This window comes from Streptomyces orinoci (assembly GCF_003121295.1).
Lineage (GTDB): Bacteria > Actinomycetota > Actinomycetes > Streptomycetales > Streptomycetaceae > Streptomyces > Streptomyces orinoci.
Genome location: NZ_PHNC01000031.1, coordinates 844,201 through 899,268 on the forward strand (window position 1 = coordinate 844,201; position 55,068 = coordinate 899,268).

A 55,068-nucleotide genomic window follows, 5' to 3' on the forward strand; every position below is an offset into this window, starting at 1 on the left:
GTTATGGCCGGAGTGCTGGAAGGCCCAGTTGCGGGCGTCTTCGAAGTCGCCAGTTGCCTCCGAGGTGGCGTTGCACGTGGTGCACTCCAACTCGTGGATGATCGGCGGTGCTTCCGGCGCCGTCTCCGGCCCGATCAGCCAGTCGGCGAACCGGATCACGGTGTGCGCGCTCACTGTGACCACCACCTACCGGAGTTGGCCGCCTGTACCTTCGCGCTCAGCCGCTCCTTGTCGGTCGCGGGACGCACGTCGTCCGGGCGGGCGTCCCATTCCAACCCGCCCCGTGGTGGGCGTAGTTGGAGGCATGCTTGCTCGGGGTCGTAGTCCATCACCTGCCCGATCTCGTTGCGGCTTGTGTCCACGACGAACGAGCCAGTCGTGGGCAACGCGTTGCGTTCGCTTGCGGTCATCGTCCCGCCTTCCTGTCATGGGGCTGGCGAGTGCGGATGTCGATTCCGTGCGCTGTCACCCACAACATGGGCCCGGGTTCGCTGCCGCTGTCGATCGGCCACTTGTGGCGGCGCGGGCCCACCGGCGCCGGGCGTGCCACAGGTTGCCGGGCGGGTGCGTGTGGCGTGCGAGCGGCGTGACAGGTGTCAGGGGAGTGGCCGGAGGAGTCCGGCCCAAAGGTTGCTCTCGTCCACGCGAACAACCGAGAGATAAGGTCGTGCATCGCTGGCGCTCCTTATCAGCGTTGGCCATGCCCCCGGGCCGCACCCTCAGCAGCGGTCGCGGGGGTTTCTTCGGTCAAGGACCCACACTTGCGAGCCAGGAGGGGCGTTCCTACCGCCTTCCGAGGACGTTAGACACGGAGTCGGAGTACGTTGCCAAGCGTTCCAAACGTCCCAGGGGGTACCCGTGAACGAAGCTCTGCGCCGCGCGATGGCCCAGGCCCGGGTGACCGACCGCCAGTTGGCCGATCGGTGTGGCGTCGACGTCAAGACCGTTGGCCGTTGGATCACCCAGTCCGGGCGCGTGCCTCATGCCCGTCATCGGTGGGCGATCTGCGAAGCGGTCGGAGAGGACGAGGCCGTGTTGTGGCCAGCAGCCGCGAAGAGGGCAATCAAGGTCGGCCCGGACCGCGAAGTGGTCGCGGTCTATCCCTACCGCTCGGCGTGCCCGTCGACGTTGTGGCGCTCACTGATCACCAAGGCGGAACGGCAACTGGCTTTTGCCGGTTACACGAACTACTTCCTCTGGCTCGAGCAGGCGCGCTTCGGGACGGCGCTGCGCCGCAAGGCCGCGCAGGGTTGCCAGGTGAGGTTTCTGCTCGGCCACCCCGAGAGCGACCTGACGCGGGCGCGAGAGCGGGAAGAGGACGTTGCACTGACCCTCTCCACCCGGATTCGCGTGACGCTCGCCGAACTCGAGAAGATCAGGGAGCAGGCAGGCATCAGTGCGAAGTACAGCGACGGGCACGCGTACCTCTCCGTGTTCCGTTTCGATGACGACATGATCGTGACGCCGCTGCTCACCCACCATGTGGGGCACGATGCCCCCACGCTGCACCTGCGCCGGCACCAGGACGACGGCATGTTCGACCGCTTCGCCGCGCACGTCGAGGAACTGTGGAACCGGGGAACCCCGGTCTGGGGAGGGGAGCGGCACGATGGGTAGGCGCGACTATGAGGACGACCCGAACGCTCCGGCCGCGAACAGTCTCGTTCCGGCCGCCTCCACCATCGTCGTCGACGACACCGGACGCGTCCTGCTTCAACGGCGCAGCGACAACGGTATGTGGGCGCTGCCCGGGGGAGCGATGCACATCGGTGAGTCACTGCCTGAGTGCGCTGTACGGGAGACCAAGGAAGAGACCGGGATGGACGTCGAGGTCGTCGGTATCGTCGGCACCTACACCAACCCCCGCCACGTCTTCGCCTACGACGATGGCGAGGTGCGGCAGGAATTCTCCGTCTGCTTCCTGGCGCGCCCCATGGCCGGACAGTTGGCGATCTCCGAGGAGTCCACGGACGTGCGGTGGTTCGAGCCGGGGGACATCGATGCGTTGCCGATGGTCGCCAGCATCCGGAAGCGCATCGACGACTGGCGGAACGGCCAGATGCCAGCAGCCCGGTAGCTGTCATTGATGCCCTCCCGGAGTAGGCCCCTCACCAGCGAAAACGCCTCTCCGAAGTGAGCCCGGAGTGAGCCCGGACGCCTTCGGACGGGGTAGCAGGGACCGGCACCAGCGGGACCGGCCCCACGCGCTGACCTGCATCAACGGGAAGTAGGCGACCCCGCCCGGCACCAGCCGGACGGGGTCAAGGGAACTTGTAAACAGCAGGTCATCGGTTCGAGTCCGATAGGCGGCTCTGGAAAGCGCGAAGGCCGGGAACCCGATTCGGGTTCCCGGCCTTCGGTCATCGCCGGGTGACTAGCGGACCGCCTGCCGGCCCTCGTGCCGGTGGCCGGGGTGCGACAGTGGCGCCGGCTCGCGGGGGGCGTCCTGGTGGCCGGGCCACCAGGCCTTGTGGCCCAGCAGCGAGGTGATGGTCGGCACCAGCAGCATCGCCATGATGAAGGCGGTGAGCAGGATGCCGAAGGCGACCGCGAAGCCCATCTGCTGGAGCATGGAGTTCTCGGAGATCATCAGCACGCCGAAGCTGCCGGCCAGGATGATCGCCGCGGAGGCGATGGTGGGCGCGGAGCGGGAGACCGCCTCCCGGATCGCCTCCCGGGCGGAGACGCCCCGCCGGACCTCTTCCCGGAGCCGGGCGACCATCAGGATGTTGTAGTCGGTGCCGATGGCCACCACAAAGAGATAGACGATCACCGGCAGCATAAAGAGCATGCCGTCCTTGCCCTTGATGTCCTGGAACAGCCAGACGGTGGCGCCCAGGGTGGCGCCGAAGCCCAGGGCCACGGCGATCATCAGATACAGCGGGGCGACCAGGCTGCGCAGCAGCAGGGCCAGGATGATCATGATGGCCAGGCCGGCGACCGGGAAGACCACCTTGTAGTCGTGGTTGACGGCCTTCTCGATGTCGGTCAGCACCGCGGAGGTGCCGCCCACATAGGCCTGGGTGCCCTGGGGAGCCGCCTGATGCGCGGTGTGCCGCAGCGGGCCCTTGGCGAGCTCGATGGCCCGGTCATCGGTGGACTCGTACTTCAGCACCACCGAGTACTGGGCGACGGAGTCGTGCAAGCCCATCGCGGGGGTGACGGGGTGGCTCTTGTCCACACCGTCGATGGCGGAGAGCTTGGCGGCGAAGGCGTCCACCGTGCTCTTGCTCAGCGGTGAGCCGTCCTTGGACTTCAGATAGACCATGGCCGGGTCGGACTGGCCGGCCGAGAAGCCCTTCTGCATGTCCTTGGCGGCCTGGACGGACTCCAGCTTCTGCGGCAGCTGGCTCTGGGTGTTGAAGTCGGACTTGAAGCCGAAGGCGCCGATGGCCAGCACCGCCAGGACACCGGCGGACAGCACCGCCATCACACCGGGACGGCCGGCGACCACCGAGCCCAGGCTGTTGGCCAGGCGGTTCCTCGGCTGCTTCTTCCACGCCTTGGACGGCCAGAACGCCTTGGTGCCCAGCAGCGAGAAGACGGCCGGGACCAGGGTGAGGGCGGCGATCAGGGTGACGCCCACCGAGATGGCCAGCGAGGGGCCCCAGGTCCGCATCATGCCCATGGTGGAGAGCAGCAGGGCGAGGAAGGCGGCGATCACCGCGCCGGCCGCGGAGGCGATGGTCTCGCCCACCCGGGCGACCGCCTCCACCAGGGCCTCCTTGGGCTGCTGCCCGGCCCGCAGCTGCTCCCGGTAGCGGAACAGCAGGAAGAGGATGTAGTCGGTGCCGACACCGAAGAGGACCACGATCAGGATCGCGGTGATGGAGGGGTCGGCCTTCAGTCCGCCGGCCGCGGCGGCGGTGCCGATCAGGCCCAGGGCCACCGAGAACACCACACCGATGATGATCACCGGCAGGATGGCGATCAGCGGGCTGCGGAAGATGGCCAGCAGCAGCACGATGATCAGCAGCAGGGTCGCCGACATCACCAGGGCGTCGGTGTCGCCCGAGGACTCCTGGGAGTCCAGGTTGGTGGCGGCGGTGCCGGTGATCCCCATCTTCAGATGGGTGCCCTTCAGCAGCTCCTTGCCGTCCTCACGCATCTTCTTGACGGAGTCGGTGAGGTCCTTCTCATAGGAGTTCTTGGTGGTGGCGACGACCTGGGCCAGGCCTATCTCATGGTTGGGCGAGACGGACTTGTCGCCCGCCGTGACCACCTTGGCGACCAGCTTGTAGTGCTTGGCGCCCAGCCCCTGGCTGATCTTGGTCATATCGCGGACATCGCCCGCGTCCAGCTTCCCGCCGTCGGAGCGCTGGAAGACGATGGTGGCCGCGGCCTGGTCGGTGTGCGGGAAGGCCTTGTCCTGGAGCTTGCTGGCCTGCACCGACTCATAGTGCGAGGGCAGGAACTCGGTCTCGTCGTTGGTCGCCTTCAGCCCCGGGGCCAGCATGCCGAGGGCCACGGCTGCGATGATCCAGGCCGCGATCGTCAGCCATGGTCGATGGACGGCGAACCGTCCGATTCGTCGGAACATGGTTGGGGCTCCCCCTCTGGTACTGCCAAGGTGCGAAAGTTCGTACGGGCAGGCCCAACCTAGGGAGTGTCTTTATGCGGTGCCAACGAATTCCTGGGGAAGTCAGGGGGAAATCGGTCCTGGGGTGGGGGAGCCCTCCTCCCTCGGGAGGAGAGCCTCTCACCCGTGGGGTAGAGACCGGACTGCCGAGCGCCTGCACCCGGATTACGCTGCCCCCATGACCGACGCTGCCTCTGCCGCCAGTGCTTCCGAGAACTACCCGGCCCGGATGGAACGGGCCGTGCGGTCCACCATCCAGGCCGGGATGACGGGTCTGATCGTGATGCCCGGCCCCACCCTGACCTGGCTGTGCGGCTACCGGCCGGTGGAAACCGAGCGGCTGACCGCGCTGTTGCTGGTGCCCGGCGGGAAACCCAGGCTGTTCGTACCGGAGTTGGAGCGCCCCGATGCCGAAAAGGCGCCGGGAGCCGCCCTCTTGGCCATCACCGGCTGGCGGGACGGCGAGGATCCGTACGCGGCCATCGCCGGGCATCTGACGGCGCCCGGCCGCTATGGGGTCTCCGACAACACCTGGGCACTGCACCTGCTGGGGCTGCAACGCGCCTGCCCCGGCGCCTCCTTCGCGGCGCTGGCCGAGGCGCTGCCGATGCTGCGCGCAGTCAAGGACGCCCATGAGGTGGCGCGGCTGGCGGCCGCGGGGGCGGCGGCGGACGCCACTTATGAGGAGATCGTCCAACTGCCCTTCGCGGGACGGCGGGAGAACGAGGTGGCCGCCGATCTGGCCCGGCTGCTGCGGCGGTTCGGCCACAGCCAGGTGGACTTCACCATCGTCGGTTCCGGCCCCAATGGCGCCAACCCGCACCATGAGGCGGGCGACCGGGTGATCGAGAACGGCGACATGGTGGTGCTGGACTTCGGCGGTCTGCTGGACGGCTATGGGTCCGACACCACACGTACGGTCCATGTCGGCGAGCCCACGGCCGAGGAACGCAAGGTGCACCGGCTGGTGCGGGAGGCCCAGCAGGCCGCGTTCGAGGCGGTACGTCCCGGGGTGGCCTGCCAGGAGATCGACCGGGTGGCCCGCCAGGTGATCACCAGGGACGGCTATGGCGAGTACTTCGTACACCGCACCGGCCATGGCATCGGCGTCACCACCCATGAGCCGCCGTATCTGGTGGAGGGCGAACACCTGCCGCTGGTACCGGGGATGTGCTTCTCCATCGAGCCGGGCATCTATCTGCCGGGCAGGTTCGGGGTGCGCATCGAGGACATCGTGGTCTGCACGGAGAGCGGTGGGCGGCGGCTGAACAACACGGACCGGGACATGTGGATCGTCTCCTGACGGTCCCCGGAAAATCGCTGGCGTTGCGCCAAGGGGTGTGCACAGTCTGACCCCATGCACATCAGGGACGCGCAGGCCGGGGACTGGGCCGCCATCTGGCCGTTCTTCCGCCACATCACCGAGGCCGGGGAGACCTATGTCTATCCGCGGGACCTCTCTTTTGAGCAGGGCCGCGAGTGGTGGATGGAACGGCCGCCGGGGCGGACGGTGGTGGCCGTGGACGCGGACGGGACCGTGCTGGGCAGCGCCAAGATGGGGCCCAACCGGCCGGGTCCCGGCTCGCATGTGGCCACCGGCAGCTTTATGGTCGCCCCCGAGCAGGCGGGGCGGGGGGTCGGCCGGGCGCTGGGCGAGGAGCTGGTCTCCTGGGCCCGCTCGGCGGGGTACCGCGGGATTCAGTTCAACGCGGTGGTGCAGAGCAATGTCCGGGCGGTTGCCCTGTGGCGCTCCTTGGGCTTCACGGTGGTGGGCACCGTCCCAGAGGCGTTCCGCCTCCCGGACGGCTCCTACACGGGGCTGCACATCATGCATCTGCCGCTGCACCCGTAGGGGCCCCGTTAGGGGCGCGGGGAACTGCGCGACCAGCCCAGGACGGGCCGCACGTGGAATGAGGCGTGTGCCACCCAGGGCGCTGTCTTCGGGTGCGGGTCGTGCGTGGCTGGTCGCGCAGTTCCCCGCGCCCCTGGAAGGGTGCGCCTTGCGCCCCGCTTTCAGGTGCGGGTCGTGCGTGGCTGGTCGCGTAGTTCCCCGCGCCCCTGAGGGGGCGCCCCCCGATGCTTCGGCGCCGGTGCCGTGATCAGCGTCCAGCACGTCGCCGCGGCCAGCAGCATGATGCCGGATGCCCAGGCCAGGCCCACATGAAAGCCGTGCACCACACCCTGTTTGACGATGGCGTCGTGCACGGCCGGGGTCACCCCGCCCGCCGCCCTGAGGTGGCCGCCGATATAGGCGGCCGCCGTGCTGGTGGCGATCGTGTTGAGCAGCGCGGTACCGATGGAACCCCCCACCTGCTGCGAGGTGTTGACCGTGGCCGAGGTGATGCCGGAGTCGGAGGGCGCCACGCCCCGGGTGGCGGTGTCCATCACCGCCACAAAGGTCAGGCTCATGCCGATGCCGAAGAGGATCATCGAGGGCAGCACATGGGCCGCGTAGGAGGCCCGTACCGGCAGGAAGGTGAGCAGGAACAGGCCGACGGCCGACAGCAGCGCGCCGGGCATGATCATCAGCCGGGGCGGCAGATGGTGCAGCAGCCGGGACGAGAGCTGGGTCGAGGTCAGGACGATGGTGACGGACAGCGGCAGAAAGGCCAGCCCCGCGGTGACCGGCCGGTAGCCCAGCACCCCCTGGAAGTAGTAGGTCATATACAGGAACATCCCGAACATGGCGATCACCGACAGCGCCAGGGTGAGGAAGGCTCCGGCCCGGTTGCGGTCGCGGATGATGCGCGGAGGCAGCAGCGGGACGGCCGCTCTGGTCTGCCACCAGCCGAAGGCGGTGAGCAGGAGTACGCCGCCGCAGAGCACCCCCAGCACCACCGGGCTGTCCCAGCCGCGCGGCCCCGCCTCGCTGCACCCGTACACCACCGCGACCAGGCCGGAACAGGCCAGCAGTACCCCGGGCAGGTCCAGCCGGGTGCGCTGCTGGGGGCGGTGGTTGCGCAGGGACCAGGCGGCGCCCAGCGAGGCCGCCACCGCGATGGGCGCGTTGACATAGAGGCACCAGCGCCAGTTGAGGTACTCGGTGAGCAGCCCGCCGGCCAGCAGGCCGATGGCGGAGCCCGCGGCGGCGATGCCGCTGTAGACGCCGAAGGCCTTGCCGCGTTCCCGGGGGTCGGTGAAGGTGGTGGTCAGCAGGGACAGCGCGGATGGGGCCAGGACGGCGGCGAAGACCCCTTGCAGGGCTCGTGCGCCGAACAGCTGCCAGTCGGTCCGGGCGGCGCCGCCCAGGGCCGAGGCCACCGCGAACCCGGCCAGTCCGGCCAGAAAGGTGCGCCGGCGTCCCACCAGGTCGGCGATCCGGCCGCCGAGCAGCAGCAGGCCGCCGAAGGCCAGGGTGTAGGCGGTGATCACCCACTGCCGGTTGGCGTCGGACATATGCAGCTGGCGCTGGGCGGAGGGCAGGGCGATATTCACGATGGTGGCGTCCAGGACCACCATCAGCTGCGCCAGAGCGATGAACACCAGTCCCCACCAGCGGCGGGGGTCGGCCTCGGAAGCGGATGCGGGGGAGGGGGCCGAAGGGGGTATGGGGGGTTCGCTGGATGCGCTGGTCGAGCCCATGCACTCAGCGTAGGTGCGGCCATCGGGGGGCGCGCGCCGAGTTTGCCCGGACTTGAGCCCTCCGTGCCGCCGGCCGTCACACCCGGGGAAAGCGGGACTGAAGGTCCCAGATGATGGGGTTGTCGGCCAGGCCCTCGTGCATATCGGCCAGGTCGGCGATCAGGTCGTGCAGGAAGTCCCGGGCCTCCCGGCGCAGCTCCGCGTGGTTGAAGGTGAGCGGGGGCTCGTCGGCCGGCATCCAGTCGGCGCTGACCTCCACCCAGCCGAAGCGGCGCTCGAAGAGCATGCAGTCGGTGGACTCGGTGAAGTCCAGCTCGGCGAAGACCGGGGTGGCCGAGCGGCTGCCGCGCGGGTCCCGGTCCAGCCGTTCCACGATGTCGCACAGCGCCCAGGCGAAGTCCAGCACCGGCACCCATCCCCAGGCTGTGGACACTTCCCGGTCCGCCTCGGTGTCGGCGAGGTAGACATCGCCGCAGAACAGGTCGTGCCGCAGGGCCCGGACATCGGCGGTGCGGTAGTCGGTCTGCGGGGGGTCGGGGAAGCGGCGGGAGAGCGAGTAGCCGAGGTCGATCACGCCCTCGATGGTGTCACGCTCCCGCCGGTGCCCCGTCCCAGCGAGCGGCTACTTGACGTTGATCGCGGTCCAGGTGGCCGCGACCGCCTTGTACTCCTTGCTGTTGTTGCCGTAGAGCGAGGCGGTGGCCTGGAGGGTGCCGGTGCGGGCCGCCCTGTAGTTGGTGGTGGAGGTGAAGTACGTGGTCAGCGCCTTGAACCAGATGCGCTCGGCCTTGTCCCGCCCGATGCCGGCCAGCTTGGAGCCGTCGGCGGTGGGGCTGTCATAGCTGAAGCCATTGACGGTCTTCTTCCCGCTGCCCTCGGACAGCAGATAGAAGAAGTGGTTGGCCGGGCCGGAGGAGTAGTGCACATCGATGCCGCCGATGCCGGAGGACCAGTAGTCCTTGGAACGGCCGTCCTTGCTCGGCTTGTCCATATAGCGCAGCGGCTTGCCGTTGCCGAAGATGTCGATCTGCTTCCCGACGAAGTAGTTGCCGGGCACCGCCGGGTTGTTGGCGTAGAACTCCACGGCCTTGCCGAAGATGTCGCTGGTGGCCTCGTTGAGGCCGCCGGACTCCCCGCTGTAGACCAGCCGGGCGGTGGCCGCGGTGACACCATGGGTCATCTCATGGGCGGCCACATCGAGGGAGGTCAGCGGGTGGCTGTTGCCCTGGCCGTCGCCATAGGTCATGCAGAAGCAGCTGTCGTCCCAGAAGGCGTTGACATAGCCGTTGCCGTAGTGGACGCGCGAGTAGGCGGCCTTGCCGTCGCCGCGGATGCCGCTGCGGCCGAAGACATTCTTGTAGAAGTCCCAGGTGACCGCGGCGCCGTAGTGGGCGTCCACCCCGGCGCTCTGCCGTCCGCCGCCCCAGGTGTCGGTGCTGTTGGTGAACAGCGAACCGGTGCCGGAGGAACCGCCGCCCAGGTCGTAGGTCTTGTGGCCGCCGCGCTTGCCGTCGTTGAGGGTGTACTTGCCACCGGCCTTGGTGGTGTCCAGCGGCACCTTGCCGCTGTAGGTGCTGGTGCCGGTGCCGGTCTCGATGGCCTCGTGGGAGAAGAGCTTCTTGCCGGTGGCCGCGTCGGTGACCACATGCAGTTCGCTGGGCGTGCCGTCCGGCTGGACGCCGGTGACCACGGTCTCGTACGCCAGGACGGGCTTGCCCTGGGCGGCCCAGATCACCTTGCGCGGGGCCTGGCCGGTACGGGCCTGCGCGGTCTTCTCGGCGGTGGCCGCGCTCAGCGCGTTGTGCTGAGCGGTGGCGGGCGTCAGACGGGCGTCGGTGGAGGCGACGGATATCCGTTCCTCGGTCGCCTTGGTGACCGTGGTGGCCCCGCTCCTGGCCTGGTGGACCACCAAGTCGCCGCCCAGTACGGGCAGTCCGTCGTAGGTGCGCTCATAACGGGTGTGCACCGTGCCGTCCGCGTCCTTGATCACATCGCGGGCGATCAGCTTCTCCTTGCCGCCCAGGCCGATCTTTGCGGCCGTGGCGGCGGCCTGGTGCTGGGCGCCGGCCAGGGCGTCCGACCGCTGGGCCGCGGTCAGTGCCAGCGGCGCCCCGCCCGCCTGATCAGCCGAGGCGGTGGCGGAGCCGGTCTGCACACCGACCGCGACCATCGCGGCGGAGGCGACCAGCGCGGCGGCGCGCAGGGCGTTCTTGCGGGGGCCGGCGATAAGGCTGCTTCTCAACTCGGTCTCCTCTGAGGGGGGTTCGGACCGCCGGGGGGTGACGGCCCGCTGGTGCACCAGGTGCGGGAGCGAATTGAGGAGAGAGTGCCAGCCACAGCGCGCTTTTGACAGGGGCGCAACAAGGATGTGATCTAGCGTTATTCAAGGAACGCTCAATTCCGGTCGCGCTCGGGGAACTTGGTTTAGGAAGGCCGGAGCTGGGCCGCTCGCACGGGAAAGGCCCCGCCGGCAAAAGCCGGCGGGGCCTTGGAAAGAAGGGGAGTTGACGCAGGTCAGAGTATGGGCGGCGGCAGATGTGCCGGAGCGGTGGGGAGTTCAGGAGCGAACGCTGCGTGAGCAGGCGTGGCCGGGCGGTGGCGGGCACGATCCGGCGCTGGAGCCGGTGACCATGCTGCTGCTGTCAGAGCGCGGAGAGGTGGTTTCCGCACTTGATGTGCTGTCCAAGGAGATCGTCCACCGGGGCCGCCGCTACCGGGCCTCCGGGCTGAGCGCGGTGGTCACCGGCCGGGCGCACCGGGGTCATGGGTATGGGCGGCAACTGGTGGCGGCGGCCCGGGAGTTCATCGCCGACAGCGGCGCCGACCTGGGGCTGTTCACCTGCGACCGCCCGCTGCGCGGCTTCTATGAGAGCGCGGGCTGGGCGGTCCTCGACGGGGCCGTGCTGATCGGCGGAACGCCGCGGGAACCGTTCCCCTCCGACGCTCCCGGCTTCGACAAGCTGACCCTGGCCGGATTCTTCTCGCAACGGGCGCAGCGCGAGGCGGCGTCCTTCCGGAACGCCCGCATCGCGCTCCACCCGGGGATGATCGACAGGCTGTGGTGAGGGGGTTACGGCTGGTCGTCGGTGGGCGGACGGTTGCCCAGCAGCTCGTCGAGCCTGCGCTGGGCGGCCTCGTCGGCCCGGCTCTCGCCTCCCGGGCCGGCTTCGAACGCGTCGCCGGCCGTGTCCACTCCCTGGCGGGCCTGGTCCTCGCGGCCCTGCAGCAGGCCCTTGAGCTTGTCGAGTACGGACATGGATGTCCTCCTTGGAAAGGTCTGACTCAGTCAGGATCACGGCATTCCTCCCGTTGTGCATCCCGGTGGGGACCCGTAGGGGGCCCCTCCTCCGTTGGCATGATCACGAACTCCGCGCCGCGGCCTACGGTGATCGAGCATCAGCCGCTCAAGATCGAAAGGCCCCGGCGCCGCCATGAAGCCGTCCCGTACGACCACCGCCGTCACCACTCTGCTCGCCGCCACCGTGCTGGCTGCCACGGCCGCGCCCGCCGTCGCGGCGCAGGCCCACCACCGGTCCGTAGACCGGACCGCGCTGCAGCGGGCACTGGACCGGCTGGCGGCCGACGGGGTGCCCGGGGCGGTGGCCGAGGTGCGGGACGAGCACGGGGTCTGGAGCGGCTCGGCGGGCCGGGAGGACCTGCGCAGCCGGCAACGTCCGTCCGCCGACGACCGGTTCCGGGCCGGCAGCGTCACCAAGAGCCTGGTGGCCACGGTCGTGCTGCAGCTGGTGGCGGAGAAGAAGATCGGTCTGGACGACCGCATCGACCGCTATCTCCCCGGGCTGATCCCGGCCGACCACTACGGCAGGCAGATCACGGTGCGCCAGCTGCTGCACCACACCAGCGGGCTGCCCGATTTCCTCGACGTCCTGCGGAACCGGCTGATGGGGGAGTGGCACGGCGACTTCACCAAGCTGCGAACCGAGCACTACACCCACCGTCAGCTGGTCTCGATGGCCCTGACCCTGCCCTCGGAGTTCAAGCCGGGCGAGAAGGGCAAGTGGGAGTACTCCAACACCAACTATGTTGTGCTGGGACTGCTGGTGGAGCGTGTCACCGGCCACTCCCTGGGCCAGCAGGTCGATCAGCGCGTCATCCGGCCGCTGCACCTGAAGAACACCTCCATGCCTGCCACGTCCCGGATCGACGGGCGTCATCTGCATGGCTACCAGCGGTTCCCCCGGCCCACCGACCCGTTCGCCGACATCACCGAGTATGACCCCAATGTCTTCTGGGGTCCCGGCAATGTGGTCTCCAACGCCCATGACCTGAACACCTTCTACCGTGCCCTGATGGGCGGCAAGCTGCTGCCGGCCAAGCTCAACAAGGAGATGCGGAATGTGACCCCGGACGGCGCGGACCGCCCGGGCCGCTATTACGGCCTGGGTCTGGAGGGCACCACCGAGTACACCCGTGCCAGGGCGTACGGTCACACCGGCAGCGTCCCCGGCTACCTCACCTACAGCTTTGTCACCGGAGACGGAAAGCGGCAGGTGACCTTGGCCCTGGGCAGCAACCTGGACCTCAGCCCGAACCCGAAGGCGGCCGACGACGCCAGGGCCTTCCTCAAGACCGCGCTCAACGGCAAGTAGGGCCCGTTGAAAGGGGGTCAGGCCGCCGGGCGCAGGCGCCGGTGGACATGCCCCGGCTGGGAGTAGTGCGGCGGCCAGGGGTCCAGCATCCGGTCGAAGTGGTAACCGGCCTTCTCGGCCACCCGGCAGGAGCCCTGGTTGCCCATCTGGTGGCGCAACTCCAGCCGTTCAAGCCCCTCATCGGCGAAGGTCTCGAAGACCCAGTCGGTGAGGGCGGTCAGCGCGGCCGGGGCCACGCCCCGGCCGCGGGCGGGGGCCGCCGTCCAGTAGCCCACCGAGGCCCGACCGCGTTCCCCCTCCGCCCACTTGACCACCACATGGGCCGCCAGCGCCTCCTGTGCCAGCACCGCGAAGCTCAGCCGCCGCCCGCTCTCCCAGCCGGCCCGCTGGTTGCCCAGCCAGTGCGCCGCGCCCTCGGCGTCGTCCACCGCCAGCGAGGTCCAGCGGCGCAATTCCGCGTCCCCGGCGGCCTCGATCAGCGCCTCGGCGTCCCGCTCCGTCCAGGGACGCAGCAGCAGCGCGGGGGTGGTGCCGGCGGCCGGGGTGCGCAGGGTGACGGTCATCAAGGCCCTCCAGGGGACGTGCGGTTGAGCGCGGCCCCATTCGAGCACGGAATGATCGCTACCGGGATGAGTGCCGTGGGTCACTCCGCCCGGGGGCGACCCACGGTGTCGCCGTCCTCAGACGTTGACGCCGAAGTCCTTGGCGATGCCTGCCAGGCCGGAGGCGTAACCCTGGCCCACCGCGCGGAACTTCCACTCCGCGCCGTGCCGGTACAGCTCGCCGAAGACCATTGCGGTCTCGGTGGCGGCGTCCTCGCTCAGGTCGTAACGGGCTATCTCGGCCTCGCCGGCCTGGTTGACGATGCGGATATAAGCGTTGCGCACCTGGCCGAAGTTCTGCGCGCGGGACTCCGCGTCATAGATGGAGACCGGGAAGACAATCTTGTCGATATCGGCCGGCAGCGCGGTCAGATTGACCTTGATCTGCTCATCGTCACCCTCGCCCTGCCCCGTCGTGTTGTCACCGGTGTGCACGATGGACTGGTCCGGGGTGGACTTGTTGTTGAAGAAGACGAAGTGGGCGTCGGAGTAGACCTTCCCGGCGGCGTTCACGGCGATCGCACTGGCGTCGAGGTCGAAGTCCGTGCCCGTGGTGGTGCGTACGTCCCAGCCCAGGCCGACGGTGACGGCCGACAGGCCGGGGGCCTCCTTGGTGAGGGAGACATTGCCGCCCTTGGACAGGCTTACCGGCATGGTTGAGATCCTCTCGTCGAGCCGAAGTCGCGGACCGGGCGAGGCCGCCCGCCCGTCACCCTCCCCAACGCCCGGCGCGGGCCGGGTGGTTCCGGATTCCTTTACTTTCTTTACCGGCTTCGCACGCCACACCGGCCATCGGGCCGGGCAAATCGAGGTGACGCAGGGGTGGCGGGCGTAAGACCATGGGGGCATGTCCGGTCCCTATGTCATCCGCGGTTCCGTCACGCTGCCCGAGTCCGAGCTCCAGTGGCGTTTCTCGCGTTCCTCCGGGCCGGGCGGCCAGCATGTCAACACCAGTGACAGTCAGGTGGAGCTGCGCTTCGACCTGGCCGCCACCGAGGCCCTGCCGCCGGTGTGGAAGGAGCGGGCGCTGCAGCGGCTGGCGGGCCGGATCAGCGGGGGAGTGCTGAGCGTACGGGCCAGTGAGCACCGTTCGCAGTGGCGCAACCGGGAAGCCGCCGCGGTGCGGCTGGCTACGCTGCTGGCCGAGGCCACGGCACCGCCGCCGCGCCCCCGTAAGCCGACCCGGATCCCGCGCGGCATCAATGAGCGGCGGCTGCGCGAGAAGAAGCAGCGGGCCGACACCAAACGGGGCCGCTCCGGCCGCGACTGGCACTGATCCGCGCCCGGCCGCCCCATCGCCACCTTGCCCAAGTGTCCTGACTTTTCAGGACAGATGGCGGTAGCGACCGCGGAAGTAGGTCAGCGGCCCGTCCTCCGAGTCCGGCGCGTGCGCCGTCAGCACCCGGCCGATCACCAGCGTGTGGTCACCCGCCGGCACCCGCTGCTCGGTGCGGCACTCCAGGGTGGCCAGCGCCCCGCCGACCAGCGGTGCGCCGGATGCCGCGCCGCGCTCCCAGGGGATGTCCGCGAACAGCAGCCGGTCGCTGACCCGGCCCTTCATGGCGAACCGTCCCGCGGTCTGGCGCTGCCCCTCGGCCAGCACCGAGACCGCCCACCGGTCCACCCGGGCCAGCAGATCGTCCATCCGGGAGTCATTGCGCACGCTGACCAGCACCAGCGGCGGTTCCAGGGAGACCGAGACAAAGGCGGTGGCCGTCATCCCCACGTCCTCGCCGCGCGGACCGTCGTCCGGGTCGTGCGCGGTGACCAGCACCACGCCCGCGGCGAGGCGGGCCAGGGCGGCGCGGAACTCGTCGGCGGTCACCCCTTCAGGATGCGCTATGCCGGGCACGGGGGGCTGAGTGGTATCGCAGGTCGTCTGGAACACATGAGCACGCTAGCCGCCCGGCGGACGGGGCGGCATCGGGCTGCGGCCCCACTTCGCTTCTGGTATTGGTCCTAGGCCCGGCGGTCGCCGGACAAGCCTTCCGCGTTTCCCGAGCAATTCCGTGCGCCATTCGCGCAAGCCCAATGAGGGCCCCGCCCAATTTGCGTTGAGAAAGCGTAAGAGGGTGCTCAAGCCCCAGGTCGGGGCGGCTTCGTCACGCGCTGTGACATGACTCACAGAGGCGGGTATTTGTTGACCCTGTGTACCGAGTTGTCAGCTCGCTGTGATTCAGTGGCGTGGTAAGTGGACGACAAGAAAATCTGGAGTAGCTGTCGAGGTCTCGGGGGAGAGCGAGCTATGGAGTCCGAGTCGGAACCGTATGTACGCCTGGCGACCTTGAGGCAGGTCCACCAGGCCGTGGCGGATCTGAACACCGCACGCAGCCTCGCCGACACCCTGCAGACCGTCGCCGACGGCGTGGTGTCCGGCCTGGGCTATGAGCTCGCGGCGGTCAATCTGGTGCGGCCGGACGGTGATCTGGTGGTGGCCGCGGTGGCGGGCAGTGCCAGCGCCGAAGCCTTCCTGGCCGGACGGGTCGGTTCCAGGGTGTCCTGGGAGCGCCGGCTGGCGATGGGCGACCGCTGGGGTGAGCTGCGCTTCATCCCGTACACCGAGGGATGGGTGCTGGACGACGACGATGTCCCGCAGTGGCACACCACCGGCCCGGCGCCGCGCTTTCCCGACGAGTGGCACCCCATGGACCGCCTCTTCGCCCCGATGTACACCGCCGGAACGGCCGGCGGGGAGCTGCTCGGGGTCATATCCGTAGACAAGCCGCGCAACGGACGCCGCCCCGGCGCCTGGGGGCGCGAGGCTTTGCAGATGTATGCGTTCCAGGCGGCGGTGGCGATCAGTAACGCTCATCTACGCGCAAATATGCAGCGGGCCCTGGTCCGGCTGGAACGTGAGGGGCAGGCGCTGCGCGCCAGCGAGGAAAGCTTCCGGCAGGCATTTGAATTCGCGCCCAGCGGTATGGCCATCGCCGAGATGGGCGGCGACCAGCACGGCCGGCTGCACCGGGCCAATGACGCGCTGTGCCGGCTGCTGGGCCGCTCGGCCTCGCAGATGCGCCGCTACTCCTTCTCCGACCTGGTCCACCCCGAGGACATCGGCACCCTGCTGCGTACCTCCGCCGAGGGCGGCCGGGCCGAGCTGCGCCTCCAGCGCCGCGACGGCAGCTATGTCTGGGTCTCGCTGCGCAACTCGGTGGTCGCCGACGCCGCCGACGGCCCCCGCTACCTCCTGACCCATGTCGAGGACATAGAGGACCGCAAGCGGCACGAGCTCCAGCTGGCCCACCGCGCCAGCCATGACTCGCTGACCGGCCTGCCCAACAGCGCCGAGCTGCGCGCCCGGCTCAGCAGCCGGCTGTGCTCCCGTCCGCCGGGCAGCGAGGCGCTCTCGGCGCTCTCCCCCTTCGGCCGGCTGGACGGCTTCGCCGAGGTCACCAGCCTGGTGTCCACCGCCGGGTACGGCCATGGCTTCGGCGGCGAGGGCGTCCCCGGCAGCGCCCCGGAGCCCGTCGCCGAGGAGTTCCGCGAGCCCTCCGGCGGCGACTACTGGGACGAGGGCGCCTATGACCACCATGAGCACACCATCGCCCTGGACGAGGCCAGCGACGACGGGGCCAAGGGCCTGGCCGTCCTCTTCTGCGACCTGGACGGCTTCAAGTCGATCAACGACCGGTTCGGCCACCACACCGGTGACGCGGTACTGATCGAGGTGGCCCGCCGGCTGACCAGCGGCGTCCGCGACGGGGACACGGTGGCCCGGCTGGGCGGCGACGAGTTTGTGGTGCTGGCCGACGGGCTGGGCCGCGCGGACGCGGAGGATCTCGCGGTCCGGCTGCGCAACGCGATCATCCCGCCGATCCGGGTGGACGGCCGGGCGGTGCGGGTCGGTGCCAGCTTCGGCATCGGCTGGGCGGGCTGCGGAATGTCCGCGGACGAGGTGCTGCGCTCTGCGGACCAGCGGATGTATGTGGAGAAGAGGTCCCGGGCGAAGGCCGGGCGGCGGGCGGGCTGAGCCTGTTCTCATCTCGCTCGGGTAGGCTGCGCCGATGCGGCACCGCCGCCGACCGTGGTGGCCGGACCGGCTCCCGACACCGCGGACCGGGCGAGCAGAGCAGGGGTGCCGACGGGCGGACCACTTGGGGAGTGACACGGGATGACGGCCGGTAACAATGGCACGGGCACGCCGCAGGACGACGACCCGTTCGCCTACCTGTACCGCTCGGAGGGCGGCGAGCAGGGTGGCGACGGCGCTGCGTCCGCGCCGCAGCCCGGGGTCCCGCGCACGTCGTACAACCAGGTCCGCCCGGTGGGCTCGCGCCAGTACGGCCCGCAGGGCGGCACCTACGGCGGCCAGACGCCGGGCGGTACCTACGGCGGCGGGCAGCCGATGCCCGCGCACCAGCCCGCCCCGCACTACGCGGCCCCGGAAACGCTCCCCGGCGGCGCCCCCCGCCACCCCGCCTCCGGCCACGGCGGCCATGCCGCCGCCGAACGCCCCAAGCGGCGCGGGCTGCTGGTGGCCGCGATAGCCGTGGTGCTGGTCGTCGCGGGCGGCATCGGTGTGGCCATGCTCACCAACTCCGGCAACTCCGACGACAAGTCCAACGCGGCCAACAGCACCAGTCAGCCGAGTTCGCCGTCCAAGGACAAGCCGACGGGCAAGAAGGACGGTTCGGACGACTCCAAGGACCAGTCTGCGGCCGGGGAGTTGAAGCGGGACGCGGCCAGCCTGAAGCTGATGGGCGGGGCCACCACAGCCAAGGACATCAAGGGCGCGCAAGCGGACGGCGGTACGTACATCACCGGCATGAACAAGCCGGGGGCGGCCGTGGAGTGGACCGTCAACGTCCCGGACGGCGGCGACTACACGCTCGTGGTGACCTACGGCGTGCCGGGTGTGGACGCCAACTCCACGATATGGATCAACGGTGAACGGCGCGACCAGGTGCTGAGTATGAAGAACTTCGCCCAGGCGAAGGCCGGTGAGTGGGACCGATGGACCCACACCTGGGCCTGGATAAGCCTGAAGAAGGGCTCCAACACCGTGAAGTTGTCCTGTGAGCAGGGCAATCAGTGCAACTTCAATCTCGACCAGATGTGGCTGAAGCCGGGGCAGACGAAGGGCTAGACCTGGCTGCGGGCCCAACCCTGTTCCAACTGCACTTGGCCCCGGCCGGATCCTGCTGGCCCAACCTGCGGAGTGGTGGTTCGCCGAACTGAGCGTCCCCACCGTTTGCGGGGCACAAGACCGCTGACGAGGCCCTCGCGCCCCTCGCTCCCTACTGCCTCCGCATCATGAACTCAGGACACGAGGCGGACACCAATATGCGGGCAGGGACCGCTGTCTCAGTCCCTGCCCGCACAAACCTGCAAACTGCCTACTCCTGGGTCACTTCCCCCATATCTCTACGTACTTGACCGCCCACGGGGCGTTGTCGATGTAGTGGCCAGGCGTGAGCACAATGCTCTTGCCATCCCCGCAATTCACGCCGCTTCGGAGCACCACCCGGTACTTCGTCTGGTTGGATACGGAGCGGTCCGCGCCCGTCAGTTCGTGGCATCCAAGGTTGCCAGGTCGGTAGGACGCCCTGCGTCCCTGGAAGTTGGCTTTCGTCCACCCGCAGACCTGACCGCTTTGTCGGTCAGTTGTCGCCGATTCGGAGGCACGTAGCCACCGCCGAGGCCATCGCCTCGCGGGCGGGGGTGAGGTACTTGCGGGGATCGACGGTCGAGGGGTGCGCTTCCAGGAAGGCGCGGACGGCGCCGGTGTAGGCCTGGTTGAGGGCGGTGCCCACATTGACCTTGCGGATCCCGGCGGCCAGGGCGCGGCGGAGTTCGGTGTCCGGGACGCCGGAGGAGCCGTGCAGCACCAGGGGGACGGGTACGGCCCGGTGGAGTTCGCCGATCAGGGCGTGGTCGAGGGTGGCCGTACGGGTGGTCATGGCGTGGGAGCTGCCGACGGCTACGGCGAGGGCGTCAACGCCGGTCTCGGCGACATAGCGGGCCGCCTCGGTGGGGTCGGTGCGGACGCCGGGGGTATGGGCGTCGCCCGGTTTGCCGCCGATGCGGCCCAGTTCGGCTTCCAGGGTGAGGTCCCGCTGGTGGGCCCAGCGGGCGGCTTCGGCGGTTGCCTTGACGTTGTCGGCGTAGGGGAGCCGGGACGCGTCGAACATCACGGAGCTGAAGTCATGCGCGGCGGCCGCGTGGAGGAGTTCCACGGATTCGACGTGGTCGAGGTGGAGGGCGAGCGGGATGGCGGCCGTGCGGGCCACGGCTGCTGTGGCCGTTGCCAGCGGGGTGAGGTTGCCGCCGTGGAACTTCACGGCGTTCTCGGAGATTTGCAGGATGGCCGGGGTGTTGGCGGCTTCGGCGGCGCTGGCGATGGCTTCGGCGTGCTCGATGGTGATGACGTTGAAGGCGAATGCGGGGCCGTGCGCCAGGAGTTCGTGGGTTCTGGCCAGTGGCATCGTTTCAGCTCCTGTTCGTTGGGCGGCACGCCCCTGCGGGGCGTCTGGCTCCCACCCGCGCACCACCCGTGACCCGGCGCCGGGTGGCCGGGCTCTCCTGTGGGGCTTGCCCGCCGTTGGCGGCGTACGGTCCGCGGACGCCGACGGCGGATGCCCCCACTGGCGACCTCACCCACCGCGGCAACGGTCACGGGTGGTGCGTGGGTGGGGTGAGCCCGCCGCAGGCGCAAACGGCGCCGCACCCGGCAACGCACGCCCGCCTCCGGCAAGGGAATCCGCACCCTCACGCGGGAAGGACCTTCACCCGCGGCAGCAGCGCCTCGTACGCGGCACCGTCGAACTCGCCCGCCCCCGCCGCCCGTACCGTCGCCCCCGACAAGGCCACGGCCCGGGCCAGCCGCTCGGGCCAGGGCAAGCCCCGTACCCAGCCGGAGAGCAGCGCGGCCACCGCGGAGTCACCGGCGCCGGTCGGGTTGCCGGGGAGGCGTTCCGGGGCGGCGGCCCGCCATGCCCCGTCGGGGGTGACGGCCAGCACCCCGTCCGGCCCCAGCGAGGCCACCACCGCATACGCACCCCGGCGCCGCGCGTCCTGCGCCGCCCGCAGCGGCTCGGTGGAGCCGGTCAGCTCCGCCAGTTCGGCCGCGTTCGGCTTGACCGCGTCCGGCCGCGCCGCGATCCCCCGGCGCAGCGGCTCCCCGCTGGTGTCCAGCAGCACCGGCACCTCCCGGGCCCGTGCCGCGCGTACCAGATGCGCGTACGCCCCCACCGGCACCCCGGGCGGCAGGCTGCCGCACAGGGCCACCGCCCGGGCCCTCTCCAGGAGTTGGGCGTAGCGGTCGGTGAACTCGGCCCACTCCTCGGCCGAGACCTCCGGGCCCGGCTCATTGAACTGGGTGGTGTCACCACCCGCCGTGTCCACCACCGCCACCGTGCGCCGGGTGTTGCCGGCGATCGGGACCAGCGCGTCGGTCAGCACCCCGGCCCGGCCCCGGGCGGCGTCCGCCAGCAGGGTGCGCAGGGTCTGGCCGTTGGGGCCGCCGGCGAAGCCGGTGACCGTGACGTCATGGCCCAACTCGGCCAGTACGCACGCCACGTTCAGCCCCTTGCCGCCCGCCCGCTCGGCGACCCGGGTGACCCGGTGCGAGCTGTGCGGGCGCAACCGCGGTACCCGGTACGTCAGATCGAGCGCGGCGTTGAGCGTGACCGTGAGGATCACCGGTGCCTCCCTCCCACCCGAAGCTCCCACCAGAAGACTGCCCACCATGGGGATTGCGGGAGCGATCATGCCAAAACAGAAGCGGCAGGCCCAGAGTCGGGGACCTGCCGCTTGGGTGCAAGGGCGGGAGGAATCAGCGCACTTCGGGACGGACCAGCCATTCGCCCTTGCGCATCACGCCGGCCGGCTCGAAGGAGTGGTCCAGTACCACCAGGTCGGCGTCCTTGCCCTCCGCCAGGGAGCCGACCCGGTCGTCCACGCCCAGCAGCCGGGCCGGGTTGGCGGACAGCGCCTGTACCACGTCCTCCACCGGCAGCCGGTCCACCGTCACCGCGCGGCGGAAGGCGGTGTCCAGGGTGAGGGTGGAGCCCGCGATGGAACCGGCGGTGGGGCCGTCGGCGATCCGGGCCACCGCGTCCTTGACCTCCACCCGCATCGGGCCCAGGGCGTACATCCCGTCGCTCATCCCGGCCGCGCCCATGGCGTCGGTGATGAAGGCGACCCGGTCCGCGCCGGCCCGGGCGAAGGCGAGCTGGAGCACGGAGGGGTGCAGATGGGTGCCGTCGTTGATCAGCTCCACGGTGACCCGCTCGTCCTCCAGCAGCGCGGCGACCGGGCCGGGGGCGCGGTGCAGCAGCCCGGGCATGGCGTTGAACAGGTGGGTGGCCACCGTGGCGCCCGCTTCGATGGCCTGGAGCGTGGCCTCGTACGAGGAGTCGGTGTGCCCCACCGCGGCGATCACCCCGAGGTCGGCGAGCATCCGGACCGATTCCAGGCCGCCGGGCAGCTCCGGGGCCAGGGTCATCATCCGGGCGGTGCCATGCGCGGCGTCGATGAGCTTGCGGACGTCCGAGGGGTCGGGGGCGCGCAGCAGCCCGGGCTGGTGGGCGCCGCAGCGGTGCGGGGAGATGAACGGGCCCTCGAAGTGGACCCCGGCCAGCTCGCCCTGCTGGGTCAGCTCGGCCAGTACGGCCGCCTGCCGGGCCAGGTCGTCCAGGTCGCCGGTGACGGTGGAGGCGGCCATGGTGGTGGTGCCGTGCGCCCGGTGGGCGTTGATGGCGGTGAGCGCCTCTTCGGGGTCGCCGGAGGAGAAGGAGGCTCCGCCGCCGCCGTGGACATGCATGTCCACGAAGCCGGGGACGATCCAGTGGCCGGTGAGGTCCAGGGTCGGGCCCTCGTCCATGGCCGGGCCCGGTCCGGGGGCACCTGCTTCCGGGCTCGCGTCCGGAGCGGCGATCCGGCTCGCGTCCGGGCTCCGGTCTGCGCTCGTCACGGGGAGGACGGCCGCGATACGGCCGTTCTCGACCACCAGGCGGCAGCCCTCGGCCACTCCGGTGGGCAGCACCACGCGGGCGCCGGTGAGAACCGTTCGATCCACCATCAGGCGGTTACCTCCGTGAATTCCATGGCGAGCAGGTCCCAGGCGAGCAGGCCCGCGCCCAGGCAGCCGGCGGTGTCCCCGAGGGCCGCCGGGACGATCAGGGGAAGCCGCTGGAAGGTGAGACGCTCCCGGACGGCCGCGCGCAGCGGTGTGAACAAGGTTTCCCCGGCCTCCGCCAGGCCGCCACCGATGATCAGGGTATGGGGGTCCAGCAGGGTGAGGCCGATGACCAGGCCGTCGGCCAGGGCGTCCACGGCCTGCCGCCAGACGGCCTCGGCGCGCGGGTCGCCGCGGCGGACGGCCTCGGCGCAGGCGGCGGCGTCGGCTGCGGGGTCGCCGGTGGCCCGCGCCCAGGCGCGGCTGATGGCGGAGGCGGAGGCCAGGGCCTCCAGGCAGCCGGTGGCCCCGCAGCCGCAGCGGGGGGCGGCCTGATCGCTGCGGACGCGGATATGGCCGATTTCGCCGGCCGAGCCGTGGGCGCCCTCCTCGATGCGGCCGTCGATGCCGATGGCGCCGGCGATGCCGGTGCCCACGGGCATGAACAGGAAGCGGTCGGTGGCGCGGCCGGCGCCGAGGCGGCCCTCGGCCAGGCCGCCGGTGCGGACGTCGTGTCCTACGGCCACGGGGAGGTTCAGGTGCCGGCCGAGTTCGCTTTTCAGCGGGACCTCGCGCCAGCCGAGGTTGGCGGCGTAGACGGCGGTGCCGGTGCGGGTGTCCACGATGCCGGGTACGGCTATGCCCGCCGCTTCCGGGGCGCGGCCGAAGCGGGCCTCGCCCAGGGCGCGGAGTTCGGCGGCGAGGTCCAGGATGCCGGTGACCACGGCGTCGGGGCCTTGGGCTGTGGCGGTGGGGCGGCGGGTTTCGTGCAGCAGGGTGTGGTCCTGGCTGACGAGTGCGGCCTTGATGGTGGTGCCGCCTACGTCCAGGGCGATGACGTGTTTCACGTCGTCCAGTGTTGCGCGTGGGGGCGCGAAAGGTCTAGTCCACTGTTCGGCGCCCCGTTGCACGGGGGGCGCCCCCTCGCGCCCCTTGCGGGGTGCGGCGCCGTTTCCGCGGGGGTGCGTGTCTTGTGCGTTGCCGGGTGCGGCGCCGTTTCCGCCTGCGGCGGGCTCGCCCCACCCACGCGCCACCCGTTGCTGTCTCCCGGGTGGGGTGAGCTTGCCTGCGGGGGTTGCCCGCCGTCGGCGGCTGACGGTCCGCGGTCGCCGACGGCGGGCAACCCAGGCCGGAGAGCCCAACCGACCCGGACAACGGTCACGGGTGGCGCGTGGGTGGGGCCGACCGCCGAAGGCGGGAAACGGTGCCGCCCCCGGCAACGTACGTCCGCCCCCGGCAGGGAATCCGCACCCGGAACCGTGCGCGGGAGGCGCCCCGCGGGAAACGGCGCCGCACCCGGCAATGGCGATCGCCTCCCGGCGCAGCCGGAATGGTGCCGCACCCGGCAACGGCGAGCCCCCGGCGCAGCCGGAACGGGGCCGGGCCCGGAAAAGGGCCCTGCGCCGGGGAACCCTTACGCAGCCCCGCCCAGAATGACGCTGCGCGTCAGATTGCGCGGGGCGTCGGGGTTCAGCCCCCGCCCCTCCGCCACCGCGACAGCCACCCGTTGCGCCCGCACCAGATCCGCCATCGGATCCGCGCCGACATGCACCAGCGTCCCGCCCACCCCCACTATCTCCGCCGCCAGCCCCTCCGGCAGCGGACCGAACGCCCACACCACCCGCCCCGGGCCGGTGATGGCGACCGGCCCGTGCCGGTACTCCATCGCGGGGTAGGACTCCGTCCACGCCCCCGCCGCCTCGCGCATCTTCAGCGCCGCCTCCTGGGCCACCCCATACGCCCAGCCCAGGCCCAGGAAGGTCCACTGTTCCGCCTGGAGCACCGCCGCCGGTACCGAGTCGGTGAGTGCCGCCTCGGCGTCCGTGACCGCCTCGGCCACGGTCCGTACCCCCTCCGGGAGGGGGCCATGGGCCTCCAGCCCGGCCCGCAGCAGGGCCAGTGCCGTGGTGGCGAAGCGGGTCTGGACCACGGAGCGCTCGTCCGCCCAGTCCAGCACCACCGCCGAGCCGGCGGCCCGCAGCACCCCGCTTCCGGGGTCGGCGGTGATCGCCACCGTCTCGGTGCCGGCACCGGCACCGGCAGCGCGCAATTCGTCCAGCAGCCGCAGCACCTCACTGGTGGTGCCGGACCGGGTGATCGCCAGCACCCGGTCATAGCGCCGGCCGACCGGGAACTCCGAGGCGGCGAAGGCGTCCGTCTCGCCCTGCCCCGCCGCCTCGCGCAGCGCCGCGTAGGACTGGGCCATAAACCAGGACGTGCCGCAGCCGGTGACGGCGATCCGCTCGCCCGGTCTGGGCAGTTCCGCCACCGAGGGGGCGAGGGCGGCGGCCCGCCGCCAGCAGTCGGGCTGGGTGGCGAGTTCGCCGGCGGTAAGGGAGACGGAGGGCTTCATATGCGCTGGCTCCTTGGCGGATCGGTTGCCTGATCGGGTGCCTGATCGATTGGCGGATCGGTCATGATCGGTTGTCCGTCTCCGTGGATAGCAGCCGCCCCGCGGTGGAGGGAAGGGCGAGGGCGGGGCGAGCGCCCGTTCGAGTAGCGCTTAAGGTGGCGCGGAAGAGATGGCGGTCACCCGTCAGGGATGGCGGTCTCCATCCGAACTCCATCCGAATGGATTTCTCACCGATCACGAGGGCGGAAAGCAAGTGCAGCGGCGGCGTTTCTTGGGTCTGACGGCGGCTGGTGCCGCGACGGCGGCGATGGCGCCGGCCCTGACGGGTTGCGGTACCGGAGCGGGCGGTAGCAAGAAGATCACCCTGGTCGCGGCGGAGTACGGCGACGGCAAGCCCGCCAACAGCTCCAAGCGCTACTGGGACTCGGTGGCCCGTACCTTCGAGGGCGACCACAAGGGCGTAAAGGTCTCGGTCGAGGTCTACAGCTGGACCGAGGTGGACAAGAAGGTCGCCGACATGGTCGCCGCCGGGAACGCCCCGGACATCGCGCAGATCGGCGCCTATGCCGACTTCGCCGCGGCGGGCAAGCTCTACAGCGCCGACCAGCTGCTGTCCGTCCCCACCCAGGCCGACTTCATCGACTCCATCGCCGCGGCCGGCGAGGTGCACCGGATGCAGTACGGCCTGCCCTTTGTCTCCTCCACCCGGCTGCTGTTCTACAACAAGACCCTCTTCGAGAAGGCCGGTGTGCTGCGCGCCCCGCAGAGCTGGGACGAGCTGCAGGCCGCCGCGTCCAAGCTCAAGGACGCCGGGGTGAAGATGCCCTTCGGCCTGCCGCTGGGCCCCGAGGAGGCACCCGCCGAGTCCCTGCTGTGGATGCTGGGCGCGGGCGGTGGCTACACCGACAAGAACGACGACTATGTGATCAACTCGCATGAGAACGTCCAGGCCTTCACCTGGCTGCGCGATGAGCTGGTGGGCAAGAAGCTGACCGGCTCCGACCCGGCCCGCACCAACCGTCAGGACGTCTTCGACGCCTTCTGCAAGGGCCAGGTCGGCATGCTCAACGGCCACCCCAGCCTGATGCAGCAGGCCGAGGCCGGCGGCATCAAGTACGGCATGGCGCCGCTGCCCGGTATCAGCGGCAAGGCCAAGTCCACCATGGGTGTGGCCGACTGGCTGATGGCCTTCAAGCAGAACGGCCACCGCAAGGAGATAGGCCAGTTCCTGGACTTTGTCTACGGCACCCAGACCGTGCTGGACTTCACCACCCAGTACGGCCTGCTGCCGGTGACCCAGTCCGCCTCCGACCAGATGCAGAAGGACGGCCAGAACAAGAAGCTGCTGCCCTTCCTGGAGCCGCTGCAGAACGCCGTGTTCTACCCGGCCAACAAGACCTCCTGGGCCAAGGTCAGCAAGACCATCAAGGAGAAGATCGGCCAGGCGGTGCAGCCGGGCGGCGACCCCATGGGCGTGCTCAGCGAGATCCAGACCCAGGCGCAGTCGGTGGAGAGTCCCCATTAGCCTGGGCGGCATGGACCGGGACGAAGAAGGGTTCCCCGGCCGGGACGCCGACCCGCACCCCGGCCGGGACTCCGACGCGCTCCCCGCACGGGACGCTGACGCGCCCCCCGCGCCGGACGCCCATGCACTCTCCGCGCGGGACCGCGCCGTGCTCGCCCTGGAGCGGGAGTCCTGGCCGGGGCCCGGCGCCAAGGAGCGGGCCGTGCGGGAGCGGCTGGGCATCACGCCGACGCGCTACTACCAGCTGCTCAATGCCCTGCTGGACGACCCCCGGGCGCCGGCCCACGACCCGGTCACCGTCAACCGGCTCCGCCGGCTGCGGGACGCCCGCCGGGAGCGCCGCTGAATCCCGGCGGAATCGGTAGGGTCGGGGGCATGGGCAGCCACCCTCTTCCGGAACCCGTCACCCAGGCCGGCCGCGACGGCCTGGCCGCACTGCTGAAACGGCCCGAACGGGCCGTAGTGGCACTGGACTTCGACGGCACGCTCGCCGAGATCGTGCCCGACCCCGAGCAGGCCCGGGCGCACCCCGCGGCCGTGCCGGCCCTGGCCCGACTCGCCCCGCACCTCAACTCCGTCGCCGTGATCACCGGCCGTCCGGCCGGGGCCGCGGTGCGCTACGGCGGCTTCGCCTCCGTGCCGGGCCTGGAGCGCCTGGCGGTCCTGGGCCACTACGGCGCCGAACGGTGGGACGCCGCCACCGGCACCGTACGCGCCCCCGCCCCGCACCCCGGAGTCGCCGCGGTCCGCGCCGAACTGCCCGGTGTGCTGGACAACTCCGGTGCCTGGCAGGGCACTTGGGTTGAGGACAAGGGCCGCGCCATCGCCGTCCACACCCGCCGCGCCGCCGACCCGCAGGCCGCCTTCCAGGCGTTGACCGGCCCGCTCGGCGAACTCGCCGAGCGGCATGGCCTGATCGTCGAGCCCGGCCGGCTGGTGCTGGAGCTGCGCCCGCCGGGCGTGGACAAGGGCGTGGCCCTGGCCGAGTACCTCAAGGAGACCGGCGCCGGCTGTGTGCTCTACGCCGGGGACGACCTCGGTGACCTCGCCGCCTTCGACGCCGTGGCACGGCTGCGCGCCGAAGGCATGGACGGGGTACTGGTGTGCAGCGGCAGCGCCGAGGTCACCGAACTGGCCGCCCGTGCCGACCTGGTGGCCGACGGACCGTCCGGAGTGGTGGCCCTGCTGACCGCCCTGGCCGAGCGGCTGGGCTGACCGGCTCAGTCGTCGTCGGGGTCCTTGGCCGCCGCCTTCCTGCCGTCGTCCTTGATGCCCAGGCCGGACAGCGCGGTGGTCCAGTCATGCGCTATGGCCTGCTGGGCGGCGGCCAGTTGGACCTTGCCGGAGCAGATGGCGGTCTTGAGCTTGGTCTCCACCACATCCTTGGGGTTGTTGGGGCCGGCGCCGTCCTTGTGACCGGGCGACGGCGGCTCCACCCACAGATTGCGCGGGTCATTGGGGTCCCCGCCCAGCTGGAGGCTGATGAGATGGTCGTACTCGGCGTCCCGCATCGGCCCCTTGTAGCCGTAGGAGGCCGCGTTGGCGGTCTTCTCCCGGCTGGTGATGTTCACCGGCGGCCGGATGCCCTTGGTGTAACCGGCCTTGCAGATGGTCTCCTTGATGGTGGCCTGGGTGACCTTGGGGTTGGTGGCGCCCGGGGTGCACTTGGGGTCGGGCAGCGGCTGTTTGTCGGCGGTGTAGTGATAGGTGCAGCTGCCGGGGGCGGGCTGCTTCTGCACTGTGTACGCGGGCTGCGGGCCGGCGCCCACCGGCACCGCCTGCCCGTTGGACGAGGAGCCGGATGGCGCCTTGGCGTTGGCGGAGGCCGAGGAGGAGCCCGAGGAGTCCTTGGTGTCGGACTTTTTGTCGGAGCTCGAGGAACAACCGGTGGCGGTGAGGGCGATGACCGTCACCGAGGCGGCCGCGAGGGCGGCCCAACGGGGTGCGTGTGACATGGCACCATGATTACCCGTGCGCCGGGCCGTCCAGGCGGGGCCCCGAAGCGGGGTCGCGCACTGCGCTTTTCGGCTAAGCGCCGTGCGCTCCGGCGCGTTCCGCTTTGGCTGAGGGGGCGCCCCCTGCGCGTTGTGGGCAGTCGTTCCGCTGGGCGGAACGGGTGGGCACAACGCGACCACCGGGCCGCACCCGGAAGCGATACCTGCGTTCATTGCCGGGTGCGGGCCGACTTTGGCTGGTCGCGCAGTTCCCCGCGCCCCTATGGGGCGCGCCCCCCGTGCCCCTGGCGGGGCGCACCCCCCGTGGCCCCTGGCGGGGAGCCGCTACATCCCTTGCAGCGCCGTCAGTTGGTCCATGAACCAGCGGGCCGGGGGGAGGGCAGTAGCGGCCGCGGCCAGCCGCTTGCAGCGTTCGGCCCGTTCGGACGGATCCATCAGCAGCGCCCGGTGCAGCGCCCGCGCGGTGGCCTCCACATCGTAGGGATTGACCAGCAGGGCGTCCTCGGCCAGCTCCGCCGCCGCCCCCGCCTCCCGGGAGAGCACCAGCGCGCATCCGGCGTCGGAGACCACCGGAACCTCCTTGGCCACCAGGTTCATTCCATCCCGGATCGGGTTGACCAGGGCCACGTCTGCCATCCGGTAGGCCGCCAGCGAGCGGGCGAAGTCATCCTTGACATGCAGGTCCACCGGCTGCCAACTGGCGTCCCCGAACTCGGCGTTGATCTCCCGGGCGACCCGCTCCACGGTGGCCGTGTAGTCCCGGTAGACGGTCAGGTCCTGCCGGGAGGGATAGGCGAAGGCGATATGCACCACCTGTCCGCGCCACTCCGGCCGCTCCACCAGCAGCCGCCGGTAGGCGTGCAGCCCGCGCACGATGTTCTTGGACAGCTCGGTGCGGTCCACCCGGACAATGGTCTTGCGGCCGCCGATCCGGGCGCGCAGCGCCGCCATCCGCTCCTCGACGTCCGCCCGGTGTGCCCGCTCCCGCAGGAAGTCCCCGTCCGCGCCCAGGCCGTGCACCCCCAGCCGGGTGGTGCGGCCCTCGAAGCGCACCACGGTGGTGATGCCGTTCTCCCGCTCGGTCTGCGCGCCCAGCACCTGTTCACAGCAGTCCGCGAAGGCCTGGGCCCAGCGCCGGGTCAGGAAGGCCGCCCGGTCACCGCCCAGAATGCCGCGCAGCACCTGCCGGGCCACATCGTCCGGCAGCAGGCGGTAGTAGTCCGGCGGCGCCCAGGGGGTGTGCGAGAAGTGCCCGATGCGCAGGTCCGGTCGCAGTTCGCGGAGCAGCCCCGGCACCAGCGTCAGGTGGTAGTCCTGCACCAGCACCGCGGCGCCCTCGGCGGCCTCCTCGGCCAGCGCCTCGGCGAAGGCCGCGTTGTACGCCTCATAGGCGGCCCACTGGGCGCGGAAGGACTCGTCGAAGACCGGCTCCAGGGGCGTCTGGTAGAGCAGGTGATGGACGAACCACAGCACCGAGTTGGCGATGCCGTTGTACGCGGCGGCGAAGGTGTCCGGCGCGATGTCCAGCATCCGCACCCGGTGGCCGCCGGTGTCGGCGGTGTCGAGTCTGCCGCCCGAGCCTTCGGCCGCCAGGCGGTCGCCCTCGCTCATGGCCGCGCACACCCAGACCGCGCCCGACTCCGGGCCGATGGCGCTGAGCCCGGAGACCAGTCCGCCCCCGCCCCGGCCCGCGGCCAGTGAGCCGTCCTCCCGTACCCGGTAGGAGACCGGGCCACGGTTGGAGGCGACGACGATCGGAGCGGAAGCGGCTTGCTCAGTGACCATGCCGCGAGCCTTGCCGCGTCACGATCCGCTCAAACGTACGCTTAGGCCGCGCGATGCCGGGCGTACTCGGGGATCTCGGCCATCGGCGGACGCTCCTCGGTGTCCACCGCATAAGTGCGCGGAACAAAGCCCTCCGCGGTCCTCTCGAACTGGGTCAGAACCGGACGTACCAGGGACGGCCGGGCGAGCCGCAACTGGGCGGTGCGGTAGATCGCGGCCGCCATCCGGCCGAGCGCCTGCCCGTCCTGATGACGGTGCTTGCGCACGCCCACGTCCACCTGGGCCAGCGCGTCCAGGCCCACCGTGTGCAGCGCGTCCACCAGCAGCCCCAGCTCCACCCCGTATCCCACCGGGAACGGCAGTCGCTCCAGCAGCGAGCGGCGGGCCGCGTACTCCCCGCCCAGCGGCTGGACAAAGCCGGCCAGCTGCGGCCAGTGCAGATTGAGCAGCGGACGGGCCACCAGCTCGGTCACCCGGCCGCCCTGACCGGCCGTCCGGCCGGAGCCGGGCGCACCGAACTCGGCGCCCAGCGGGCGGTCGTACATCGCCTTGACGAAGTCCACCTCCGGCTCGGTGAGCAGCGGACCCACGATCCCGGAGACGAAGTCGGCCGAGAAGTCCCGCAGATCGGCGTCGATAAAGCACACGATGTCGCCGGAGGTCACCAGCAGCGACCGCCACAGCACCTCGCCCTTGCCGGGCAGCGCGGGCAGCCGGGGGAGCACCGAGTCCCGGTGCACCACCCGCGCCCCGGCCGCCGCGGCCACCTCGGAGGTACGGTCCGTGGAGCCGGAGTCCAGCACCACCAGCTCGTCCACCAGCGGCACCGCCTCGGTCATCAGGGCCCGGCGGATCTCCGCGACGATCGCCCCGACCGTCCGTTCCTCGTTCAGCGCGGGCAGCACCACGCTGACCGTGCTGCCGGTCTCGCGTTTGGCGGCGAGGAGCCGGTCGAGCGGACGGTCTGTGACGGACCAGGACCGCCGGGCGAGCCAGCGCTCCACCTCTTCCAGCACCTGAATGACTCCTCGTTGTGTGATGCGTCTCGCCTTGCGGACGGCCCTGAAAACGGCCGCGGGCTTCCGTTACAGTCTTGAACAACGCGGATCCCCGTCCTATGTCGGGGGTCGCCGCGTGCATAAACGCCCGGGCAGCCGCCCGGTGCCATACCGCTCATCCAGAGGGGCAGAGGGACACGGCCCGTTGAAGCCCCGGCAACCCTCCAGCCGGTTCTCCGCAGACAGCGCGAGGCTCCCGGCGGGGAAGGTGCCAATTCCGTCTCATGGCGAGGTTCGCCATGAGGAAGATGAGGAGAAAGGGCCTCGCCTGCCATGGCTGCTGCGCATACCGTCGCACCCTCCGCACCCTCTTCGGTCTCCCTCGGCCCCGCCGTGGCGCTGTCCTGCCGCGAGTGCGGGGAGCGCGTTCCGCTGGGACCGGTCTTCGCCTGCGCGTCCTGCTTCGGGCCGCTGGAGACGGCCTACCGGTTCCCGGACGAGGACCCCCAGGCGCTGCGCCGCCGGATCGAGGCGGGCCCCGCCAGCATCTGGCGTTATGCGCCGCTGCTGCCCGTCCCCGCCGATGTGGCGGACCGGCCCAACCTCAACCCCGGCTTCACCAAGCTGGTCAGGGCCGGCAATCTGGCCCGTGAACTCGGCGTCACCGGCGGCCTGTTCATCAAGGACGACTCCGGCAACCCCACCCACTCCTTCAAGGACCGGGTGGTGGCCATCGCCGTGGAGGCCGCCCGCGCCTTTGGCTTCACCACCCTGTCCTGCTCCTCCACCGGCAATCTGGCGGGCGCGGTGGGCGCCGCCGCGGCACGGGCGGGCCTGCGCTCCTGTGTGTTCATCCCGCACGACCTGGAGGCGGGCAAGGTGGTGATGGCCGCGGTCTACGGCGGCGACCTGGTGGGCATCGAGGGCAGCTACGACGATGTGAACCGCTTCTGCTCCGAGCTGATCGGCGACCCGCTGGGCGAGGGCTGGGGCTTTGTCAACGTCAATCTGCGCCCCTACTACGCCGAGGGCTCCAAGACCCTGGCCTATGAGATCTGCGAACAGCTGGGCTGGCAGCTGCCGGACCAGATCGTGGTGCCCATCGCCTCCGGCTCCCAACTGACCAAAATCGACAAGGGGTTGCGGGAACTGATCGCGCTGGGCCTGGTCGAGGACCGGCCGTACCGGATCTTCGGCGCCCAGGCCGAGGGCTGTTCCCCGGTCTCCCGGGCCTTCAAGGACGGGCACGATGTGGTGCGGCCGGTACGGCCGGACACCATCGCCAAGTCGCTGGCCATCGGCAACCCGGCGGACGGGCCCTACGTACTGGACATCGCCCGGCGCACCGGCGGGGCGGTGGAGGACGTCACCGACCCGGAGATCACCGACGCCATCCGGCTGCTGGCCCGCACGGAGGGGATCTTCGCGGAGACCGCGGGCGGGGTGACGGTGGGCGTCACCCGCAAGCTGATCGCTTTCGGCCAGCTTGATCCGTCGCTCACCACGGTGGTGTTGAACACCGGGGACGGTCTCAAGACGCTGGACGCGGTGGCCGGTGGACCAACGGTCGTTATCCGGCCGAGCCTTGAGGCCTTCCGCGCAGTGGAGCTGTGAGGGCGCGCCCCCGTCGCGCGGCCTGGCCGGTTATGCCCGCTGGGGGCGGCCTTCGGCCGGCGGCCGGATACTGTGCGCAGCGGCCACTCGGCACTCATTCACGTCTTTACGCACACAACTATCAATAAAGAGGTAAGAGTTCATGAGCGTGACCGTTAAGATCCCCACTCCGCTGCGCGCCCTCACCAAGGGAGAGGACGCGGTCCAGGCCCAGGGGGCCACTGTGGCCGAGGTGATCGCCGATCTGGAGCGCAGATACCCCGGCTTCGCCGACCGGGTCCTGGACGGCAAGGGGGTGCGCCGGTTTGTGAACATCTACATCGGTGAAGACGACATCCGCTTCCTGGACGGCCTGAAGAGCGCCACACCCGACGGCGCCACGCTCGCCATCATCCCGGCGGTGGCCGGCGGCTGAGGGTTTCGCAACCTTCCTGCACTGGATACCGGAATCGCCCCGCCCGTTAAACGGACGGGGCGATTCCGGCTGTTGAAGCGCGATACAGTTGGGGCGTTCCCCCGTCGGTGTCAGTGCCGAACGCATATGAGAACCCGTCAAGTTACGCGAGAAATACGCGAGCGATTTGTCGGGTTGGCCGGGTGTGCCCGGCCCGACTTGCCCTGGTTCAACCGGAGTTCACCGGTTATGTGCTTGGGGCCGCCTTGGGATTTCTCGTCCGTCTGACCTGTTGCAGACGGCATCCGTGCAGATACATTCAGCCGCGGTCGACGCGTTCCGGCGCACACCCCCAACCTCTCGGGGGTGAGGTCTGACCCGGGTCCGCGAAGTGCGGTCCTGTGCAAGGGCCAGTAATAGGGGAGTTAGGCATGGCTCAGGGCACCGTCAAGTGGTTCAACGCGGAGAAGGGCTACGGCTTCATCGCGGTCGACGGTGGTGCGGATGTTTTCGTCCACTACAGCGCGATTCAGATGGACGGCTACCGCACCCTCGAGGAGGGGCAGCGGGTCGAGTTCGAGATCTCGCAGGGCCAGAAGGGGCCTCAGGCGGACATGGTGAAGGTGACCGCCTGACCGCGGCGCATCGACCACCCGGTCATCAGGCTCGGCGAAGGGCCCGCACCCATGGGGTGCGGGCCCTTCGCATACCCCGGGCCGCCCCCGGGGATGTATGCGAGTGGCTTGCGCCCGCCCGTCACCCGACCACCACCCCTAGAGGAGCCTTCTGCGAAGGCGCTTGCACTCTCATACCCCGAGTGCTAATGATTGGGCTTAGCACTCTCCAAGTGAGAGTGACAGATTTGGACCGTCGGTGAGGTCGGCGCGTCAGGCGGGGCAAGGAACCGCCGGGCCCGCGGGCCGTCCGTCGCGGGCGCCAGAGCGGTCCGGAGCACTCCACCCCAGTCCTGGGAGGACCACTTCACATGGCCAAGATCATCGCGTTCGACGAGGAGGCACGGCGCGGTCTCGAGCGCGGGATGAACCAGCTCGCCGACGCCGTCAAGGTCACCCTCGGCCCCAAGGGCCGGAACGTCGTCCTCGAGAAGAAGTGGGGCGCGCCCACGATCACCAACGATGGTGTGTCCATCGCCAAGGAGATCGAGCTCGAGGACCCGTACGAGAAGATCGGCGCCGAGCTGGTCAAGGAGGTCGCGAAGAAGACGGACGACGTCGCCGGTGACGGCACGACGACCGCGACCGTCCTGGCCCAGGCGCTGGTCCGCGAAGGCCTGCGCAATGTCGCCGCCGGTGCCAACCCGATCGGCCTGAAGCGCGGTATCGAGAAGGCCGTCGAGGCGGTCTCCGGTGCCCTGCTCGAGCAGGCCAAGGAGGTCGAGACCAAGGAGCAGATCGCCTCCACCGCCTCCATCTCCGCCGCCGACACCCAGATCGGCGAGCTGATCGCCGAGGCCATGGACAAGGTCGGCAAGGAAGGCGTCATCACCGTCGAGGAGTCCCAGACCTTCGGTCTGGAGCTGGAGCTCACCGAGGGTATGCGCTTCGACAAGGGCTACATCTCGGCGTACTTCGCCACCGACATGGAGCGGATGGAGGCGTCCCTGGAGGACCCCTACATCCTGATCGTCAACTCCAAGGTCTCCGCGGTGAAGGACCTGCTCCCGCTGCTGGAGAAGGTCATGCAGTCCGGCAAGCCGCTGCTGATCATCGCCGAGGACGTCGAGGGCGAGGCCCTGTCCACCCTGGTCGTCAACAAGATCCGCGGCACCTTCAAGTCCGTCGCGGTCAAGGCCCCGGGCTTCGGCGACCGCCGCAAGGCCATGCTGGGCGACATCGCCATCCTCACCGGTGGCACGGTCATCTCCGAGGAGGTCGGCCTCAAGCTGGAGAACGCCGGTCTCGACCTGCTCGGCCGCGCCCGCAAGGTGGTCATCACCAAGGACGAGACCACCATCGTCGATGGTGCCGGTGACAGCGACCAGGTCCAGGGCCGCGTCAACCAGATCCGTGCCGAGATCGAGAACAGCGACTCGGACTACGACCGCGAGAAGCTCCAGGAGCGTCTGGCGAAGCTGGCCGGCGGCGTGGCCGTCATCAAGGCCGGTGCCGCCACCGAGGTGGAGCTCAAGGAGCGCAAGCACCGCATCGAGGACGCGGTGCGCAACGCCAAGGCCGCCGTCGAGGAGGGCATCGTCGCCGGTGGTGGCGTGGCCCTGCTGCAGGCCACCCAGGCGTTCGAGAAGCTGGAGCTGGAGGGCGACGAGGCCGTCGGTGCCAACGCCGTCAAGCTGGCGCTGGAGGCCCCGCTCAAGCAGATCGCGGTCAACGCCGGTCTCGAGGGCGGCGTCATCGTGGAGAAGGTGCGCAACCTTCCGGTCGGCCACGGCCTGAACGCCGCGACCGGCGACTACGTGGACATGATCGCCGAGGGCATCATCGACCCGGCCAAGGTCACCCGTTCCGCGCTGCAGAACGCGGCGTCCATCGCCGGTCTGTTCCTGACCACCGAGGCCGTCATCGCCGACAAGCCGGAAAAGGCGGCCGCGGCCGCGCCGGGCGGCATGCCGGGCGGTGACATGGACTTCTGAGCGAACTCCCTTCGCTCGGCTGTCCAGCCGGTACGTACCGAGGGCGGTACCCCTTCAGGGGGGTACCGCCCTCGGGCGCTTCCGGGTGCGCCCCGTCAGGGGCGCGGGGAGGGGCGCCCCTGGGAGGGGCACCCGGAGGGGAAGCCGAAGAGGAGGGTCGCGGCGAAGCCCGCCGCATACCCCGCGAGCAGCCCCGCCCCGTAAAGAGCCATCGCATGGGCCAGGCCATGACTTCCGCCGAGCAGCGGAAAGAGGGCCCACCCGGAAGGACCGATGGCCGTCGCACCGACCGGCCCGCCCCACTGGCCCAGCAGCCCCAGGAAGCCGCCGCCGAACGCCCCGCCCACACAGGCGGTGACAAACGGACGGCCCAGCGGCAGCGAGACGCCGTAGACCAGCGGCTCGCCGATGCCCAGCAGAGCCGGCGGCAGGGCCGAACGCACCGTACGGCGGAGGTCCGGACGGGCGCGGCCGAGCCGCACCCAGACGGCCAGCGCCGCACCCACCTGACCCGCACCCGCCATGGCCAGCAGCGGCAGCAGGGCTGTCTGTCCCTGTTCGGCGATCAGCGTCGTATGGACCGGGATCAGCGCCTGGTGCAGCCCCAGCATCACCATCGGCAGGAAGAGCCCGCCCAGCACAAAGCCCGCAGCGGCGCCGCCATTGGCCAGCAGCCAGTCCGTGAACCGACCCAGGGCCAGGGAGAGTTCGCCGGCCGCCGACATCAGCCCGTAGACCGTGGCCAGACCCGGCAGCAGCACGGTCAGTGCCGGGGTGACCAGCACATCCAGCGCCGTGGGCACCAGGCGGCGGCAGACCCGTTCCACCCTTACCGCCAGCAGCGCCGCGGCCAGCGCGCCCAGTACCCCGCCCTGGCCGGGCACCAGGGCGGTGCCGAAGGGATGCACCCGGGCCACCGCCGGGCAGACGATCACGGCCGCAACGGCCCCGCCCAGTACCGGAGTTCCCCCGTACTCGCGCGCCGTCTGATAGCCCACGAACACCGCCAGCAGCGACATAAAACCGGAGGAGACGGCGGTGAGCGCCGGGGCCAGGGCGGGTGCCCAGCCCAGGTTGCCCAGCACCCCGGCCAGAGCGGCGACCAGTCCGCAGCCCACCAGGGCCGGAATCAGGGGTACGAAGATCTGGGCGACGCGGCGCAGGGCGGGCCCGCCGGGCGGCGCGTCCGGCGTTTCCGCGCCCGTACGGCCGTCCGTGAGCAGACCCTCCAGGGCGGCGGCGACCCGGCCCGCCGTGCCGGGCCCCAGGACCACCTGGCAGGCGCCGCCGCCCTCGATCACCCCCAACACCCCGGACTGCGCCCGAAGTTCGGCGGCCCGTACCAGGCCCGGATCGTGGAGCACCGGCCGCAGCCGGGTCATACAGTGGCCGACCGAGGCGATGTTCTCCGCACCGCCCAGCAGCGGCAGCAGCGCGGCGGCGGTGCGCCGGGGGTCCTGCGGGTCGTTCATGGGTCCTCCGCTGCGTGGCGAACCCCCCTGGTGTCTGCCGGATCTCGGCCGGAGCCGGGTGCGGTTACCCGGCGCCGCCCGGCGGGGCCTCCCGGGAGCGTGCGGCCTCCAGCGCCCGGCGCAGATGGCCGTCGGCGCGCTCCAGCAGACGGGCGGCCCCGGGCCCGTCCACCTCGGCGAGCAGCACCAGGATGGCCGCCTTGACCTCACCGCCGGTGGCGCTGAGCGCCTGCTCGATCTCCTGGTCCGGCGCGCCGGTGGCCAGCGAGACGATCTGCCGGGAGCGGGCGCGCAGTTTGTCGTTGGAGGCGCGGACATCCACCATCAGATTCCCATAGGTCTTGCCCAGCCGGATCATGGTGATGGTGGAGAGCATATTGAGCACCAGCTTCTGTGCGGTGCCCGCCTTCAACCGGGTGGAACCGGCGATGAGTTCGGGCCCGCAGGTCACCTCGATGGGGTGCTCGGCGGCCGCGGCCAGCGGGGAGCCGGGGTTGCCGGCCAGCCCCACGGTGAGCGCCCCGGCCCGGCGGGCGTGGCGGACCGCGGCCACCGCGTACGGAGTGCGGCCGGAGGCGGAGACGCCCACCACCGTGTCGGCCGGGCCGATGCCCAGGCCGGTGAGGTCGGCCTCCGCCGCCGCGGCATCGTCCTCGGCGCCCTCCACGGCGCTGACCATGGCGGCGGGCCCGCCCGCGAGCAGCCCCCGGACCTGCCCCGGCGGGGTGTTGAAGGTGGGCGGGCATTCGCTGGCGTCCAGCACGCCCAGCCGCCCGGCGGTGCCGGCGCCGGCGTAGACCAGCCGTCCGCCCCGGGCCATCCGGGCGGCGATGGCGTCGATCGCGGCCGCTATGGACGGCAGTTGGGCGGCCACCGCACCGGCCACGGTGGCGTCCTCGGCGTTCATGATGGTGGCGATGGCCAGGGTGGGCAGCCGGTCGATCCCGGCCAGGTCCGCGCGGACGCCCTCGGTGGTCAGGGCGGCCAGTTCGGTACGGAGCGCGGTGACGGCGGCGGGGGAGGAGGTCATGGCGTCCTCTGTCGGCGGGGCTGTCGGCGGGGCTGTCGGTGGGAACCGGTGGCCGGCGCTATCGGCCGGCCGGGCGCGGGTGGTGGCGGTGGGCGAGTGCCTCGTAGGAGGCGGACAGCGCGGGTGCCGCCCGGTCGTAGGTGCGCTGGGCGACGCCGATGAACAGGCAGTCCACCACCAGGAGTTGGCTGGTGCGGCTGGCCATGGCGGCCGGGCGCAGCTCGCTCTCCCGGGCCGTGGAGGTGGTCAGCAGCAGGTCGGCGTACTGGGCGATCTCGCCGTCCGGGCGGCCGGTGACCGCGATGGTGGTGGCGCCGCGCTCAAAGGCCGCCTTCAGCGGCTCGATGACATCGGTGGTGCGGCCGGAGTGGGTGATGGCTATGGCCACATCGCCGGTGCGCAGCTGCACCGCGTTGGTGACGGCCAGATGGGGATCGGCGGGGGCATGCGCGATCAGGCCGATGCGCAGCAGCTTCTGCACCAGGTCCTGGCCGACCAGGTTGGAGGCGCCGATGCCATAGACGTCGATCCGGCGGGCGGCGGCCAGCGCGGCGGCGGCCGACTCCAGCTGGGCGGTGTCCAGGGTGGCGGCGGTGTCGGCCAGGCACTGCGCCTCCTCCTGGGCGAGCTTGGCCACCACATCGGCCATGGGGTCGTCCACGGCGATATCGGCGGTGACCGAGGGCGCCCGGCCGGCCGCCTGCTCGGCGGCCAGGGCGGCCAGCGCCAGGCGCAGGTCGCGGTAGCCGGGATAGCCCAGCACCCGGGCGGTGCGCACCACGGTGGCCTCGCTGGTGCCGGTGCGCTCGGCCAGGCCGGTGACGGTGAGCGCGGCCGAGCCCGCCGGATCGTCCACCAGGGCGTCGGCGACCCGCTGCATGGAGCGGGTCATGCTGGGGGCGAGGGTACGGACCTTGGCGGCGAGGGCGGCGGGGCGGGGGACGGGACCGGGGGCGCTGAAAGTTTCTTTCAGTTGGCTGCTCACCCTTGGAAGGTATTTTCGGCTCCGGACGCCGTCAAGCGTCGTTGTCCCTGACAATGGTTCCCATGGAGCTCGAACAGGCACTGCACGCGGCGCGGGCGCTGGTCCTGGCCGATCTGTCCGCCGGGGGCGTGGCCGAACCCGATGTGGTCTCACTGGTGGAGGACGCCGTGGCGGGCCGCCGCTGGTGGGTCGAACAGTGGCCGGAGGGTGCCGAGTTCCTGGTGGGGCTGGTGGCGCAGGACGTACAGGACGCGCTGCTGGACCGGTATGGGCGCTGGCCGCTGTGCCCGGTGTGCGCCTCGGGTGATGCGCACGCCCTGGAGGTGGAGCCGGAGCTGGGCCCCGATCCCCGTTGGGCCTGCACCAAGCAGGCGGTGCTGGTGGCGCGGGTGGGTGCGCTGGCCTCGGTGCTGGGCGGGTGAGCGGGCGGGGTGGCCGTCTATATCGACCCGCCCCGCTGGCCCGGCCATGGCCGGATGTGGTCGCACCTGATCAGTGACGAGAGCTTTGACGAACTGCATGCCTTCGCCGCCCGGCTGGGGGTGCCGGCCCGGGCCTTCGATCGCGATCACTATGACGTGGCGGCGGAGGTGTACGGGGACGCGGTGCGGCTGGGGGCGGTGGAGGCGGGCAGCCGGGAACTGGTGCGGTTGCTGAGGGGGGCGGGGCTGCGGCGGCCCAAGAGGGGTCCGGGTGGGGGTGCGGAGGGGGTTCCCGGTGGGGGCGCGGAGAGGGCACCCGGTGAGCCGGGCGGGAGTGCCGGAAGGGTTCCGGGTGAGGGCGCCGAACATTCGGGCGGGGGGTGATGGGGCGCATTGCGCCGGGTGGGGCCGGGCAGCCGTTGAGTTGTCGGCTGCGATGACCCGGTAATCCGAAGAAGAGGTATGTCATGCGTCCGATCGCTGTGATGACTCTTGGAACGGCTGCGGTTCTGGGACTTCTGGGGGGTGCGAGGGGGGCTACGCCGCCGCGTACTGCTGTGGCGGGGCGCTCCGGTGTGCGGCCCTCCGGGGCGCGGGGGTGTGCGCCTGGGGGCGCGCGGCGGGGGTGAGGGTTCTCGTCTCCGGGGCCTCCTGTGCGGTGCGGGTTGTGGGTGGTTGCTCGCGCCCACGCGGCGGAGCCGCATGTCGTAGCCGCCCCGCGCCCCTTACGGGGCGCCCGTCCCCGCGCCCCTTACAGGCTTACGGCGTGCGGACCGTGGTGGGGTGGTTTTCGCTGCGGGCTACCACCCGGGAGACCGTTGGGGACGGGCCCAGGCGGGAGGAGAGGGCCGCGATGGCGAGGGCCAGGAGGGCCAGGGCGCAGGCGGTCCAGGCGACCGCCGGGTAGCCCCAGCCGGCGCTGATGACCAGGCCGCCCAGCCAGGGGCCCAGCGTGTTGCCGATGTTGAAGGCGGCCGTGGTGGTCGCCCCCGCCAGCGTCGGGGCCGCCTCGGCCACGTTGAACATCCGGGCGTTGAGCGCGGGGGCGGTGGTGAAGGCGGTGATGCCCAGCAGGACCGCCGCGGTCACGGCGGCGGCCGGCTGGCGGGCGGTGACCGCCAGTACGGCCAGCACCATGGCGGAGGCGGCGATGCCGCCGTAGATGGTGCCCATCAGCCGGGCGTCGGCGATCCGGCCGCCCACCGTGGTGCCGATCAGCGCGCCCACCCCGAACAGCGCCAGCACCGTGGGTACCCAGCCCTCGGCCAGGCCGGAGGTCTCGGTGAGCAGCGGGGCCAGATAGGAGAAGAGGCAGAACACCGCGCCGCCGTTGAGGGCGGTGGTGGCCAGCGACAGCCAGACCTGGCGGTCGCGGTAGATGACCAGTTCGTCGCGGAGGCGGGGCGCTTGCCTGGCGGCGGCGGTGGCCGGGACCAGAGCGATCACCCCGGCCAGGCCCAGCGCCGAGAGCGCGGCCACCGCCCAGAAGGCGGCCCGCCAGCCCGCGTGCTGGCCCAGCAGCGCACCGGCCGGGACACCGGCGATATTGGCGATGGACAGTCCGCCGATCATCACCGACATGGCCCGGGCGCGGGCGGTCACCGGCACCAGTGACACCGCCACCGCGGAGCCGACCGCCCAGAACCCGGCGCAGGCCAGCGCGCTCACCACCCGGGAGGCGAAGAGCACCCAGTAGGAGGGCGCCAGCGCCCCCGCCACCTGGCCCAGACCGAAGACGGCCAGCAGCCCGACCAGCGTGGTGCGGCGCGGCAGCCGCAGGGTGGCGGCGGCCAGCACCGGTGCGCCCACCACCATCCCGATGGCGAAGGCGGAGACCAGCAGTCCGGCCCGTGGGATGGAAACTCCCATATCGCGTGCGAGTGGTTGCAGCAGCCCGGAGAGCATGAACTCCGAGGTGCCCAGGGCGAATACGGACAGGCCCAGCACATGGACGGCCACTGGCATGCGGTTCGGGTTGGACATATCCGGTGCCAGCGACAAGCGGCGCATGGTTATTCCCGTCAGCGCGTCAGGAGTTCCAGCTCACCGCGCAGATTGCGGCGGGCGGCCTGCTCCCAGCGCTCGTTGGCGAGCGGGGTGCGGAACAGCCTTGGCAGGGCGAGTAGTTGACGCAGCACCTCGGCGCGTCCGGCGCGGAAGACCTCGGGGGGTACAAAGCCGTACTCCTGGCGGACGGCGGCCGCGTAGGCCGCGTAGTCCCGGGCGCCGCCGGCCAGTACGGCCAGGTCCGCGTCGCAGAGCACCTCGCCGTTGCGGTCGCCGCGCGCCGGGTTGTGATCGATGGTCAGCCGTACCAGGCGGGCGACCTCGGCGGTCAGCCGTTCGTCCAGGCCGAGTTCGGGCAGCGCGCGCTCGGCGAGGCGGGCGCTGCGTTCCTCGTTGGTGGAGCGTTCGGGAAGGTAGACGGCGTCATGGAACCAGGCGGCCAGCCGGACGGCGGTGATGTCCTGGGCGTACTCGGCCAGTTCGTCGATCCGGTCCAGCACCGCGCGGAGGTGGTTCACGGTGTGGTAGTGGCGCTGTGGCTCGGACCAGCGGGACAGCAGCTCGTCGGCGTAGGGGTACGGGCTGGGCAGGCACTCGTCGGTGCCGCGGGCGGCGAGCACGGTACGCGCCCAGCGTTGGCGGAGGTCCTCGGCGGCGGGGTGATCGACTGTGGGAGCCATCCGGCCATTGTGGCCCGGTGGGCGTGGTTTCGGTTCGGGCTGCCGCTGTGGCACCCTGTGCTACATGTCTAGACCAATTCTTGAAGTGATCGCGCTGGGACCCGAGGACGCGGCCGCGGCGCGGGACGGCGGGGCGGACCGGCTGGAACTGGTCACGGACATGGCCGCCGACGGCCTCACCCCGGCCCGGGAGACCTTCGCGGCGGTCCGGGCCGCCGTGGACCTCCCGGTACGGGTGATGCTGCGGGCGGCGGACGGCTTCACGGCGGGCGGTGCGGCGGAGCTGGAGGCGCTGTGCGAACGGGCCCGGGAGCTGTGCGCGGAGGGCGCCGAGGAGTTCGTACTGGGTTTCCTCACCGAGGACGGCCGGGCCGATCTGGCCGCCGTCGCGGCGCTCACCGAGGCGATCGGGCCCCGCGCCCGGTGGACCTTCCACCGGGCGCTGGACCGGGCCGCCGACCGGGACGCGCTGCGCAGGCAGCTGGCCGGGGAGCCGGGCCTGGACACCTATCTGACCGCCGGGTCCGCCGCCGGGGTGGACGAGGGCCTGGCCACACTGCTGGCCGAGGCCAAGCGGGGCGAGGAGCCGGGGTACGGGCCACGGATCCTGGCCGGCGGCGGGCTGCGGCTGGAGCATGTACCGGTGCTGCGCTCCGGCGGGATCGACGCCTTTCACATCGGCGGCGCGGCCCGGCCCGCGGGCTGGGACTCGCCGGTGGACGCGGGGGCGGTACGGGCCTGGCGGGAGGCGCTGGACGCGGCGTAGGGCGCCCCGTCAGGGGCGCGGGGCCCAGGCGATATGCGGCTCCGCCGCGTGGGCGCGACCGGCCACACACGACCCGCACCTGACACACGACCGCCGGGTAAGGGCCGCTCGCCGGAGGAACGGCACCCGGCACGGTCCATGAGCCGTCGGACACCGCCTCTAGCGGGCCCGGGGCGCAGGCGGGGTGACGGCCGCTGCCGGTTGGGTGGTGGTGGCTGCGGGTTGGGCGGCGGCCGCCGTCGGCCGGGTGGTGGCCGCGGCGATCAGTACCGCCAGCGCGCCCAGCGCGGCTGCCGCCAGCGGGAACCAGCGCTCGCCGAGCAGTGCAATGGCCAGGCTGCCGGTGCCGCCGCCGGCCGCCGTGCCCAGATAGAGGGCGCTGCTGTTGATGGAGATCAGCAGCGCGGCGTTGGGCGGGTCGATGGAGGCCAGCCGGTGGGGCAGGGCCACGCTCATCGCCCAGCCCGCCACCGGGGCGATGGCGGCATAGGCCAGGGCGCCGGGCAGGCTCCGGGAGAGCCAGGGCAGGGCGGTCAGGGCGAGCGTCGTCAGGCCGCCCGCGAGGAGCAGGACGGTACGTACGCCCGCCCGGTCCACCGCCCGGCCGCCCAGCCAGCTGCCCGCCACCGAGGCCACTCCGTTGACCAGCAGGATCAGGCTGAGGCGGTCCTGGTCGCCGCCGGTGGCGGGGCGGTCGGCGGTGGCCAGATAGATATAGACCGCCTGGAAGGCCAGGAAGAAGACGAAGGTGGTGGCGGCCGCACCGGCCACCCGGCGGTCGTGCAGCGGAGCCAGGCGCTCCCGCAGTCCGGGGGCCATGGCGGGCGCGGGCAGGCCGCGCAGCAGGGCGGCCAGTCCCAGCAGGGCGGCGGCGCCCAGGGCCACCACCAGCCACATGGTCCAGCGCCAGTCGGTGCGGCCGAGGTAGGCGCCGACGGGGACGCCCAGGGCGGTGGCCACGGTCATGCCGCCCAGCACGGTGGCGATGGCGCGGCCGCGCCGCTCGGGCGGCACCAGGGTGGTGGCCACGGCGTTGGCGGTGGGGGTGTAGAGCGCGGCACCGGCGGCGGCGAGTACCCGAGTCGCCAGCAGAAAGGGGTAGTTGGGGGCGAGCGCGCTGAGCACGTTGGCCGCGGTGAACACGGCGAGCGCGGTGAGCAGGAGCCGGCGGCGGTCCCATCGCGCGGTGAGGGTGGCCAGTACGGGGGCGAGCAGGGCGTAGCCCAGGGCGAACACGGTGACCAGCTGTCCGGCGGAGGCCACCGAGACGCCGGTGTCCCGGGCGATCCGGTCCAGGATGCCGGCCATCACCATGGAGTCGGTGCCCATGGCGAAGGTGCCGAGGGCCAGCAGGAGCAGGCGGAGACGCACGAATGGTCCTTCCAGGGCAGGGTAGGTTGGACGTACGTCAAACGATCGCCGAATGTTGGATAGGTGTCAAACAGTGCCTGAGGAACGGCTGCCACAGCCGGATGTGGCGGACATCGAGCTGTCCAAGTTGCTTCAGGCACTGGGGGATCCGGTGCGGCTGCATCTGTTCCGGGTGTACGCGGAGGGTGGGGAGTACCACTGCTCGGCGGAGGGGCTGGGCGTGGACCACCTCCATAAATCGACGGTCTCGCACCATATGCGGGTGATGCGGGAGGCCGGGTTGACCACTACCCGGGTTGTCGGGCGCAATCGGTATGTCTCGCTGCGGCGTGGGGAGTTGGACGAGCGGTTCCCCGGGTTGGTGGGGGCGTTGCTGGGGGCGTTGGAGGGGTAGGGGCAGGGGGTGTTCGGGGTCGTTGCCGGGTGCGGGTTGTGGGTGGCTGGTCGCGCCCACGCGGCGGAGCCGCATGTGGTAGCCGCCCCGCGCCCCTGGGGGGCGCGCTCGGCGGCGGGGCTAGCGGAGTTGGTTGGGGAGGGGACGGGCGTGGAGGATGGTCAGGCCTGAGACGGCTCGGGTCAGGGCCACGTACAGGCGCCGCAGGCCCGTGCGTTCGTCCGGCTCGGCGGAGACGATCTCCGCGGGCTCGTCCAGCACCACATAGTCGTACTCAAGTCCCTTGGCCAGGGTGGCCGGAACCAGGGTCAGGCGGGCGTCGGCCGTGGTCTCCTCGCCGGGGGCGAGGTGCGGCAGGCCGTCCGCGGCCAGTGCGGCGGCCAGTGCCGGGATCCGCGCGTCCGCCGCGATCAGACCGACCGAACCCTCGCGGCGCAGCGCGGCACGGCAGGCGGCCACCACGGCGGCGTCCAGGCCGGCCGGATCGGCGACCGGGCGTACCGCGAAGTCGCCCGGGGACTCGCGTACCGAGGTCGCCTCGGCCAGCCCCGGCGCGATGGCGGGCAGCAGCCGCGACGCATAGGCGATCACCTCGCGCGGCACCCGGAAGCCCTGGGTGAGCTCCTCCACCGTGGCCTCCGGCTTGCCCAGATGGTGCAGGGCCGCCGCCCAGCCGGGGGTGGCCCAGGGCGTGGTGCCCTGGGCGATGTCCCCCAGCACGGTCGCCGAACCGGTGGTGCAGCGGCGGCCCACCGCGCGGTACTGCATGGGGGAGAGGTCCTGGGCCTCGTCCAGCACCACATGGCCCAGCGAGGGCGTGCGGGAGACCAGGTCCGCCGCCTCGTCCACCAGCACCGCGTCCGCCGCCGACCACTTGGCGCCCTTGACGCCGCGGGCCGGCTTCGCCCAGAGGATGGCCGCCTGCTCCTCGGCGGAGAGCACCCCGGCCGCCTGCTCGGCCAGGAACTCCGGGTCGGACAGCAGCCGCAGCACCAGCTTCGCCGGGTCCACCGGTGGCCAGACCGCCTTGACCACCGCCTTCACCGCGGGGTTACGGGCCACCGCGTCCTGCACCCGGTCGTCCGGCGCCTCGCCCACCTGCTCCATGCGCACCAGCACCGCATGGGCGATCCGCTGCGGCAGGGCCTCCCGGGCCGCGCCATAGCGGATGTCGCGGTCCAGCAACTCCCGGACGATCTCCTCCAGTTCGTACGCCGGAACCCGCCAGCGGCGCGAGCCGCGCACCACCACCAGCGGCTCCACCGGCATGGTGACGCCGGAGCGGACCGCCCGCCGCAGCACCTCCGCCATCCGGGCATCGCCCTTGATCAGGGCCGCCTCGGGGGTGTCGGTGCCGCGTACCTCCACATGCGCCACCAGGTCGTCCACCGTGGCCTGGGCCACGTTCAACTCGCCCAGCGCGGGCAGCACTTGCTCGATGTAGTGCAGAAAGGAGCGGTTGGGGCCGATCACCAGGGTGCCGGTACGGGCCAGCCGCTCGCGGTGCGCGTACAGCAGATAGGCCACCCGGTGCAGGCCCACGGCGGTCTTTCCGGTGCCCGGGGCGCCCTGGACGCAGACCGTGCCGCCGATCCCGGCACGGACGATCTCGTCCTGCTCCGGCTGGATGGTGGCCACAATGTCCCGCATGGGGCCCACCCGCGGCCGCTCGATCTCGCTCTGCAGCAGCTTGCCGGCGGTGTCGCCGGTGGAGGCGTCGGTGAGGTCCTCGTCCTCATAGGCCGTCAACTCGCCGCCGGTGTAGCCGAAGCGGCGCCGCATCCGGACGTCCATCGGGTCTTTCTTGGAGGCCCGGTAGAACGGCTGGGAGACCGGGGCGCGCCAGTCGATGACCATGGGGTCGCCCTCGGCGTCATGCACATGCCGCCGCCCGATGTAGAAACGCCCACCCGTCGCCCGGCCACCGCCCCTGATGGAGGCGCTTCGCGCCGCCCCGTTTGATGCCGCCCCCTCCGCCTGTTCGGCCCCCGGTGCGTGGAGATAGTCCAGCCGTCCGAAGAACAGCGGGGTGTCCGCCAGGTCGGCCAGCGCGGTGATGCGCTCGTCGATCTGCCGTTGCAGCACCTGGGCGTTGACCCAGTTGGCGGCGACATCCTTGATGTCCAGCGCCGCCACATCGGCGCGCATGGCGCTCAACGCGGCCCGGGAGGAGGCCAGATGGGCCCGTTCCCGGGCGAGCGGGTCGGTGGCGGAGCGGTCTGCGGTCGGTTCCGGGGCGTGCGGGGGCACGGTGTCGCCTCCAGGGGTGCGGGACGATACGGGTACCGGCCGGTTTCCGTCCGGGCGGCGGCGCTCCCGGCGGCGGGCACGGGAGGCGGGCAGACGCGCGATCCTAGCGGTGGAGCCGGGGGCGCGCGAGCGAATTACCGCGCGCCCGGAGGAGGCGGATTACCGCGCGCCCCGAGGGGCTCTCAGGGTCGTGGTCCATCTCCCGTAGGGGATGCGGTGATGCTTCAGTCGTACGACGGGGCCCCGCGAGTTACACCGGCAGGCCGATGCCCGGGGCAGCCGCGGCCGTCACCATGGAGACATGACCACCGCAGCCATCACCCCGGACGTCCAGGCCGCCGAGCAGAACGGCGCCATCCACCCGCTGGGCCACGCCCTGCGCGCCATAAAGGCGTTCGCGAGCGCGGCCGTGGATGTGGTGCTGCTGGGGCAGCACGCGACCGAACTGCACGTCAAGCGCTGACCGTTGCAGGGCGCGGGCATAAGCGCGGGCGCCGGGGGCCGTCAGACGTCCTCGTCGGCCGCCAGCAGTTCATGGGCGTCCACGATCCGGTAGGCATAGCCCTGCTCGGCCAGGAAGCGCTGGCGGTGCGCGGCGAAGTCCTGGTCGATGGTGTCCCGGGCGACCACCGAGTAGAAGCGCGCCTCATGCCCGTCCGCCTTGGGACGCAGCACCCGGCCCAGCCGCTGCGCCTCCTCCTGGCGGGAGCCGAAGGTGCCGGAGACCTGGATGGCGACCGTCGCCTCGGGCAGGTCGATGGAGAAGTTGGCCACCTTGGACACCACCAGCACCGAGATCTCGCCCGCCCGGAAGGCGTCGAAGAGCTTCTCGCGCTGGGCGTTGGTGGTCTCGCCCTTGATCACCGGAGCGCCCAAGTGCTCGCCCAGCTCGTCGAGTTGGTCGATGTACTGCCCGATCACCAGGGTCTGCTGCCCCCGGTGGCGGCGTACCAGCGCCTCGGTGACCTTGCGCTTGCTGTCGGTGGTGGCGCAGTAGCGGTACTTCTCCTCGGCCTCGGCGGTGGCATACGCCAGCCGCTCGCCGTCGGTGAGGCTGACCCGTACCTCCACACAGTCGGCGGGGGCGATATAGCCCTGGGCCTCGATCTCCTTCCAGGGCGCGTCAAAGCGCTTGGGCCCGATCAGGGAGAAGACATCCGACTCCCGGCCGTCCTCCCGCACCAGGGTGGCGGTCAGGCCCAGCCGGCGGCGGGCCTGGAGATCGGCGGTGAACTTGAAGACCGGCGCGGGCAGCAGATGCACCTCGTCATAGACCACCAGGCCCCAGTCCCGGGAGTCGAAGAGCTCCAGATGCGGGTAGATGCCCTTCCGCTTGGTGGTCAGCACCTGGTAGGTGGCGATGGTGACCGGGCGGATCTCCTTGCGGGCGCCGCTGTACTCGCCGATCTCGCTCTCGGTGAGCGAGGTCCGCTTGATCAGCTCATGCTTCCACTGCCGGGCGGAGACGGTGTTGGTCACCAGGATCAGCGTGGTGGCCTTGGCCTCGGCCATGGCGCCCGCGCCCACCAGCGTCTTGCCCGCGCCACAGGGCAGCACCACCACTCCGGAGCCGCCGTGCCAGAAGCCGTCCACGGCCTGCCGCTGGTAGGGGCGCAGCGCCCAGCCGTCCTCGCGCAGCTCGATGGGGTGCGCCTCGCCGTCCACATACCCGGCCAGGTCCTCGGCCGGCCAGCCCAGCTTGAGCAGCATCTGCTTGATCTGGCCGCGCTCGGAGGGGTGCACGGCGACGGTGTCGTCGTCGATCCGGGCGCCGACCAGAGGCTGGATCCGCTTGGAGCGCAGCACCTCCTCCAGCACCGGCCGGTCACTGCTCTCCAGCACCAGGCCGTGGGTGGGGTGCTTGAGCAGCCGCAGCCGGCCATAGCGGTCCATGGTCTCGGCGATGTCCACCAGCAGCGCGTGCGGCACCGGGTAGCGGGAGTGGGTGACCAGGGCGTCCACCACCTGCTCCGCGTCATGCCCGGCGGCCCGGGCGTTCCACAGGCCCAGCGGGGTGATCCGGTAGGTGTGGATGTGCTCGGGCGCCCGCTCCAGCTCCGCGAAGGGGGCGATGGCGCGACGGCAGGCGTCGGCCTGCTCATGGTCGACTTCCAGCAGGAGCGTCTTGTCCGACTGGACGATGAGGGAACCGTTCACGCCCGCCCTTTCGCTGTCCGGGTGCCCGATCGGCTGCTGCGGGGGCCGATCGCCAAACTCCCAGTGTCGCCCATCGGGCCCGGTTGTGGAGCGGGTGTGACTATTCGCTCTCGCACACCGCGAAGGCGGTGACGCTCACGGTCTCCCTGCCGCTGCCGTGATAGCCGATGGCGGCGGTCCAGCCCTTGCCGTCCTCGGTGGGGCGGCTGTAGAGGGGGGTGAACTCCTTGCCGTGGCTGCCTTCGAAGCCGCCGCCGGTGAGGTGGGTCTTGTCCGGGCAGTAGACGGTGGCGGAGGCGGAGGTCTCGCCGGCCCGGGAGCTGCCGGCGGTGTGCTTGACGATCACCGCGTGCTCGGGGGTCTCGGCGGTGGCGGGGCTCTCGGCAGTGGCGGGGGCGATCCCCGCGGCGAGGGCGGCGAGGGTGAGGGCGGCCAGGGCGGCCCTGTTGATCTTCGGCATGTCGTGGTCAACGGGGGGTGGGCCGGGGAGGTCACGCGGCGGGGGCAGGAGGCAAGGGCACTTGACCGGGGCCCGCCCCGGGGGCCACTGGCCGTGGCGGAGGGCGTGGGCCTTCATCCGCTTCGACAGCGTCCGCCGTGGGTGTGCGGCTGCGGCCTGCGCTCGGCCGTGTTCGTGGGCGGGCCCGTACCTGAGCGGTGTGCTCATGACTGCGCCTGTGCGTGGGCGCCACCGTGGCCGTGCGCGTAGGCGTCGGCGGTGGCCTCGGCCCGTGTGGGCCGTGGCGCGGCAGTAGGCGTGGTCAGGAGGCCGTTTCGTCGGCCAGTTCTGCGACGCCTGTGATGCGGTGCAGGGGGTAGGTCCGTACCTCGTCGGCCGTGTGGTCGTAGGCGGTGACAAAGCCGCCCTCGACCTTGACCGGGGCGATGACCCGCTGGCTGGCGGCGCCGTCGGCGTTGACGTAGCCGATCCACAGGGTGGTGCCGGTGAGGACGGCGGCCTGCATGGTGGCCAGGGTCTCGGCGGAGCCGGTGCGGGGCAGGCCGCCGGTGGTGGCCGTGGAGGCGGGCTTGCGTTCGGCGGTGGCGGCGCGGTCGCCGGCCCGGATGGCGCGGACCGCGGCGTCCAGCAGGGTGGCGTCGGGGGCGGGCGGGCCCTCCTGGACCGGGACCGGGGCGGAGCGCGGCGGGGTGCGGTGGGCGTCGGGGCGGGTGATCAGCACATTGCCCTCGGCGGACTCGGCGGCCGGGGCGTAGCCCATGGCGCGCAGCCCGGTCAGCAGTTCCTCCGGTCCCGCCTGGGCGGCCAGCACGGTGGGGGCCAGCCGGCGCAGCCGCAGCGGGGCCGAGCGGCGGTCGGCGAGCAGCTCGTTGAGCAGGGCCTCGTCATCGCAGCGCAGATAGGAGGCGGCGGCGCCGACCCGCAGGGTGCCATGGCGGCGGGCCACATCCTCGATGAGGTAACTGAGTGGCTGGGGGACGGGGGTGCGGGAGTGCTCGGTGAGGAAGGCGAGGAGTTCCGCCGCGGTGCGGCCGGCGTCCAGGGCGCGGCGTACCGAGTCGGGGGAGAAGCGGTAGACGGTGGCGCCGCCCTTGGACTCGATATCGGCGAGCACGCCCAGCGTCTGGGCGAGCGGCCGGTGCAGCGGGCCGGGGGCGACGGCGGTGAGGTCGGCCTGGAGCAGGACATGGTCCAGGGGCTCGGGCAGCAGCGGGGCCAGCGCGGGGGCCGGGTCGTCGCCCGCCAGCAGGGCGCGGCCGGGGGAGGCCAGGGCGCCGCGGCCGGTGACGCCCAGGAGTTCGGCCTCGGCCAGGGCCTGGCGGGCCAGCCGGGCGCGCGACTCCTGGCCGGCCGGGTGCTCCCAGGCGAGCCTGGCCAGGACGGCCTCCGCGGGGACCGCGGCGCCGGGCGCCAGCGAGGCGAGCAGGCCCAGGACGCGGCGGCGGACCTCGGGGGCCGCGGTGCGGTCCAGGCCGGGGCCGAGGGCGGCGAGGGTACGGCCCTTGGCGTCCTTGCCGCCGGCCAGCCCGGGGGTGCGGGTGGTGGCCAGCCAGGCGGTGGCCAGGTGGGCCCAGCGCCGCTCGGGCGGCAGCTGGAGCCAGTCGTCATAGGCGGGGGTGGGGGCGTAGCGCTCGTCCACCTCGCCGTCGGAGGCCAACAGGCCCGCCGCATGGGCCAGTTCGGCCCAGAAGGCGGCGGTCTGCTCGGCGCAGTCCAGGACGGTGGCGGTGCGCTTGAGGTCACGTACGCTCAGGCCGCCCGCGCGCAGTACCAGGGGGCCGGTGGTCTCCCAGTCGCTGAGCAGCTCCTCCACGGTGGACAGGGCGGTGAGCGCCTCCCCGGCGGCGGTGGCGTCCACGGTGGCCGGGGAGCGCTCGGTGACCGGTGCCAAGACCGGGGGCACCGGCTCGGGGTGGCGGTGGGCCCGGCCGGCGCGCAGATGCATGGCGACCTCGCGGGGGAGGACCACGGCGCCGGGTGCGGTCGGCAGGAGCAGGCCGCGGTCCAGCAGCCAGCGCAGATGGGGGGCGGGGTCGGCGGTGACGGTGCCATAGGGCGGGCCCCAGAGCAGCCGGTCCAGGACCTGGCGGGCCTCGGCGGGGGCGGTCCGGAGCAGGGCGGCCAGCCGGGCCCTGTCCTCGAACAGTTCGGTCAGTGCGGTGACGGCCGTCACCGGGTCATGGGTGGCGGGCAGCCCGGCCGCCGCCAGCAGTTGCTGCAAGCGCCCCGGGGACATTCCGGCGGTGGCCTCGGCCACGGTAGGGCCCAGGCCGGTGGGCGAAGGCCGGGCGGGGGTGGGGGCGAGCAGGTCGCGGACGGTGCGTACCAGGCGCAGCCGGTCCTCCGGGCCCCAGAGCAGGGCCTGTTGGCGCAAGGTGGCCACAGCGCGCGGGAGGCTGTCCGTGATGCGGGGATCGTCCGGTTCGTCGCCGGTCAGCAGGGCGGCCAGGGTGTCGTACGGGCAGGGGTCCGGGGCCACCGCCAGGGCCTCCGCGGTTTGCAGCGCGAAACGGTCCAGGCGGTCCAGGGCGCGGGCCACCGAGGCGCGGGTGGCGGCCCGGGTGGCCAGCTGGGTGAGGTCGCCGGGCACCGGGCTGAGCAGGTCGGGACGGGCCCGCAGGAGCGCGGCCAGCGCCTGGTCGGGGCGGGCGCGCAGCTCCTCGGCGAGCGTGCGGGGGGCTGCGCCGGTCCGGTCGGTCTCCCGCGACATGGTCATTCTGTTAACGGTACCGGGTCGGTGCCGGACGGTCAGGGGCTGCGCCGGGCCGGTGGTCGTCCCCCGGTTCCAGGGACGGGGAGATCCGGAGCCGGTACCGTCGGGATGACGGCTGCCTGGTAGGGGGAACTTGGGGGATTTGGTGGGGATCGAGAGCGATCAGCTGGTCTTCGACTACCTGAGCCGGGTCGGCGACCTCGCTCAGCGCACCTCGCTGACCTCCGGAGAAAGGATGCGGCTGGTCTCCCGGCTGCGTACCGAGATCGAACGGCAACGGGCGGCGGAGGGTGCGGAGAGTCCGGCCGCGGTGCAGCGCATCCTGGACGGCCTGGGTACGCCCTCGGAGGCGGTGGCCGGGGCGGGCGGCGGCCCGGCGGAGCCGGCCCAGGAGCCCCGCCGGGTGCCGGCCCAGCGGCGCGGCGGCCAGGGAGTGTGGTTTCCCGACGCGGGGGCGCCGCCGCATCTGGCCACCGAGGAGGAGCTGGGCGGTGGGCCCCGGGAGGCGGACGAGTGGTGGCGGGTGGAGGCCACTCAGGCGGGGCCGGGCGACCGGGTGCATGGCTTTGTCGGCGGGATCGAGATCCCCGACATGCTCCGGCCGCCCCGGAGGTCGCCGGAGGCGGGCGCGGGCGTGGACGCCGCCGAGGCCGCCGATGCCGCCGCCGGGGAGCCGGTGGAGCGGCTGGAGCCGGACGAGGGTACGGAGCCGCTGCCCCCGGCCCGCTTCGGGCTGCTGCGCTCTGCCGACGGGGCGCCGCTCAGTCCGGTGCTGCTGCTGGTGTCCCTGCTGCTGGTGACGGGGGCGGTGCTGGGCAACTGGCTGGTGTGCGGGGCGGGGTGGGCGTTGGCCTATGTGACCCGCCGCCTGACGGAGAACGAGTCCAAGGGCGCGGTCCTGGTGGTACCGGGGGTGGTGGCCGGGGGCGGGGTGCTGTGGCTGTGGGGCCGTAGCGGGGGCCACTGGGGGGCACCGATACCGCACGGTCAGCTGGGGCCCGCGCTGGCGGAGACATGGCCGGTGGTGTTGCGGGTGGCTGCGGTGGCTTCGGCGCTCTTCGTCCTCTGGCGCGCGCGCAAAATCGGCTGACCTCTGGGTTTCCGGGTGCGCCCTGTCAGGGGCGCGGGGAACTGCGCGCTCAGCCACGACGGGCCTGCGGCCGACAGCGCGCGCTAAGCGGCACCCTCGCGGAGTGCGGTGCCGGTGCAACGGCCCCACGCCTGGCGGTTGCGTTTCAGGTGCAGGCCCGCCTGTGGCTGGTCGCGCAGTTCCCCGCGCCCCCGGCGGGGCGTGCCCGCGTATTTCGGCGTGCGGGCCGTCGTGGGCTGGTCGCGCAGTTCCCCGCGCCCCTGAGGGGGGCGTCCCCAAGCATTCCGTGTGCGGGCCGTCGTGGGCCGGGCGCGCAGTTCCCCGCGCCCCCAAGGGGGCGCACCCGGCAGCGCACAATGAGCGGCATGAGCCTCGCACCGTTCACCGTCGGCTTCGACCTCGACCTCACCCTGGTGGACAGCCGCCCCGGCATCCGCGCCGCGTACACCGCGCTGGCCGCCGCCACCGGCACCGTCATCGACGTGGACCTGGTGGTCAGCCGGATCGGGCCGCCGCTGGAGCAGGAGCTGCGCAACTGGTTCCCCGAGGAGCAAGTGGCGGAGGTCGGCGCGCGCTATATCGCCGAGTACCACCGGCACGGCATCACCGCCTCGCCCGCCATGCCCGGCGCCCGGGAGGCCGTGGCCGCCGTACGCGAGCTGGGCGGGCGGGTGGTCGTGGTCACCGCCAAGCACCCCCGCAACGCCCGCCTGCACCTGGACCACCTGGGCATCGAGCCGGACACCGTGGAGGGCCTGCTGTGGGCCGAGGCCAAGGCGGAGGCGCTGCGGCGGCACGGAGCCGGGGTCTACGTCGGCGACCACATCGGCGACGTACGCGGCGCCCGTACCGCCGGTGCCCTGTCCGTGGCCGTGACCACCGGCCCCTGCGGCGCCGAGGAGCTCAGGGCGGCGGGAGCGGACGTCCTGCTGGACGACCTCACCCACTTCCCCGGCTGGCTGCGCGGCTACCGCGAGGCGGCCTGACGCGCCCGGCGCCGCTGCTCGGACACCGAGCGCAGCACCCCGGCCGCCGCGATCACAAAGCCGACCGCCATCAGCATGCAGATGAAGTACGCGGCCGAGGGCAGCGGATGGGCACCGAGGAACAGCGGGGCCACGGTGGCCAGCGTGGCCACCGCGCCCACCAGGAAGACAATGGCGCCGGTACGTACAAGCAGGTCCCCGGGCCGGGGCGTTTCATCACTCACCCCAGCAGGGTAGTTCCCCAGCCGTCGGACGATCCCGAGGACGTCTTGTCACCGGGCCCGGGACCATTAGCCTTGGGGGGTAGCGGGTCTGGCGACCCGCTGAAGTGTTATTACCGGCGATCCCAACGAGTACGAGGACGAGGACAGACGTGCCTACCGGCAAGGTCAAGTGGTTCAACAGCGAGAAGGGCTTCGGCTTTCTCTCCCGCGACGACGGCGGAGACGTCTTCGTGCACTCCTCGGTGCTCCCGGACGGGGTCGACTCCCTCAAGCCCGGACAGCGCGTGGAGTTCGGTGTGGTCGCCGGTCAGCGTGGTGACCAGGCGTTGTCGGTG

Annotated in this window: 53 protein-coding genes, 1 pseudogene and 1 riboswitch (2 of these 55 cut by a window edge); of the genes and pseudogenes, 24 read left to right on the plus strand and 30 right to left on the minus strand. The window is 71.7% G+C overall.

What is annotated here, in order from left to right:
* Both CV755_RS26205 and CV755_RS26210 read right to left on the minus strand, forming a co-directional pair.
* Nucleotides 1-174, minus strand: partial view of a DUF7848 domain-containing protein gene (locus tag CV755_RS26205; RefSeq protein WP_109282725.1) — the 5' portion only. 63 nt of this gene lie to the left of the window's left edge; only the first 174 of its 237 coding nucleotides appear in the window; its start codon is at nt 172-174; its stop codon lies off the left edge, out of view.
* Entirely contained in the window at nt 171-410 is a 240-nt protein-coding gene (locus CV755_RS26210; protein WP_109282726.1) for a hypothetical protein, read from the minus strand. The genes CV755_RS26205 and CV755_RS26210 overlap by 4 nt, the downstream gene beginning before the upstream one ends.
* 448 nt (nt 411-858) lie before the next feature.
* On the opposite strand from CV755_RS26210, the gene CV755_RS26215 reads away from it, so the two are divergent.
* Nucleotides 859-1,617, plus strand: coding sequence for a DUF5919 domain-containing protein (locus CV755_RS26215; RefSeq protein ID WP_109282727.1), 759 nt, complete (start codon nt 859-861; stop codon nt 1,615-1,617).
* Nucleotides 1,610-2,077, plus strand: a complete 468-nt coding sequence (locus tag CV755_RS26220; protein ID WP_109282728.1) for an NUDIX hydrolase — start codon at nt 1,610-1,612, stop codon at nt 2,075-2,077. The genes CV755_RS26215 and CV755_RS26220 overlap by 8 nt, the downstream gene beginning before the upstream one ends.
* A gap of 297 nt (nt 2,078-2,374) precedes the next feature.
* On the opposite strand, the gene CV755_RS26225 is transcribed toward CV755_RS26220, so the two are convergent.
* Complete coding sequence (locus CV755_RS26225; RefSeq protein ID WP_109282729.1) at nt 2,375-4,540, minus strand: MMPL family transporter; 2,166 nt, start codon at nt 4,538-4,540, stop codon at nt 2,375-2,377.
* A 217-nt stretch (nt 4,541-4,757) separates the two neighbouring features.
* On the opposite strand from CV755_RS26225, the gene CV755_RS26230 reads away from it, so the two are divergent.
* A complete protein-coding gene (locus CV755_RS26230) occupies nt 4,758-5,882 on the plus strand; it encodes an aminopeptidase P family protein (RefSeq protein ID WP_109282730.1) in 1,125 nt (374 codons plus the stop codon).
* A 54-nt stretch (nt 5,883-5,936) separates the two neighbouring features.
* Entirely contained in the window at nt 5,937-6,431 is a 495-nt protein-coding gene (locus CV755_RS26235) for a GNAT family N-acetyltransferase (RefSeq protein WP_109282731.1), read from the plus strand.
* Between the two features lie 161 nt (nt 6,432-6,592).
* Here CV755_RS26235 and CV755_RS26240 read toward each other — a convergent pair whose 3' ends face one another.
* From CV755_RS26240 to CV755_RS26250, 3 genes are all read right to left on the minus strand, one after another.
* Nucleotides 6,593-8,161 carry an MFS transporter gene (locus CV755_RS26240; protein ID WP_109282732.1) on the minus strand — a complete coding sequence of 523 codons (1,569 nt, stop codon included), beginning with the start codon at nt 8,159-8,161 and terminating at the stop codon, nt 6,593-6,595.
* 76 nt (nt 8,162-8,237) lie between these two features.
* Entirely contained in the window at nt 8,238-8,735 is a 498-nt protein-coding gene (locus CV755_RS26245) for a hypothetical protein (RefSeq protein ID WP_109282733.1), read from the minus strand.
* A gap of 48 nt (nt 8,736-8,783) precedes the next feature.
* Nucleotides 8,784-10,331: a M4 family metallopeptidase gene (locus CV755_RS26250; protein ID WP_109283525.1), complete on the minus strand. Its 1,548-nt coding sequence runs from the start codon at nt 10,329-10,331 to the stop codon at nt 8,784-8,786.
* A 334-nt stretch (nt 10,332-10,665) separates the two neighbouring features.
* Here CV755_RS26250 and CV755_RS26255 point away from each other — a divergent pair, with 334 nt between their 5' ends.
* Nucleotides 10,666-11,226, plus strand: coding sequence for a GNAT family N-acetyltransferase (locus CV755_RS26255; protein WP_241561397.1), 561 nt, complete (start codon nt 10,666-10,668; stop codon nt 11,224-11,226).
* A 5-nt stretch (nt 11,227-11,231) separates the two neighbouring features.
* Here the strand turns inward: CV755_RS26255 and CV755_RS26260 are convergent, their stop codons facing one another.
* Complete coding sequence (locus CV755_RS26260; RefSeq protein ID WP_109282734.1) at nt 11,232-11,417, minus strand: antitoxin; 186 nt, start codon at nt 11,415-11,417, stop codon at nt 11,232-11,234.
* Between the two features lie 175 nt (nt 11,418-11,592).
* Here CV755_RS26260 and CV755_RS26265 point away from each other — a divergent pair, with 175 nt between their 5' ends.
* Nucleotides 11,593-12,771 carry a serine hydrolase domain-containing protein gene (locus CV755_RS26265; RefSeq protein WP_109282735.1) on the plus strand — a complete coding sequence of 393 codons (1,179 nt, stop codon included), beginning with the start codon at nt 11,593-11,595 and terminating at the stop codon, nt 12,769-12,771.
* A gap of 17 nt (nt 12,772-12,788) precedes the next feature.
* Here the strand turns inward: CV755_RS26265 and CV755_RS26270 are convergent, their stop codons facing one another.
* The gene (locus CV755_RS26270) at nt 12,789-13,334 is read right to left on the minus strand and encodes a GNAT family N-acetyltransferase (protein WP_109282736.1); all 546 of its coding nucleotides are present in this window, start codon (nt 13,332-13,334) and stop codon (nt 12,789-12,791) included.
* 117 nt (nt 13,335-13,451) lie between these two features.
* Entirely contained in the window at nt 13,452-14,027 is a 576-nt protein-coding gene (locus CV755_RS26275) for a TerD family protein (protein ID WP_109282737.1), read from the minus strand.
* 193 nt (nt 14,028-14,220) lie between these two features.
* Between CV755_RS26275 and arfB the strand changes: the two genes are divergently transcribed.
* On the plus strand, nt 14,221-14,649 hold the full coding sequence (gene arfB, locus CV755_RS26280; protein WP_109282738.1) for an alternative ribosome rescue aminoacyl-tRNA hydrolase ArfB: 429 nt from the start codon (nt 14,221-14,223) through the stop codon (nt 14,647-14,649).
* Nucleotides 14,650-14,697: 48 nt separating this feature from the next.
* On the opposite strand, the gene CV755_RS26285 is transcribed toward arfB, so the two are convergent.
* The gene (locus tag CV755_RS26285) at nt 14,698-15,261 is read right to left on the minus strand and encodes a flavin reductase family protein (protein WP_109282739.1); all 564 of its coding nucleotides are present in this window, start codon (nt 15,259-15,261) and stop codon (nt 14,698-14,700) included.
* 357 nt (nt 15,262-15,618) lie between these two features.
* Between CV755_RS26285 and cdgB the strand changes: the two genes are divergently transcribed.
* Both cdgB and CV755_RS26295 read left to right on the plus strand, forming a co-directional pair.
* Nucleotides 15,619-17,346, plus strand: a complete 1,728-nt coding sequence (gene cdgB / locus CV755_RS26290; protein WP_109282740.1) for a diguanylate cyclase CdgB — start codon at nt 15,619-15,621, stop codon at nt 17,344-17,346.
* 141 nt (nt 17,347-17,487) lie between these two features.
* Entirely contained in the window at nt 17,488-18,462 is a 975-nt protein-coding gene (locus tag CV755_RS26295) for a carbohydrate-binding protein (RefSeq protein ID WP_109282741.1), read from the plus strand.
* A gap of 261 nt (nt 18,463-18,723) precedes the next feature.
* On the opposite strand, the gene CV755_RS37255 is transcribed toward CV755_RS26295, so the two are convergent.
* The 6 genes from CV755_RS37255 to CV755_RS26325 all read right to left on the minus strand — a co-directional run bounded on the left by CV755_RS37255 (nt 18,724) and on the right by CV755_RS26325 (nt 24,847).
* Nucleotides 18,724-19,056 carry a peptidase inhibitor family I36 protein gene (locus CV755_RS37255; RefSeq protein ID WP_364852888.1) on the minus strand — a complete coding sequence of 111 codons (333 nt, stop codon included), beginning with the start codon at nt 19,054-19,056 and terminating at the stop codon, nt 18,724-18,726.
* The gene (locus CV755_RS26305) at nt 18,977-19,801 is read right to left on the minus strand and encodes a class II fructose-bisphosphate aldolase (protein ID WP_109282743.1); all 825 of its coding nucleotides are present in this window, start codon (nt 19,799-19,801) and stop codon (nt 18,977-18,979) included. Before CV755_RS26305 ends, CV755_RS37255 begins: the two co-directional genes overlap by 80 nt.
* 283 nt (nt 19,802-20,084) lie before the next feature.
* Complete coding sequence (locus CV755_RS26310) at nt 20,085-21,017, minus strand: 1-phosphofructokinase family hexose kinase (RefSeq protein WP_109282744.1); 933 nt, start codon at nt 21,015-21,017, stop codon at nt 20,085-20,087.
* A 133-nt stretch (nt 21,018-21,150) separates the two neighbouring features.
* A complete protein-coding gene (nagA, locus tag CV755_RS26315) occupies nt 21,151-22,398 on the minus strand; it encodes an N-acetylglucosamine-6-phosphate deacetylase (RefSeq protein WP_193553481.1) in 1,248 nt (415 codons plus the stop codon).
* Entirely contained in the window at nt 22,398-23,342 is a 945-nt protein-coding gene (locus CV755_RS26320) for an ROK family protein (RefSeq protein ID WP_109282745.1), read from the minus strand. Before CV755_RS26320 ends, nagA begins: the two co-directional genes overlap by 1 nt.
* Before the next feature lie 566 nt (nt 23,343-23,908).
* Entirely contained in the window at nt 23,909-24,847 is a 939-nt protein-coding gene (locus CV755_RS26325; RefSeq protein ID WP_109282746.1) for an SIS domain-containing protein, read from the minus strand.
* 307 nt (nt 24,848-25,154) lie between these two features.
* Here CV755_RS26325 and CV755_RS26330 point away from each other — a divergent pair, with 307 nt between their 5' ends.
* From CV755_RS26330 to otsB, 3 genes are read left to right on the plus strand one after another with little or no spacing between them, the layout of a single operon-like run.
* Nucleotides 25,155-26,372: an extracellular solute-binding protein gene (locus CV755_RS26330; protein WP_193553482.1), complete on the plus strand. Its 1,218-nt coding sequence runs from the start codon at nt 25,155-25,157 to the stop codon at nt 26,370-26,372.
* Between the two features lie 10 nt (nt 26,373-26,382).
* Nucleotides 26,383-26,718: a DUF3263 domain-containing protein gene (locus CV755_RS36365; RefSeq protein WP_241561398.1), complete on the plus strand. Its 336-nt coding sequence runs from the start codon at nt 26,383-26,385 to the stop codon at nt 26,716-26,718.
* A gap of 29 nt (nt 26,719-26,747) precedes the next feature.
* Complete coding sequence (gene otsB / locus CV755_RS26340; protein WP_109282748.1) at nt 26,748-27,587, plus strand: trehalose-phosphatase; 840 nt, start codon at nt 26,748-26,750, stop codon at nt 27,585-27,587.
* Nucleotides 27,588-27,592: 5 nt separating this feature from the next.
* Here the strand turns inward: otsB and CV755_RS26345 are convergent, their stop codons facing one another.
* The 3 genes from CV755_RS26345 to CV755_RS26355 all read right to left on the minus strand — a co-directional run bounded on the left by CV755_RS26345 (nt 27,593) and on the right by CV755_RS26355 (nt 31,128).
* A complete protein-coding gene (locus CV755_RS26345) occupies nt 27,593-28,327 on the minus strand; it encodes a hypothetical protein (RefSeq protein WP_109282749.1) in 735 nt (244 codons plus the stop codon).
* A gap of 324 nt (nt 28,328-28,651) precedes the next feature.
* On the minus strand, nt 28,652-30,112 hold the full coding sequence (locus tag CV755_RS26350) for an alpha,alpha-trehalose-phosphate synthase (UDP-forming) (protein WP_109282750.1): 1,461 nt from the start codon (nt 30,110-30,112) through the stop codon (nt 28,652-28,654).
* Between the two features lie 41 nt (nt 30,113-30,153).
* Entirely contained in the window at nt 30,154-31,128 is a 975-nt protein-coding gene (locus CV755_RS26355; RefSeq protein ID WP_109282751.1) for a glucosyl-3-phosphoglycerate synthase, read from the minus strand.
* A 154-nt stretch (nt 31,129-31,282) separates the two neighbouring features.
* Nucleotides 31,283-31,425, plus strand: a riboswitch (SAM riboswitch).
* 18 nt (nt 31,426-31,443) lie between these two features.
* Here CV755_RS26355 and thrC point away from each other — a divergent pair.
* The 4 genes from thrC (at nt 31,444) to groL (ending at nt 35,726) form a co-directional block, all read left to right on the plus strand.
* Nucleotides 31,444-32,724, plus strand: coding sequence for a threonine synthase (gene thrC / locus CV755_RS26360; protein WP_109282752.1), 1,281 nt, complete (start codon nt 31,444-31,446; stop codon nt 32,722-32,724).
* Nucleotides 32,725-32,866: 142 nt separating this feature from the next.
* Nucleotides 32,867-33,139 (plus strand): MoaD/ThiS family protein, encoded by a 273-nt coding sequence (locus CV755_RS26365; RefSeq protein WP_109282753.1) that lies wholly within the window; start codon nt 32,867-32,869, stop codon nt 33,137-33,139.
* Between the two features lie 410 nt (nt 33,140-33,549).
* Nucleotides 33,550-33,753 carry a cold-shock protein gene (locus CV755_RS26370; protein ID WP_004954158.1) on the plus strand — a complete coding sequence of 68 codons (204 nt, stop codon included), beginning with the start codon at nt 33,550-33,552 and terminating at the stop codon, nt 33,751-33,753.
* Nucleotides 33,754-34,103: 350 nt separating this feature from the next.
* Nucleotides 34,104-35,726, plus strand: a complete 1,623-nt coding sequence (gene groL, locus CV755_RS26375; RefSeq protein WP_109282754.1) for a chaperonin GroEL — start codon at nt 34,104-34,106, stop codon at nt 35,724-35,726.
* A gap of 95 nt (nt 35,727-35,821) precedes the next feature.
* Here the strand turns inward: groL and CV755_RS26380 are convergent, their stop codons facing one another.
* The 3 genes from CV755_RS26380 to CV755_RS26390 all read right to left on the minus strand — a co-directional run bounded on the left by CV755_RS26380 (nt 35,822) and on the right by CV755_RS26390 (nt 39,213).
* Complete coding sequence (locus tag CV755_RS26380; RefSeq protein WP_109282755.1) at nt 35,822-37,198, minus strand: PTS transporter subunit EIIC; 1,377 nt, start codon at nt 37,196-37,198, stop codon at nt 35,822-35,824.
* Between the two features lie 64 nt (nt 37,199-37,262).
* Nucleotides 37,263-38,228 (minus strand): N-acetylmuramic acid 6-phosphate etherase, encoded by a 966-nt coding sequence (gene murQ, locus CV755_RS26385; RefSeq protein ID WP_109282756.1) that lies wholly within the window; start codon nt 38,226-38,228, stop codon nt 37,263-37,265.
* Nucleotides 38,229-38,286: 58 nt separating this feature from the next.
* Complete coding sequence (locus tag CV755_RS26390; RefSeq protein ID WP_109282757.1) at nt 38,287-39,213, minus strand: MurR/RpiR family transcriptional regulator; 927 nt, start codon at nt 39,211-39,213, stop codon at nt 38,287-38,289.
* 62 nt (nt 39,214-39,275) lie between these two features.
* Here CV755_RS26390 and CV755_RS26395 point away from each other — a divergent pair, with 62 nt between their 5' ends.
* Nucleotides 39,276-39,635 (plus strand): hypothetical protein, encoded by a 360-nt coding sequence (locus CV755_RS26395; RefSeq protein WP_422070593.1) that lies wholly within the window; start codon nt 39,276-39,278, stop codon nt 39,633-39,635.
* A gap of 9 nt (nt 39,636-39,644) precedes the next feature.
* Nucleotides 39,645-39,896, plus strand: a pseudogene (locus CV755_RS26400) (DUF4031 domain-containing protein); the annotation flags it as partial.
* Between the two features lie 498 nt (nt 39,897-40,394).
* Here the strand turns inward: CV755_RS26400 and CV755_RS26405 are convergent.
* Nucleotides 40,395-41,600, minus strand: coding sequence for a Cmx/CmrA family chloramphenicol efflux MFS transporter (locus tag CV755_RS26405; protein ID WP_109283529.1), 1,206 nt, complete (start codon nt 41,598-41,600; stop codon nt 40,395-40,397).
* A 56-nt stretch (nt 41,601-41,656) separates the two neighbouring features.
* Nucleotides 41,657-42,322 (minus strand): HD domain-containing protein, encoded by a 666-nt coding sequence (locus CV755_RS26410; RefSeq protein ID WP_109282760.1) that lies wholly within the window; start codon nt 42,320-42,322, stop codon nt 41,657-41,659.
* A 64-nt stretch (nt 42,323-42,386) separates the two neighbouring features.
* Between CV755_RS26410 and CV755_RS26415 the strand changes: the two genes are divergently transcribed.
* Nucleotides 42,387-43,088: a copper homeostasis protein CutC gene (locus CV755_RS26415; protein WP_109282761.1), complete on the plus strand. Its 702-nt coding sequence runs from the start codon at nt 42,387-42,389 to the stop codon at nt 43,086-43,088.
* Between the two features lie 159 nt (nt 43,089-43,247).
* On the opposite strand, the gene CV755_RS26420 is transcribed toward CV755_RS26415, so the two are convergent.
* Nucleotides 43,248-44,459 carry an MFS transporter gene (locus CV755_RS26420; protein ID WP_109282762.1) on the minus strand — a complete coding sequence of 404 codons (1,212 nt, stop codon included), beginning with the start codon at nt 44,457-44,459 and terminating at the stop codon, nt 43,248-43,250.
* A gap of 73 nt (nt 44,460-44,532) precedes the next feature.
* On the opposite strand from CV755_RS26420, the gene CV755_RS26425 reads away from it, so the two are divergent.
* Nucleotides 44,533-44,853, plus strand: coding sequence for an ArsR/SmtB family transcription factor (locus tag CV755_RS26425; protein ID WP_241561399.1), 321 nt, complete (start codon nt 44,533-44,535; stop codon nt 44,851-44,853).
* A 120-nt stretch (nt 44,854-44,973) separates the two neighbouring features.
* On the opposite strand, the gene CV755_RS26430 is transcribed toward CV755_RS26425, so the two are convergent.
* The gene (locus CV755_RS26430; RefSeq protein ID WP_109282764.1) at nt 44,974-47,103 is read right to left on the minus strand and encodes a HelD family protein; all 2,130 of its coding nucleotides are present in this window, start codon (nt 47,101-47,103) and stop codon (nt 44,974-44,976) included.
* Between the two features lie 301 nt (nt 47,104-47,404).
* Here CV755_RS26430 and CV755_RS35235 point away from each other — a divergent pair, with 301 nt between their 5' ends.
* The gene (locus CV755_RS35235) at nt 47,405-47,566 is read left to right on the plus strand and encodes a hypothetical protein (protein WP_164503321.1); all 162 of its coding nucleotides are present in this window, start codon (nt 47,405-47,407) and stop codon (nt 47,564-47,566) included.
* Between the two features lie 41 nt (nt 47,567-47,607).
* Here the strand turns inward: CV755_RS35235 and CV755_RS26435 are convergent, their stop codons facing one another.
* The 3 genes from CV755_RS26435 to CV755_RS26445 all read right to left on the minus strand — a co-directional run bounded on the left by CV755_RS26435 (nt 47,608) and on the right by CV755_RS26445 (nt 52,430).
* Entirely contained in the window at nt 47,608-49,260 is a 1,653-nt protein-coding gene (locus tag CV755_RS26435; protein WP_109282765.1) for a DNA repair helicase XPB, read from the minus strand.
* A 100-nt stretch (nt 49,261-49,360) separates the two neighbouring features.
* On the minus strand, nt 49,361-49,720 hold the full coding sequence (locus tag CV755_RS26440; protein ID WP_109282766.1) for a hypothetical protein: 360 nt from the start codon (nt 49,718-49,720) through the stop codon (nt 49,361-49,363).
* A 301-nt stretch (nt 49,721-50,021) separates the two neighbouring features.
* Nucleotides 50,022-52,430, minus strand: coding sequence for a helicase-associated domain-containing protein (locus CV755_RS26445; RefSeq protein WP_422070606.1), 2,409 nt, complete (start codon nt 52,428-52,430; stop codon nt 50,022-50,024).
* A gap of 148 nt (nt 52,431-52,578) precedes the next feature.
* Here CV755_RS26445 and CV755_RS26450 point away from each other — a divergent pair, with 148 nt between their 5' ends.
* Nucleotides 52,579-53,523, plus strand: a complete 945-nt coding sequence (locus CV755_RS26450) for a hypothetical protein (RefSeq protein WP_109283530.1) — start codon at nt 52,579-52,581, stop codon at nt 53,521-53,523.
* Between the two features lie 365 nt (nt 53,524-53,888).
* Nucleotides 53,889-54,509, plus strand: coding sequence for an HAD family hydrolase (locus CV755_RS26455; RefSeq protein WP_109282768.1), 621 nt, complete (start codon nt 53,889-53,891; stop codon nt 54,507-54,509).
* Here CV755_RS26455 and CV755_RS26460 read toward each other — a convergent pair.
* A complete protein-coding gene (locus tag CV755_RS26460; protein WP_109282769.1) occupies nt 54,491-54,733 on the minus strand; it encodes a hypothetical protein in 243 nt (80 codons plus the stop codon). The two genes, CV755_RS26455 and CV755_RS26460, sit on opposite strands and share 19 nt — an antisense overlap.
* A gap of 149 nt (nt 54,734-54,882) precedes the next feature.
* On the opposite strand from CV755_RS26460, the gene CV755_RS36805 reads away from it, so the two are divergent.
* Nucleotides 54,883-55,068 carry the 5' portion of a cold-shock protein gene (locus CV755_RS36805; RefSeq protein ID WP_109282770.1) on the plus strand. The gene runs 198 nt beyond the window's last position, so only the first 186 of its 384 coding nucleotides appear in the window; its start codon is at nt 54,883-54,885; the stop codon falls past the right edge of the window.

What these genes read in the sequence shown, in the direction of transcription:
- CV755_RS26210 (WP_109282726.1), bottom strand. Translation starts at nt 410, where the DNA reads ATGACCGCAAGCGAACGCAACGCGTTGCCCACGACTGGCTCGTTCGTC.
- CV755_RS26220 (WP_109282728.1), top strand. Translation starts at nt 1,610, where the DNA reads ATGGGTAGGCGCGACTATGAGGACGACCCGAACGCTCCGGCCGCGAAC.
- CV755_RS26225 (WP_109282729.1), bottom strand. Translation starts at nt 4,540, where the DNA reads ATGTTCCGACGAATCGGACGGTTCGCCGTCCATCGACCATGGCTGACG.
- CV755_RS26230 (WP_109282730.1), top strand. Translation starts at nt 4,758, where the DNA reads ATGACCGACGCTGCCTCTGCCGCCAGTGCTTCCGAGAACTACCCGGCC.
- CV755_RS26235 (WP_109282731.1), top strand. Translation starts at nt 5,937, where the DNA reads ATGCACATCAGGGACGCGCAGGCCGGGGACTGGGCCGCCATCTGGCCG.
- CV755_RS26240 (WP_109282732.1), bottom strand. Translation starts at nt 8,161, where the DNA reads ATGGGCTCGACCAGCGCATCCAGCGAACCCCCCATACCCCCTTCGGCC.
- CV755_RS26250 (WP_109283525.1), bottom strand. Translation starts at nt 10,331, where the DNA reads ATGGTCGCGGTCGGTGTGCAGACCGGCTCCGCCACCGCCTCGGCTGAT.
- CV755_RS26260 (WP_109282734.1), bottom strand. Translation starts at nt 11,417, where the DNA reads ATGTCCGTACTCGACAAGCTCAAGGGCCTGCTGCAGGGCCGCGAGGAC.
- CV755_RS26265 (WP_109282735.1), top strand. Translation starts at nt 11,593, where the DNA reads ATGAAGCCGTCCCGTACGACCACCGCCGTCACCACTCTGCTCGCCGCC.
- CV755_RS26270 (WP_109282736.1), bottom strand. Translation starts at nt 13,334, where the DNA reads ATGACCGTCACCCTGCGCACCCCGGCCGCCGGCACCACCCCCGCGCTG.
- CV755_RS26275 (WP_109282737.1), bottom strand. Translation starts at nt 14,027, where the DNA reads ATGCCGGTAAGCCTGTCCAAGGGCGGCAATGTCTCCCTCACCAAGGAG.
- arfB (WP_109282738.1), top strand. Translation starts at nt 14,221, where the DNA reads ATGTCCGGTCCCTATGTCATCCGCGGTTCCGTCACGCTGCCCGAGTCC.
- cdgB (WP_109282740.1), top strand. Translation starts at nt 15,619, where the DNA reads ATGGAGTCCGAGTCGGAACCGTATGTACGCCTGGCGACCTTGAGGCAG.
- CV755_RS26295 (WP_109282741.1), top strand. Translation starts at nt 17,488, where the DNA reads ATGACGGCCGGTAACAATGGCACGGGCACGCCGCAGGACGACGACCCG.
- CV755_RS26305 (WP_109282743.1), bottom strand. Translation starts at nt 19,801, where the DNA reads ATGCCACTGGCCAGAACCCACGAACTCCTGGCGCACGGCCCCGCATTC.
- nagA (WP_193553481.1), bottom strand. Translation starts at nt 22,398, where the DNA reads ATGGTGGATCGAACGGTTCTCACCGGCGCCCGCGTGGTGCTGCCCACC.
- CV755_RS26325 (WP_109282746.1), bottom strand. Translation starts at nt 24,847, where the DNA reads ATGAAGCCCTCCGTCTCCCTTACCGCCGGCGAACTCGCCACCCAGCCC.
- CV755_RS26330 (WP_193553482.1), top strand. Translation starts at nt 25,155, where the DNA reads ATGGCGCCGGCCCTGACGGGTTGCGGTACCGGAGCGGGCGGTAGCAAG.
- CV755_RS36365 (WP_241561398.1), top strand. Translation starts at nt 26,383, where the DNA reads ATGGACCGGGACGAAGAAGGGTTCCCCGGCCGGGACGCCGACCCGCAC.
- otsB (WP_109282748.1), top strand. Translation starts at nt 26,748, where the DNA reads ATGGGCAGCCACCCTCTTCCGGAACCCGTCACCCAGGCCGGCCGCGAC.
- CV755_RS26345 (WP_109282749.1), bottom strand. Translation starts at nt 28,327, where the DNA reads ATGTCACACGCACCCCGTTGGGCCGCCCTCGCGGCCGCCTCGGTGACG.
- CV755_RS26350 (WP_109282750.1), bottom strand. Translation starts at nt 30,112, where the DNA reads ATGGTCACTGAGCAAGCCGCTTCCGCTCCGATCGTCGTCGCCTCCAAC.
- thrC (WP_109282752.1), top strand. Translation starts at nt 31,444, where the DNA reads ATGGCTGCTGCGCATACCGTCGCACCCTCCGCACCCTCTTCGGTCTCC.
- CV755_RS26365 (WP_109282753.1), top strand. Translation starts at nt 32,867, where the DNA reads ATGAGCGTGACCGTTAAGATCCCCACTCCGCTGCGCGCCCTCACCAAG.
- CV755_RS26370 (WP_004954158.1), top strand. Translation starts at nt 33,550, where the DNA reads ATGGCTCAGGGCACCGTCAAGTGGTTCAACGCGGAGAAGGGCTACGGC.
- groL (WP_109282754.1), top strand. Translation starts at nt 34,104, where the DNA reads ATGGCCAAGATCATCGCGTTCGACGAGGAGGCACGGCGCGGTCTCGAG.
- CV755_RS26380 (WP_109282755.1), bottom strand. Translation starts at nt 37,198, where the DNA reads ATGAACGACCCGCAGGACCCCCGGCGCACCGCCGCCGCGCTGCTGCCG.
- murQ (WP_109282756.1), bottom strand. Translation starts at nt 38,228, where the DNA reads ATGACCTCCTCCCCCGCCGCCGTCACCGCGCTCCGTACCGAACTGGCC.
- CV755_RS26395 (WP_422070593.1), top strand. Translation starts at nt 39,276, where the DNA reads ATGGAGCTCGAACAGGCACTGCACGCGGCGCGGGCGCTGGTCCTGGCC.
- CV755_RS26405 (WP_109283529.1), bottom strand. Translation starts at nt 41,600, where the DNA reads ATGCCAGTGGCCGTCCATGTGCTGGGCCTGTCCGTATTCGCCCTGGGC.
- CV755_RS26410 (WP_109282760.1), bottom strand. Translation starts at nt 42,322, where the DNA reads ATGGCTCCCACAGTCGATCACCCCGCCGCCGAGGACCTCCGCCAACGC.
- CV755_RS26415 (WP_109282761.1), top strand. Translation starts at nt 42,387, where the DNA reads ATGTCTAGACCAATTCTTGAAGTGATCGCGCTGGGACCCGAGGACGCG.
- CV755_RS35235 (WP_164503321.1), top strand. Translation starts at nt 47,405, where the DNA reads ATGACCACCGCAGCCATCACCCCGGACGTCCAGGCCGCCGAGCAGAAC.
- CV755_RS26440 (WP_109282766.1), bottom strand. Translation starts at nt 49,720, where the DNA reads ATGCCGAAGATCAACAGGGCCGCCCTGGCCGCCCTCACCCTCGCCGCC.
- CV755_RS26445 (WP_422070606.1), bottom strand. Translation starts at nt 52,430, where the DNA reads ATGTCGCGGGAGACCGACCGGACCGGCGCAGCCCCCCGCACGCTCGCC.
- CV755_RS26455 (WP_109282768.1), top strand. Translation starts at nt 53,889, where the DNA reads ATGAGCCTCGCACCGTTCACCGTCGGCTTCGACCTCGACCTCACCCTG.